Annotated in this window: 51 protein-coding genes (1 of these 51 cut by a window edge); 17 read left to right on the forward strand and 34 right to left on the reverse strand. The window is 39.2% G+C overall.

Annotated features, from left to right (window positions below):
• Positions 1-544: 544 nt before the first annotated feature.
• The 4 genes from H592_RS0114195 to H592_RS0114210 form a co-directional block, all read right to left on the reverse strand.
• Positions 545-1435 (reverse strand): tetratricopeptide repeat protein, encoded by an 891-nt coding sequence (locus H592_RS0114195; RefSeq protein ID WP_028869341.1) that lies wholly within the window; start codon positions 1433-1435, stop codon positions 545-547.
• Positions 1405-2028, reverse strand: coding sequence for a tetratricopeptide repeat protein (locus H592_RS24250; RefSeq protein ID WP_028869342.1), 624 nt, complete (start codon positions 2026-2028; stop codon positions 1405-1407). Before H592_RS24250 ends, H592_RS0114195 begins: the two co-directional genes overlap by 31 nt.
• 446 nt (positions 2029-2474) lie before the next feature.
• Positions 2475-3038, reverse strand: coding sequence for a hypothetical protein (locus H592_RS22435; protein WP_051369187.1), 564 nt, complete (start codon positions 3036-3038; stop codon positions 2475-2477).
• A gap of 470 nt (positions 3039-3508) precedes the next feature.
• Complete coding sequence (locus H592_RS0114210) at positions 3509-3841, reverse strand: hypothetical protein (RefSeq protein WP_156916130.1); 333 nt, start codon at positions 3839-3841, stop codon at positions 3509-3511.
• Between the two features lie 145 nt (positions 3842-3986).
• On the opposite strand from H592_RS0114210, the gene H592_RS0114215 reads away from it, so the two are divergent.
• Positions 3987-5177 (forward strand): transposase, encoded by a 1191-nt coding sequence (locus H592_RS0114215; RefSeq protein ID WP_051369188.1) that lies wholly within the window; start codon positions 3987-3989, stop codon positions 5175-5177.
• A gap of 283 nt (positions 5178-5460) precedes the next feature.
• Here the strand turns inward: H592_RS0114215 and H592_RS0114220 are convergent, their stop codons facing one another.
• Entirely contained in the window at positions 5461-5775 is a 315-nt protein-coding gene (locus tag H592_RS0114220; protein ID WP_037071885.1) for a helix-turn-helix domain-containing protein, read from the reverse strand.
• Between the two features lie 105 nt (positions 5776-5880).
• Between H592_RS0114220 and H592_RS0114225 the strand changes: the two genes are divergently transcribed.
• Entirely contained in the window at positions 5881-6450 is a 570-nt protein-coding gene (locus H592_RS0114225) for a hypothetical protein (RefSeq protein WP_028869346.1), read from the forward strand.
• The gene (locus H592_RS0114230) at positions 6444-7841 is read left to right on the forward strand and encodes a DEAD/DEAH box helicase (protein ID WP_211235672.1); all 1398 of its coding nucleotides are present in this window, start codon (positions 6444-6446) and stop codon (positions 7839-7841) included. Before H592_RS0114225 ends, H592_RS0114230 begins: the two co-directional genes overlap by 7 nt.
• 336 nt (positions 7842-8177) lie before the next feature.
• On the opposite strand, the gene H592_RS0114235 is transcribed toward H592_RS0114230, so the two are convergent.
• The 3 genes from H592_RS0114235 to gntU all read right to left on the reverse strand — a co-directional run bounded on the left by H592_RS0114235 (position 8178) and on the right by gntU (position 12699).
• Positions 8178-8723, reverse strand: coding sequence for a sugar O-acetyltransferase (locus H592_RS0114235; RefSeq protein WP_028869348.1), 546 nt, complete (start codon positions 8721-8723; stop codon positions 8178-8180).
• Between the two features lie 982 nt (positions 8724-9705).
• Complete coding sequence (gndA, locus tag H592_RS0114240) at positions 9706-11208, reverse strand: NADP-dependent phosphogluconate dehydrogenase (RefSeq protein WP_028869349.1); 1503 nt, start codon at positions 11206-11208, stop codon at positions 9706-9708.
• Positions 11209-11352: 144 nt separating this feature from the next.
• Positions 11353-12699: a gluconate transporter gene (gene gntU / locus H592_RS0114245; protein ID WP_028869350.1), complete on the reverse strand. Its 1347-nt coding sequence runs from the start codon at positions 12697-12699 to the stop codon at positions 11353-11355.
• A gap of 308 nt (positions 12700-13007) precedes the next feature.
• Between gntU and H592_RS0114250 the strand changes: the two genes are divergently transcribed.
• Genes H592_RS0114250 through H592_RS0114260 form a run of 3 tightly spaced genes read left to right on the forward strand, consistent with a single transcriptional unit; the run spans position 13008 to position 15988 of the window.
• Positions 13008-13523 carry a gluconokinase gene (locus H592_RS0114250; protein ID WP_028869351.1) on the forward strand — a complete coding sequence of 172 codons (516 nt, stop codon included), beginning with the start codon at positions 13008-13010 and terminating at the stop codon, positions 13521-13523.
• A gap of 17 nt (positions 13524-13540) precedes the next feature.
• Entirely contained in the window at positions 13541-15337 is a 1797-nt protein-coding gene (edd, locus tag H592_RS0114255) for a phosphogluconate dehydratase (protein WP_028869352.1), read from the forward strand.
• A 9-nt stretch (positions 15338-15346) separates the two neighbouring features.
• Positions 15347-15988 carry a bifunctional 4-hydroxy-2-oxoglutarate aldolase/2-dehydro-3-deoxy-phosphogluconate aldolase gene (locus H592_RS0114260; protein WP_028869353.1) on the forward strand — a complete coding sequence of 214 codons (642 nt, stop codon included), beginning with the start codon at positions 15347-15349 and terminating at the stop codon, positions 15986-15988.
• A 66-nt stretch (positions 15989-16054) separates the two neighbouring features.
• On the opposite strand, the gene gntR is transcribed toward H592_RS0114260, so the two are convergent.
• From gntR to glmS, 20 genes are all read right to left on the reverse strand, one after another.
• Positions 16055-17053, reverse strand: coding sequence for a gluconate operon transcriptional repressor GntR (gene gntR, locus H592_RS0114265; protein WP_028869354.1), 999 nt, complete (start codon positions 17051-17053; stop codon positions 16055-16057).
• 930 nt (positions 17054-17983) lie between these two features.
• Positions 17984-18688 (reverse strand): hypothetical protein, encoded by a 705-nt coding sequence (locus H592_RS0114270; protein ID WP_028869355.1) that lies wholly within the window; start codon positions 18686-18688, stop codon positions 17984-17986.
• The gene (locus H592_RS0114275) at positions 18689-19879 is read right to left on the reverse strand and encodes a nucleotidyltransferase domain-containing protein (RefSeq protein WP_028869356.1); all 1191 of its coding nucleotides are present in this window, start codon (positions 19877-19879) and stop codon (positions 18689-18691) included.
• Positions 19872-21026, reverse strand: coding sequence for an SAVED domain-containing protein (locus H592_RS0114280; protein ID WP_028869357.1), 1155 nt, complete (start codon positions 21024-21026; stop codon positions 19872-19874). Before H592_RS0114280 ends, H592_RS0114275 begins: the two co-directional genes overlap by 8 nt.
• A 9-nt stretch (positions 21027-21035) precedes the next feature.
• Entirely contained in the window at positions 21036-21383 is a 348-nt protein-coding gene (locus tag H592_RS0114285; protein WP_245600432.1) for a metal-dependent hydrolase, read from the reverse strand.
• A 22-nt stretch (positions 21384-21405) separates the two neighbouring features.
• The gene (locus tag H592_RS24255; protein WP_169727663.1) at positions 21406-21579 is read right to left on the reverse strand and encodes a hypothetical protein; all 174 of its coding nucleotides are present in this window, start codon (positions 21577-21579) and stop codon (positions 21406-21408) included.
• Between the two features lie 130 nt (positions 21580-21709).
• Positions 21710-22261 (reverse strand): MarR family transcriptional regulator, encoded by a 552-nt coding sequence (locus H592_RS0114295; protein WP_028869359.1) that lies wholly within the window; start codon positions 22259-22261, stop codon positions 21710-21712.
• A 22-nt stretch (positions 22262-22283) separates the two neighbouring features.
• Positions 22284-23207 (reverse strand): ATP-binding protein, encoded by a 924-nt coding sequence (locus H592_RS22440; protein WP_245600433.1) that lies wholly within the window; start codon positions 23205-23207, stop codon positions 22284-22286.
• Positions 23208-23455: 248 nt separating this feature from the next.
• Positions 23456-26554 (reverse strand): HsdR family type I site-specific deoxyribonuclease, encoded by a 3099-nt coding sequence (locus H592_RS0114305; RefSeq protein WP_028869360.1) that lies wholly within the window; start codon positions 26552-26554, stop codon positions 23456-23458.
• Positions 26555-26572: 18 nt separating this feature from the next.
• Entirely contained in the window at positions 26573-27619 is a 1047-nt protein-coding gene (locus tag H592_RS0114310) for a virulence RhuM family protein (protein WP_028869361.1), read from the reverse strand.
• Positions 27620-27629: 10 nt separating this feature from the next.
• A complete protein-coding gene (locus H592_RS0114315) occupies positions 27630-28772 on the reverse strand; it encodes an AAA family ATPase (protein WP_028869362.1) in 1143 nt (380 codons plus the stop codon).
• The gene (locus tag H592_RS23710; RefSeq protein ID WP_084296293.1) at positions 28772-29965 is read right to left on the reverse strand and encodes a restriction endonuclease subunit S; all 1194 of its coding nucleotides are present in this window, start codon (positions 29963-29965) and stop codon (positions 28772-28774) included. Before H592_RS23710 ends, H592_RS0114315 begins: the two co-directional genes overlap by 1 nt.
• Positions 29962-31506, reverse strand: coding sequence for a type I restriction-modification system subunit M (locus H592_RS0114325; protein ID WP_028869363.1), 1545 nt, complete (start codon positions 31504-31506; stop codon positions 29962-29964). The genes H592_RS23710 and H592_RS0114325 overlap by 4 nt, the downstream gene beginning before the upstream one ends.
• An 88-nt stretch (positions 31507-31594) precedes the next feature.
• Complete coding sequence (locus tag H592_RS0114330) at positions 31595-32515, reverse strand: WYL domain-containing protein (protein WP_028869364.1); 921 nt, start codon at positions 32513-32515, stop codon at positions 31595-31597.
• Between the two features lie 242 nt (positions 32516-32757).
• The gene (locus tag H592_RS0114335; protein ID WP_028869365.1) at positions 32758-34356 is read right to left on the reverse strand and encodes a Tn7-like element transposition protein TnsE; all 1599 of its coding nucleotides are present in this window, start codon (positions 34354-34356) and stop codon (positions 32758-32760) included.
• Positions 34349-35851, reverse strand: coding sequence for a TnsD family Tn7-like transposition protein (locus tag H592_RS0114340; RefSeq protein ID WP_028869366.1), 1503 nt, complete (start codon positions 35849-35851; stop codon positions 34349-34351). Before H592_RS0114340 ends, H592_RS0114335 begins: the two co-directional genes overlap by 8 nt.
• A complete protein-coding gene (locus H592_RS0114345) occupies positions 35851-37509 on the reverse strand; it encodes an AAA family ATPase (protein WP_028869367.1) in 1659 nt (552 codons plus the stop codon). The genes H592_RS0114340 and H592_RS0114345 overlap by 1 nt, the downstream gene beginning before the upstream one ends.
• The gene (locus tag H592_RS0114350) at positions 37509-39584 is read right to left on the reverse strand and encodes a Mu transposase C-terminal domain-containing protein (RefSeq protein ID WP_028869368.1); all 2076 of its coding nucleotides are present in this window, start codon (positions 39582-39584) and stop codon (positions 37509-37511) included. Before H592_RS0114350 ends, H592_RS0114345 begins: the two co-directional genes overlap by 1 nt.
• On the reverse strand, positions 39571-40395 hold the full coding sequence (locus H592_RS0114355; protein WP_028869369.1) for a heteromeric transposase endonuclease subunit TnsA: 825 nt from the start codon (positions 40393-40395) through the stop codon (positions 39571-39573). Before H592_RS0114355 ends, H592_RS0114350 begins: the two co-directional genes overlap by 14 nt.
• Before the next feature lie 142 nt (positions 40396-40537).
• Positions 40538-42370, reverse strand: coding sequence for a glutamine--fructose-6-phosphate transaminase (isomerizing) (gene glmS, locus H592_RS0114360; protein WP_028869370.1), 1833 nt, complete (start codon positions 42368-42370; stop codon positions 40538-40540).
• A 277-nt stretch (positions 42371-42647) separates the two neighbouring features.
• Between glmS and H592_RS0114365 the strand changes: the two genes are divergently transcribed.
• Together H592_RS0114365 and rmuC are read left to right on the forward strand one after the other, a co-directional pair.
• Complete coding sequence (locus H592_RS0114365; RefSeq protein ID WP_028869371.1) at positions 42648-42899, forward strand: hypothetical protein; 252 nt, start codon at positions 42648-42650, stop codon at positions 42897-42899.
• Entirely contained in the window at positions 42900-44258 is a 1359-nt protein-coding gene (rmuC, locus tag H592_RS22450) for a DNA recombination protein RmuC (protein ID WP_051369190.1), read from the forward strand.
• A gap of 19 nt (positions 44259-44277) precedes the next feature.
• Here the strand turns inward: rmuC and H592_RS0114375 are convergent, their stop codons facing one another.
• Entirely contained in the window at positions 44278-45162 is an 885-nt protein-coding gene (locus H592_RS0114375; RefSeq protein WP_028869372.1) for a LysR family transcriptional regulator, read from the reverse strand.
• 216 nt (positions 45163-45378) lie between these two features.
• On the opposite strand from H592_RS0114375, the gene H592_RS0114380 reads away from it, so the two are divergent.
• Positions 45379-45885, forward strand: coding sequence for a lactoylglutathione lyase family protein (locus H592_RS0114380; RefSeq protein ID WP_028869373.1), 507 nt, complete (start codon positions 45379-45381; stop codon positions 45883-45885).
• Positions 45886-46196: 311 nt separating this feature from the next.
• On the opposite strand, the gene H592_RS0114385 is transcribed toward H592_RS0114380, so the two are convergent.
• The 5 genes from H592_RS0114385 to def are packed head-to-tail and all read right to left on the reverse strand — an operon-like array spanning position 46197 to position 51870.
• Positions 46197-47642: a TrkH family potassium uptake protein gene (locus tag H592_RS0114385; RefSeq protein ID WP_028869374.1), complete on the reverse strand. Its 1446-nt coding sequence runs from the start codon at positions 47640-47642 to the stop codon at positions 46197-46199.
• Between the two features lie 10 nt (positions 47643-47652).
• Positions 47653-49029 (reverse strand): Trk system potassium transporter TrkA, encoded by a 1377-nt coding sequence (gene trkA / locus H592_RS0114390; protein WP_028869375.1) that lies wholly within the window; start codon positions 49027-49029, stop codon positions 47653-47655.
• A 42-nt stretch (positions 49030-49071) separates the two neighbouring features.
• Entirely contained in the window at positions 49072-50370 is a 1299-nt protein-coding gene (gene rsmB, locus H592_RS0114395; protein ID WP_028869376.1) for a 16S rRNA (cytosine(967)-C(5))-methyltransferase RsmB, read from the reverse strand.
• A gap of 5 nt (positions 50371-50375) precedes the next feature.
• Entirely contained in the window at positions 50376-51329 is a 954-nt protein-coding gene (fmt, locus tag H592_RS0114400; RefSeq protein ID WP_028869377.1) for a methionyl-tRNA formyltransferase, read from the reverse strand.
• Between the two features lie 28 nt (positions 51330-51357).
• Complete coding sequence (gene def, locus H592_RS0114405; RefSeq protein ID WP_028869378.1) at positions 51358-51870, reverse strand: peptide deformylase; 513 nt, start codon at positions 51868-51870, stop codon at positions 51358-51360.
• A 95-nt stretch (positions 51871-51965) separates the two neighbouring features.
• On the opposite strand from def, the gene H592_RS0114410 reads away from it, so the two are divergent.
• The 8 genes from H592_RS0114410 to H592_RS0114445 all read left to right on the forward strand — a co-directional run.
• Positions 51966-53045, forward strand: coding sequence for a LysM peptidoglycan-binding domain-containing protein (locus tag H592_RS0114410; protein ID WP_051369191.1), 1080 nt, complete (start codon positions 51966-51968; stop codon positions 53043-53045).
• 249 nt (positions 53046-53294) lie between these two features.
• Entirely contained in the window at positions 53295-54107 is an 813-nt protein-coding gene (locus tag H592_RS0114415; RefSeq protein ID WP_169727664.1) for a cache domain-containing protein, read from the forward strand.
• Between the two features lie 52 nt (positions 54108-54159).
• Positions 54160-55263 (forward strand): DNA-processing protein DprA, encoded by a 1104-nt coding sequence (gene dprA, locus H592_RS0114420; RefSeq protein ID WP_483826404.1) that lies wholly within the window; start codon positions 54160-54162, stop codon positions 55261-55263.
• A gap of 8 nt (positions 55264-55271) precedes the next feature.
• Positions 55272-55748, forward strand: a complete 477-nt coding sequence (locus tag H592_RS0114425) for a Smg family protein (protein ID WP_028869382.1) — start codon at positions 55272-55274, stop codon at positions 55746-55748.
• Between the two features lies 1 nt (position 55749).
• Positions 55750-56310 carry a DNA topoisomerase family protein gene (locus H592_RS0114430; protein WP_028869383.1) on the forward strand — a complete coding sequence of 187 codons (561 nt, stop codon included), beginning with the start codon at positions 55750-55752 and terminating at the stop codon, positions 56308-56310.
• 55 nt (positions 56311-56365) lie between these two features.
• Positions 56366-56935: an L-threonylcarbamoyladenylate synthase type 1 TsaC gene (gene tsaC, locus H592_RS0114435; protein WP_028869384.1), complete on the forward strand. Its 570-nt coding sequence runs from the start codon at positions 56366-56368 to the stop codon at positions 56933-56935.
• Positions 56936-57131: 196 nt separating this feature from the next.
• Positions 57132-57614, forward strand: coding sequence for a 5-(carboxyamino)imidazole ribonucleotide mutase (purE, locus tag H592_RS0114440; protein ID WP_028869385.1), 483 nt, complete (start codon positions 57132-57134; stop codon positions 57612-57614).
• Position 57615: 1 nt separating this feature from the next.
• Positions 57616-57671, forward strand: partial view of a 5-(carboxyamino)imidazole ribonucleotide synthase gene (locus H592_RS0114445; RefSeq protein ID WP_028869386.1) — the start only. The gene runs 1093 nt beyond the window's last position; 56 of the gene's 1149 nt are visible here — the first part of the coding sequence; the start codon lies at positions 57616-57618; the stop codon falls past the right edge of the window.

A 57671-nucleotide genomic window follows, 5' to 3' on the forward strand; every position in this document is an offset into this window, starting at 1 on the left:
CTGGAAAATTTCTAGTATCAGTGCCACCTACTTGCATTTGCCTAAGTCACTCAATTACATTTAGTTATGCCAGGCACCAATAAAATATTTTTAGGGAGAAAGTATTGTTAATAAATAGTCAGCTTAGCCACCATAACGGTCATTGAGTTTTTACAAAAACGTGCAAGGCGCTTTCGCCCCCTAAGAGAGATAGAAAACCAACTCACTTTCGTCGCCATAGTAAAATGACCTTAGTACCTAATATTTAAGCTAAACATGTGACTATTGACCTTAATATATGATCTTAGTAAAAGTACAGTCACTGGTTATGTTTATGCGATCGACATAGAACATGAGCTATGTACACAAAATGAGATTAGATGTACATAGGTTGAGTGCTGTAACTCTACATAATCACAATTTTGTAGTGAATTAATGTATTTAGTCCTGTTATTAGATATATCCGCCGCTTTTTTCCCCAAGCCATAGAAAGCGGAGGCGTTAACGCCCCATAGCAAGTTAGGAATGATTTGGATACAAAAGGAAAGTGCAAGAAACTCTCCGTTCAAAGTTTATTTAATTCCGCAGTTAAACGTATTAAATGCTGGTCGGCTTTCTCTAGAGAGCAATTATTTTTAATATCTTTTTTGTAAAAAGCCTTAACTTTCTGGATTGAATCAATTGCACGCATTATCAGTTTTTTATCCTTTTTACAAATACCTAATATGCTTAGTACTCCGCCTAGGTTTTCTTCTGCCACAATATACTTTAGCTTGATATTACTATGATCGTATTCGGTTGCTGCATTACTAAAGTGAGTTGTAGCTAATTCGAGACAGCGAATGTTATTATCATTTAGGCCAATAGCTTTGTAAGATACGCCTAAGTTATTTTGAGTGTCAGCCCACTCAACCGGGCTCGATTCAATCGTTCTAACTTTTAAAGACTCTATATAGGCTGTTACAGCTTCTGGATGGCGTTTTAAAGCACCTAATACAATACCAAGATTGTTTTGTATATCTGCCCAGTCAATAGGAAATTTAGAATGCGACTGTACTTTTAATGCATTTTCAAACGATTTTATAGCCTCTTCATACTTCTTATTTGCATTCGTTTTCCTTCCCAACATTAAAAACAAATGGCCTAAGTTATTTTGAATCTCGGCCCAGATTCGTGGGTGTGTGGTTATAGTAAGTATTGATAATGCTTGGCTATATGAATGAAGTGCTTTCTCAAAATAATTTGTAGATGATTGTTTTTTACCTAACTCTTTATAGGTACTGCCTAAATTATTATGGTTTTTAGCCCACTCTATAGGAGTGCTATCTGCTCCTCGAACCGCTAAAGCTTTGCAATAAGAGTTTTCAGATTTTTTTAAATAGCATTTTTTATTGGTGAGTTTGTAATATAAAGAAAAAATTGAGCCTAGCCCATCTTGAATTGCCGCCCAATGCATTGTTTTTTTTCTTTTTCAATTATATTTAATGCTTTTTGGTAAGAACTGTTAGCCTTGTCGATATATTTGATATATGAAGTGTCTCGGGCGATATGGAAAAAAGCTAAGCCTAAGTTTGTATATACTAACGCACTGTTTTCTTTATCATTTATAGAAATAAACACTTTGTTTGCTAATGTAAAGGCGTTAATTGCATTGTGTAATAATTGAGTATCAGATTTCAATTTGCTTAATGTGAGGTAAAGGCTTCCTATGTTTTGTTTTGTTATTGCCCAACTTTTAGGATCACTTATAGAATCTCTCGCTTTGAGAGAGTTATTATAAGCTACAAGAGCTTTTTCAAGTTGATCTACATCTGAAGTAAAATCACCCATCTGTGCATATACATTTGCCAAATTATTCTGAGTTGACGCCCATAGTTGCGGGTTATTTTTAATGGAAAATACTTCCAATGCAGCATTATAAAATTTTACCGACTCATAAAAGTGTGATTTGTTTCCAGTTCTCGCCCCTAATTCTGCAAATGCAGTTCCGAGGTTATCTTGAATCGAAGCCCATCTCTGAGAATAGTTTTCTTTATTAATTATTTTCAATATTTGCAGGTATGTATTAATACTGGTTTTAATACATTCAGTTACACCTTTTTCTATTCCATGCTTATATATTGCAGATGCAAAATAAACTAAATAAGTTGTTTTTATAAGTGTGAATTTATTGGGGGTAAGCTCATTAGCATTATGAAAATATTCAGCTGCTTGCTCGTAATTTAATTCAATTAATTCTAATTCTGCAATTTCAGCGGCTGCGTTTGCTGCGTTTAAAAGATGTTTCTCTTCAGACTCTTCGGCTGCTTTTCTTACTTCTTTCGCTTTATAAGCAATTTCTTCTTCAGTCTTTTTGACTATGCGTAATAATTCTATTGCTGAACTATATTTACCTAATTGAATCGCATTATGAACTTCTGTAATTTTAGTTTGATATTCAGAATTACCCTCAGATAAAATTTCTAATCGTTGTAGAGATTCTCTATGCCTGATGGCTATTTCACATAAAACTGTTGGTAATGATTCCGTAGGAATATTTTTTTCTTTAATATTGTAAAAAAAGTAGTTAACGCCTGCTCTGTAATACCTAGCTTCTTGCGTAACTCATCTTTCTCTGCATTAGTTTTTTTATTTATTGGGTCTTCAATGAGTGATTTGATAACTGATGGATCAAAAGATGAAACCAGCTGTTTACCAATGCTTTCTTTAGAGTATTGTTCCGCTATTTCTTTCCACTCTTTTAGCAAAGAAACTGGAAACCTATTTTCATCAACATCAATTAGGCGAGAACAAGTTTGGCATAGCCAAATACCATTATCATAATGTTTCCTTTGCTCGGAAGATAAACTAGCATCATATCTTGCTACGCCTGCTGCAGAAGCGGCAGCCGTGATATGGGCCGCAACTCCAATACTTGTTGTTTTCTCCTGATTACTACTTGCGCCTCGAGTCAAAACTCTACAGTCAGGTTTTGAACAAAGATCACTCACCCTTTCACGTAATAATCGAATCGTTTTAGGGGAAAAGTCATCTCTCGTTTCTTTTGGGGTTTTTGCCATAATACATTCCAATAAATGAACTTACAGTTTCAACTGCATAAGGCTGGACATTTTCATTTATGACAATACATTATATATCCTTACAATTCATGAAATTACTTTTAAAATAGCAAATGTAAATCCAAAGTAAATTTAATTTTATAGGGCGTGTAGAGAGTTGTAATTTTAGGCGCTATGTGCCCCAAAACGCCTCAGATAGTAAAATCCTATGCATGCTTTTTCCCGAAAGCATGCATAATCGTGAGTACATATTTTTAGTTTTGTAAGTCGCTATGGGGGGTGTTAGCAACTTAGCTTTCTAGCTCGGTTTGTGTCACAAAAGTGTCCTAGGAAACCTACGACCAAACATAAAAAAGGTCTGCTTATGATTGCCTTCCTATTAATACCATCGCTCAGATCACGGCTATGAGATTATTAGTGATTTAGCCAGAAGCCCGGAAGGAGGAAAGTAAAAAGTTACAATGTAATTATTATATGGTTCCAAGTTTATTGGCCTTTGCATAATCACACATTTCTCTCACTTCCGCAGGAGTGAAATTATCATCTCTCATGGATTTGACCATATGCCTAACGCCTTTTTTTATTTCTTCATCAGTCAAAGGCACTGCTTTTAATCCACTTTTGATATTTTCGTTTAGTTCTCTAGCGTCTTTTTCTCTTCCATCTTCTTTTGCCACTACATGACAAAAAACCATTATCAGTATATCGGCTTCAATTGTTTCTCCATCTTTGAAGTAAGTAGTAACAATACCTAATATAAGAATGGCTACAGCCATTACTACTATTAATTTTTTAATAATCATCCTTAAATAATTACACTGTAACTATTTTAGTTGGTTGATAAGTAACAACACTCTGGACAGTTTTACGGAAAAAATAAAATAGGCTCCATGATCAGAAATTGCGAAAATAAGGTTTCTAACATCAAATAATCACAGAAGTCTGCCCATGGAAACGATAGTAGAAACAATTTTAGCCTCAATGTCCAATGTTAAAAAGCATCAGAGAACCTTCATGCTCTCTTTATTTGCAGTGTTGGTCGTTTTTCAAGGCAAGGCAACGTTTAAAAATATGGCCCGTTATAGCGGAATGTGTGAAAAACGATTTCGACGTTGGTCTAATCGCGTTTTTGATTATGCCGAATTTAACACAAAATTAATTGCACTGACCTTCACTGAGCAGGAAGAACAAATTGCAGCGATTGATGGCAGCTTTATCAGCAAATCTGGTCGTCAAACAGAAGGGCTAGCTTGGTTTTACAACGGCAGTGCAGGAGAAGCACAGCAAGGATTGGAAATATCCACGATCTGCATTACCGATCTGAAGTCAAATACCGCCTATGCGCAGCATTCTCGTCAAACCATCGATATTCAAGGCGTGACGCGCGTTGAACAATATGCACAGCATGTTATCGACGTCGCTGCGAACCTACGTAAACTGAATATCAAGTACCTTGCTGCCGATGCTTACTATAGCAAAGTGAAATTTGTATCGAAGGTGCTTGAAACGGGTCTTCATCTTGTTGGAAAGCTCCGTGTTGATGCTGATTTACAGTGGTTGTACCAAGGAAAATACAATGGCATTGGTCGGCCCCGAAGATTTGATGGTAAGATCGATTTCGAAGATTTAGGACGCTTTGAAAGTGTCGGTATTTTGGATGATAATATAACCGTTTACACCCAAATGGTTTATTCAAAGAGCCTAAAGCGTGAGATTCGTGTGGTGATGTTGAATTGGTATAAGGGAAAAAAAATCGGCCGGGCTTTATTGTATTCAACAGACATTTTGTTGGATGCGATGACGTTGATTAAGTACTACAAGGCCCGATTTCAAATAGAGTTTTTATTCAGAGATGCCAAACAATATACAGGGCTCACTCATTGCCAATCGCGACGTAAGGAAGCGATTAATATGCAGGTAAACGCGTCATTAACGGCATTGAATTTACTGAAGGTTGAAGATCGAACAGAGAAATTAACCAGCAAGCCCTCAGTGATATCAATCGCCTCGTGGAAACGCAGAAAATTCAATCAACACTTGATGGGCAGGCTTTTTAACGCGTTAGGATTAGACCTAAGTTGTAAAAAAGTCGAAATAATTTATGAGCAGTATGGCAATTACGGCGCTATTGCATCATAAAACTGTCCGGAGTGTTGTAAGTAATAATTATAGTCGCTGTTAGCTTTTATTTCATAACCATGTTCACGGTAATGCTTAATTCGGATTACACTAGCTCGCAAAGGGGGCGAAAGCGCCTTGCACGTTTTTGTAAAAACTCAATGACCGCTATGGTGGCTTTGAGACTGTCAGGCTTGATAGAATCCTATCTACCAAAAGTGTCAATTCAGATTTGAGCTAATGCAATTTTAGGTGTGCTGATGCCGATCTCATCAGTGGATCTCGTCCTCCCTGAAACCGAGTATCAGAATTTTGTGCCGCTCTCTAATAATTGAATCAGCTTGTGTTTAGTGTCGTCATCAAGCTTATCAATCAAGCATGCCAAGGTTGCATTTTCTTCGGTTTCACAAAAAAAATAGTTCACTGGCACGTCTAGCTCTTTTGCTAACTTTTTTAATGTCCCGAGATCAGGCATGTGGCGACCAGTCTCATAGTGATTCATGCGGCCACTGGCGGAGCTTGGATCTATCCCTATTTTAATACCTAAATCTTTTTGACTGATTTTCATTCTGTTTCGAGCCTCTTTAAGACGCTCCGTAAAAAAGGATTTAACCTGCACTGGTATTTCATCTCAATAACTCTCACATAAAATTGATTGTCTAGTTTTTATAAGGGCATGTATACTTAGGAATCCTAAGTTTAGCTTCGTTTATGAGGTATGGCAATGAGTCAAAAAGTTAATATGAATGTTTTTTTGCATTCTCTTTTGGTGATAAAGCAAATGAATGACTTCACTGTGATAGAAGCAAGGGATGCTTTGTTGCAAAATAATACTGAATTTACAGACACAGACGTAGCGAGAAAATATATTTATCGGCAGCTGCTTTGGGCTGTAAATCATGATTTTTTAAAACGCACTGATCATTTTAATGATGGGATAAAGAAGGTTATATATTCAAAAACGGAAACATTCTCTTGCTCAAAATTTATTCCGGTTAATCGGGATAAGAAACAAAAACAAAAGTTACCACGTAAAGTTGGTACTGCTAAACCAAAAACCGAAAACTACAAAGCGCAGCTTGAAAAAGAGCTTATGATTTATGAGATGGATCTAAATGCAAGTATTGAAGAGGCTAAGGAATATAAACACTTATCTACTCGATTTCCGGAATTAAAAGACAAACTACAGCAGCATCATCAACAAGCTAAAGATCAATCTATTCAACTTCTTGGCAAAGTTCATGCGTTACAGAAGTTACTTGGCTATAAAATTACTGGATATCAATCATGTTAAGGCATTGGCAGCAAGAATGCTTAAATACGGTAAAAAAACATTACGCAGATACCAGTAAACATTTCTTATGTTTGGCAACACCGGGAGCCGGAAAAACGGTATTAGGCGCTGAAGTTGCAGCCTATTTATTTGAGACAAAGCAGATAGATTTTGTTATATGTTTCTCGCCATCGATCACGGTTGCCGAAGGGATTAAAAATACCTTTGCACGTCGACTGAATTGTAATTTTGATGGTGTCATCGGCGCTATTGGTTGCTCATATACTTATCAGAACATGCGCTTTTTTAACGAAGACAATTGGAAGATCATCAAGAACAATCGCGTATTGGTGGTATTTGATGAGATCCATCACTGCTCAGGATCTTCATTTGATGATGCTAATGCCTGGGGGCAAGATATTGTACAAAATATTCAAGAGCAAGCTACATTCACTTTGGCGCTGACCGGGACTCCTTGGCGATCTGATCTAATCCCCATTGCCCTGGCTAACTACAGGGATCCTGATAATCAAATTCAATGTGATTATACCTATTCATTACAACAAGCGGTGAGTGATGGCGTTTGCAGAAACCCTAAAATTGTTTTAATTGATAACGAAGAGATATCAGTGACTACACAAGAGCAAGAAACTAAAGTCTTTAAGTCACTGCATGAATTATTAAAAGCTCCCTTAATTTCCTATCAGGACTTAATCTGTCATGAAGTAGTTATTCAATATATCCTTGAAAAAGGCTGTAACAAACTGGCTGAGATCAGACAGTTTAACCCATACGCGGGAGGGTTAATTGTCGCATCATCCGTTGAGCACGCGCAGCAAATATTGAAAATGCTCACAGAACAATTACAGCAAACAGCCGTCATTGTGACTTATAAAGAAACGGATGCAGCTGAACGAATCAAACATTTTCGTTTCTGTAAAACGCAATGGATTGTCAGCGTTGGCATGGTCGCTGAAGGTACCGATATCCCCCGACTACAGGTTTGCTGCCATCTAAGCAGGGTAAAAACAGAGCTGTATTTCCGCCAAGTGTTAGGCCGAATTTTACGGTTAAATGACGCTGTAAATCAGGAGGCTTGGTTATTCACTTTTGCTGAAGAAAAGTTAAGTATATTTGCCAACCGAATAGATCAAGAATTACCTGATGCATGCGTTTTAGTGCGCAGCAATGCAATTGCTAACCAGTTTGCGATCAAAACTGATAGTAAGAAACTGCTAACATCTTCAATTAACCTAAAACCAGCACCTGTTACAGCACTACTCGATGATTCATCTTTTGTGGATATCTTCAGCAGTATAAATAGTAAAAATGAAAAATCTCATACCCCAGCTTATCTAGAAAATTTCGGTGGATTTAGAGAAAAACTGATTGAAGTTTTTAGCCCGATATAAATGCTAATTATTGAAGCCTCTATGCCTGTTGTGGGTAAGTCAGACAGATAATATTTTTATAGCTATATCAAGAAAATCGCCCCGTTTTTGTGCCAATTTTAAATTAAAAAGCAGTCTCGCTTTGACCCCATGGCGACTCAAAAAGTTAAAAACCAATGCCCACTATTATGCATGCTTTCGGGAAAAAGCGAGCGACATCTTATTTGAAAAAAAAACAGCTAAATACAGTTGAGACGCTTAATTATTCATTCTCGAATCGCCACTTACAGTCAAAACATTCAGCCTTCCAGATCCCAAGCTTTCCGGCCGTTATCTTTCACTCTTCCCTTTCTAAAATTATTCTAAATATTTAATTAATTTGGCTGGCTGTCCACCGACCAGAGTACCCGGTGCGACATCCTTTGTGACTACTGCACCAGCTGCCACAACAGAGCGGGCACCAATGGTGACACCCTGGCAAATAACTACATTACCGCCTATCCAGACATCATCTTCAACGGTGATTGGCAGGCATGTTGTTATCCACTCTCGACGCTTGCGGTAATCAGTAGGGTGAGAAACGGTGTAAAACTGAGCATTGGGTCCAATTAAAACATGGTTGCCAATAGAGATAGGCGCATTATCCAGAAAGGTTGCGCCCATATTGATAAAGCTGCTTTCACCGATAGAGATTGTTTTTCCGTATTCACAGCGAAAAGGAGGATAGATAAAACTTTTTCCCGTCATACTTTTTAATAATTTTTTAAAAAGAGGTTTTGCCTGTTTAAACTGGCATTGGTTGATTTCTTGCAATAAGTTAAAAACGCTTTCTTTGAGTGCTGTTAATTCAGGGCCAAAATCATCGTAATCCAAGCCAAGCTGCATTTTTTCGAATTCTGTCATAGATTGTTCCTTATGGTAAATGTGCTACCTATAATAACAAAAAAGCAGTTTCTGGTTCTTTGATTTTACTCGGTTTTGGGAGTTTTCGAGCGTGAGCTGTTGTGATCGCTGAAGGAAAAAGCGAGCCTCGTAACAGCTTAAATTTTCGCTACCTGAGTCGCTTGGGACATATATGGACGCCACGTTTATTGCAAGTTTAATGAAGATTACAGTCTGCTGTCATATATCCGACGTCTCAGTAGGTTATCAATAACCTGCGCCATGATGTAATCCGAGTCCTGTCTCCTAATCACAAAGTCGACATTTACATGCCAAGCCCCAAAGCAGGTTTTACAGGAACGGTTGACCGTTTTTCATCAAGCATTGCAAACTGTAATCACCACCCTAGATCCGCCTCTATTTGCCGCAGTTCAGAAAAACCAAGATTTTCTTCCCTTAAAATGTCTATCTCCAACTATTTAAACCGATTATTGGGATCACATTAAAAAATGCCTTAAGCAGGAAAAAATAACAGTAAGAAGCTATAACAAGAAATGTCGATGAGAACGGTATGACGCCACACACAGATTTGACGGTCAAAGTTGACGCCTTAAATCCCTATAAACCTTGTGGCAGAAGCAAGCTGGACGGATTTGTCATTCGTTGTGTGGTGAATAGATCATTTTTGTAACGGTAACTATCACAATATTTTATTATTTTATAAGTCGTTATTGTCTTCAAGCGCCAATCGCTCAATTATTCTTAATGAAGAGAAGACTTCTTATTCATAATTTATCTCTACTAGATATATTAACTGAAGTCTCAAGTAGTGTCCGGTAATATTAGACCACCTCAACATTTATGTCCCTTTTTAAGGGTTTTAAACGTTTTGTGATCTGGATAGTATTGATAAAGTCCACACGAACTTATGATTTAGGTACTAGTTCAATGGTATTAGATCAAATTTTTTAAAATGGCAGGTCATTATATGACCTGCCGATTATTAATGTTCGACCAGGTGCTCACCACTACCAAAGTGCCAATCGTAATGGAAATGTTGCTTTGTATCTTGATCTTTACGAGCGTACGTATGACTGCCAAAATAATCTCGCATGGCTTGTATCAGGCTCGCGGATGAATCAGCTTCACGGTAGCAATCGTAATATCCCATTGCAGCGCTAATTGCCAGCATTGGCATACCTTGCATAACTGCTTTTGCTAATACTTCTCGCCATGCTAGTTGGCTTTTTGCCAGACGGTCAGTAAACCGTTCTGCCAACATTAAATTAATCAAGTTAGGCTCAGTTTGATATGCGTTGGCAATGTCATTTAGAAAGTTAGCCCTGATTACGCAACCCGCACGCCAAATTTTAGCGATTGAAACATAATCAAGTATCCAGTTATTCTCTTTATCCGCCGCGGACATAAGCTCGAAACCTTGTGCATAGCTACAGATTTTTGAACAATAAAGCGCATCTGCCAGTTTATCAATCCATTCTGCTTTAGCTTCAGTGCGAATAATCGGACCTGTTAACTGCACCGCCCCAATTTGACGGACTTTCTTTTGAGTACTAAGGAAACGAGCAAATACTGATGCTGCAATGGCGTTCGCAGGAACGCCCAGTTCTAAGGCTTCACGTGCAGTCCAACTGCCTGTTCCTTTTTGACCTGCTTGGTCGAGGATCATATCTACCAAAGGTTGGCCTGTTTTTGGGTCGATAGTCTGAAGAATGTCAGCGGTGATTCCAATAAGGTAACTTTGCAGTTTTCCTTTGTTCCACTGGCTAAATACAGCACCGACTTCTGGCGCAGACATCGCTAAAATTTGTCGCATAAATTGCACTATTTCGGCAATCATCTGCATGTCTGCATACTCAATACCGTTATGCACCATTTTTACAAAATGACCAGAGCCAATTGGACCAATGTATTCAGCACAAGGTTCACCCTCCGGCAAAGGTTGATCTACTTGTGTCCGCGCAATTTCGTATCCGCTAATGGGATCGACTCTTGCCGATATAGCTTGCCACATCGGTTTTAATCTTTGCCATGCGGCTTTGTCACCACTTGGCATTAAAGATGGACCAAACCGTGCGCCTAATTCTCCTCCGGAAATTGCACAGGTAAAAAAATTAAACTTATCTGTATAACTTTGCCCCCGAGCGATTGAATCCCGCCATTGACTATTGCCAGTATCGACAACGACATCGGCTGGCTCTAAACCTGCTGCCATTAAATCCTGACAGATAATATCCACGATAGGACCGGCAGGAACAGAGAGTACGATACGGCGCGGCGTAGAAAGCTGGTTGATCAACTCAGAAAGATCTTCAACCGTCATTAATTTTGCTGCTCTTAGTGGTTTGTGGCGTTTGATTATATCGTGACGACGTTCCTCATTAACGTCAAAAGCGACTACGGAAAATCCACGCTCTGCTAAATTCAGTGCCATATTAGCGCCCATAACGCCTAAGCCGATCACGGCAATATCGATTTTTGTTTTCATTCTGACCTCCGTATTTAGGTAAATTAATTGAAGTTTGTTCACTGTTTAAATCATTTGTTTTTCTTGTATTACTTGTAGATTAAAGCCCAATAATTAATGTAATTATTGGGCTTGGCTTCAGCAATCGCGGCGTAACGCTATTTATCAATTAATAAAAAGTGAAACTAATACTGCAACAATACCTCCGGTCGTTCCAATGATCGTTTCCATTACCGTCCAGGTTTGTAGTGTTTGCTTTTCCGTCAGTCCAAGATAGCGGTTAGCTAACCAAAAACCAGAATCATTCACATGTGAAAGGACAATCGAACCGCCACCAATAGCAATAGTAATAGCTGCTAGTTGCATGCCATTAAGTCCAAGTGGTTCAAGCATCGGAATAATTAATCCACATGCAGTTAACATAGCAACTGTTGCAGAACCTTGAATGACGCGCACTGCTGCAGCAAGAATAAATGCTAGTACAACTATCGGTAATCCGGAGCCTGCTAACATATTACCTAATGCAGCACCTACGCCTGAATCTACTAATACTTGTTTAAAAACACCACCTGCACCAGTAACTAAAATGATGATCCCAGCAGGCTCGAGTGCACTGCTGCAAATTGCCATAATACGATTATTAGATATTCCGCGTTTAGTGCCAAGTAGATAGAAAGCGGCTAAACATGCAACCATAATTGCGGTAAAAGGGTGGCCTATAAATTCTAGCCATCCATGTGCTGTTGAAGCTGGATCAACAAAACGAGCAGCAATCGTTTTAAGTCCGATCATCAGTAATGGCAGACCGATTAACCCAATAGCTAAACCAAATGTCGGAGTCCCTTCACCTTCCCGCACACTCACTCCTATTTTTTCATGTTCAGGCAGTTCAACATGCACATGTTTTGAAATCATTGAACCAAAAATAGGACCACCGATAATCATAGCAGGGATAGAAGCCAGAAGACCAAACAAGATCATATAACCAAAATCAGCATTCAGTTGTGAGGCAACAAGAATAGGCCCGGGCGCTGGAATTAAAAACGCCTGGCATGTGGCAATACCTGCTAACAGTGCAATACCTATTTTAACAACACTACCACCGCCTTGGCGAACAACTGCAAACGCTAGACCAATAAGCAATACTACGGCGACATCGAAAAACAGAGGTAAGGCACAAATAAAACCGGTAAAGGTCAACGCCCAGTTGGCATTTTTAGTGCCAAACTTATGCAATAGCGTATGTGCAACACGATCCAGTGCTCCGGTAGCTTCCATTACCTTACCAAACATAGCACCTAGCGCGACCACAACAGCCACAAATCCAAGCGTTCCTCCCATCCCTTTTTGGATGGTCACAGCTATATCTTCAGGGCTCATGCCTGAAAACAAACCTGCAATCATAGAGACTAGTATTAGTGAGGCAACGGCATGCAAACGCACTTTCATCACCAAAAATAACAACAGGATAATAGATCCTGCTGCGGTCATTATTAACGATATATCTGACATGATGTTTCCTTTATTAGTTGGTGTGTGATATTTCACACTTGTGATTATTTAATTATATTATTGTTAACGAGGATCTAACTCGAGCAAAGTTACGGGTAACATATTACCCGTAACTTTGCTCAAAAAAAACCTTGTGTTGAATAAATGCTCTCTACTTCACATTTTTTGTCATGTGTTAATTTTTTCTTATTATTATCTATTCGTAGTATTCACAAGGGGCAGAGTTACGGGTAACATGTTACCCGTAACTCTTGGCTGTCCCCAAATACACTTAAGAGTATTGTTTAATAATTAGACAGAGGTAAAAAATGGATAAACAGCAAAAATCTAAATGCTTTATTATCATGGGCGTCAGCAGTACCGGCAAATCTTCGGTTGGTGCCGCTTTCGCTAAAGCAATTCAAGCAAAATTTATTGATGGTGATGATCTGCACCCGAAAGCCAACGTTATTAAAATGACATCTGGGCAGCCACTCAATGATGAGGATCGCAGCCCCTGGTTAGAACGGATTCGCGACGCAGCTTTCAGCCTTGAGAAAAAAAATGAAAATGGCGTGATCGTTTGTTCGGCGCTCAAGAAAAAGTACCGGGATATGATTTGTGATGGCAATGATAATGTAACCTTTATCTTTTTGAATGGTGAATTTGATCTGGTTCTGGAGCGTATGAAAAATCGCCAAGGGCATTTCATGCCTACCGAGCTCCTGCAAAGCCAGTTTAATACCTTAGAGGTTCCGGGTGAAGATGAAAGTAACGTCATTAGTGTAGATATTGAAGGCAGCTTTGATGAAGTGGTCTCACGTTGTATAGCTGTTGCTCAATAAAAAGGGATATAAAACATATGAATAATATTATTGAACAAGTTACTAAAAACATTGCTATGCGTAGTAGTAAACTACGTAATGAGTATTTATCTCGCATCAGAAAACAAGCTGCATTAGGTAAAGAAAGAGCGACGCTTGCTTGTGGTAATTTAGCCCATACAGTTGCTTCATGCAGCGCAGGGCAAAAATCAACTATTCTCGATTTTACCCGCGCAAATGTTGCTATCGTCAGCGCTTATAATGATATGTTAAGTGCGCATCAGCCTTATCAAACCTACCCGGATAAAATTAAACTGGCACTTAAAAATGCGGGTCACAGTGCCCAAGTTGCAGGTGGTGTTCCGGCGATGTGTGATGGTGTAACGCAGGGACAAACGGGGATGGATTTGTCACTTTTTTCACGGGATTTAATTGCGCAAGCCACTGCTATCGCTCTGAGTCATAATACATTTGATGCGACATTATTACTCGGGGTTTGCGACAAAATAGCACCTGGACAGATAATGGGCGCTCTCGCTTTTGGCCACCTTCCTAGTGCTTTTGTTCCCTCCGGTCCGATGGCAACGGGTATCACCAATGAAGAAAAGGTAAAAATCCGTCAGCAATATGTTGCCGGCGAAGTGGACAAAAATGCGCTGCAGACTATGGAGAATAACGCCTACCACTCCCCTGGCACATGTACTTTCTATGGTACGGCAAATACCAACCAGCTTGTTTTTGAGGCGATGGGGTTAATGTTACCCGGCTCGGCATTTTTACCGCCGGATTCACAATTACGCCATGCATTAACTGATGTTATTGCCAAACACATGGTAACCATAACTCATGGTTGTGGTGATTATCGTCCTATTGCCGAGGTTATAGATGAAAAATCTGTGGTAAATGGATTGGTGGCATTATTAGCTTCAGGGGGCAGCACTAATCATACTATTCATATGATTGCGATTGCGCGATCTGCCGGATTAGTTGTCACCTGGGATGATTTTGACCAACTTGCCAAAGTAGTGCCCTCTTTAACCTTAATGTATCCCAACGGGCCGGCTGATGTTAATGCCTTCCAGGCCGCAGGTGGTGTTCCGACCTTGATGAAAATGTTGGCCGCTCGTGGCCTGCTTAATATGGATGCGCAACCTGTTTTTGGCACTATGCAATATTATTTAAAACAGCCTGTTTTGGTTGACGGTAAGGTTGAATTTGTGCCCGCGAGTGATTCACTGGATGAAAATGTGATTGCAGCGCCGGGACAGGAATTCAGTAAACAAGGCGGCTTAAAATTACTTGATGGTAATCTTGGGCGCGGGGTGATAAAAATCAGTGCAGTAGCGGAAGAAAATCGTTTTATTGAAGCACCGGCAATGGTTTTTGAATCTCAGCATGACGTAGAAACAGCTTATAAGGCCGGGCAATTAAACCGTGATGTGGTTGTTGTCGTGCGTCATAACGGCCCATCAGCCAATGGTATGCCTGAGTTACATAAATTGATGCCTATTTTAGGTAATGTGATGAAAGCCGGATTTAAAACTGCGTTAGTGACCGATGGACGATTATCGGGGGCATCGGGTAAGGTTCCTGCTGCTATCCATATCACGCCGGAAGCATTACATGGCGGTCCATTAAGTAAAATTCAGGACGGCGATATTATCTGTTTAGATGCCAATAATGGCAGTATTTCTGTTAGAGCAGAACTCAGTGAACGGGCTGAATTTCATCCCAATTTAGATCACGAACATGTGGGTGCGGGCAGAGAGCTCTTCTCGTTATTTCGTCAGGCAGTATCAAGCGCAGAAACAGGCGCAACTATTTTCAATCAATAAGGATGTAACATGAATTGGACTATTTCCCCCGAACAGGTTTTTGCCTGTTCACCCGTTGTGCCAGTGATGGTCATCAATAATGTAGCTGATGCCGTGCCAATGGCAAAAGCGCTTGCGGCAGGTGGCATTAGTGTTTTTGAGGTAACCTTAAGAACAGAAGCTGCTGTAGAAGCTATTCGCGCCATCGCGACAGCCATGCCCGAGGCAATGATCGGGGCTGGAACTGTGATAAATACCCAACAATATGATGCGGCTGTGGCTGCCGGCGCTAAATTTGTTATCTCTCCAGGATACAGTATCTCGTTGTTGGAATATGCTAAAACTGGAATAGCACCTTTAATTCCAGGGGTATCAACACCTTCGGAAATAATTACTGCCTTAGAGTTAGGCTATGACCATTTGAAGTTCTTTCCGGCAGAAGCAAATGGCGGAGCCGCGGCGCTAAAAGCCATTGCCGCGCCGTTACCTCAGGTGCGTTTTTGTCCAACGGGGGGGATTAACCCCGGCAATGTTGCCGATTATATGGCGCTGAATTGTGTTGCAACCGTAGGTGGATCATGGATGATTCCAAATGATGCTATTGAAAGTGGTGACTGGGCAAAGGTCACTGAGCTGTCTAAGCAAGCCGTATCCCTGATTGCCAGTCTATAAAGCCTAAAATTTAAAAAAATATCACAGTAATAGGCAGCCTGGACAAGCTGCCTGTTATAACAGCCTCTAAATACTCTCTCCATGGCGAATTTCAAAACCAAGATCAATGACTTTCTCCGTAATTTTCTGACCATTTAAACGGGCAATGAGCTGCTGTGCTGTAATTTGGCCTATTTTTTCGCGCGGAGTGACCACCGTTGCTAAGCTAGGTACCATACATTGACCAATATCATGGCCATGAAAACCGGCAATGGCAATTTCTTCGGGAATCTTCAAACCGAGGCGCTGTGCTTCAAAAATGGCACCAATGGCTAAGTCATCATTTGTACAAAATAAACCATCTGTTTGCGGATGTTCTGCGATTGTTCGTTTTAATAATTCGGCACCTAGCGAAAACGAAGAGGCTGCTTCGGTCAGCATGCTTTTACTGGTAAAACCATGCTCCTCCATTGCTTTTGCGTAACCTTTTTCTTTTAGTTGAGTTCGCACATCCATACGCGCTCCTAAATAAACAATATTGCGATATCCTTTTTCTATCATGCTTGACACCATACGATAAGCCGCATCGATATTATCAAAGCCGACGGCCTGTTCAATGCACGGAGAGATCACATCCATCATTTCAATAACCGGAATACCGGCAGTTTCGATCATTTTTAAAGTTCTGGCGGTATGATGACTTTCTGAAAGAATTAACCCGTCGATATGATAAGACAACAGGAAACTAATACGTTCCTCTTCAATGTCAGCGCTATAGCCATAATGCGCTAGCATGGTTTGGTATCCGGCAGCTTCTGTGACATTTTCAATACCACGTATAACTTCTGAGAATACCTGGTTGGTTAACGAGGGTACAAGAATACCTATTGCATGGCTTTTGGCGTTGGATAGCAAATCCGGCGCTCGGTTTGGAATGTAACCTAACTCTTCTAAGGCCGTGGCAATTTTTTTTTGTATGGCAGAAGAAACTTGATCAGGGTCTCGAAGATAACGACTGATGGTCATCTTTGTCACCCCGACGATATTGGCGACATCTTGTAGAGTGGGTCTTTTTTTCTTAGTCATAATTATTACTCATTCAATGTTACTTGTAACATAACAAGAATATATACTATATGCTTCAATAGTTACAATAACATTTATTAACTGATGTTACGCAGTCACTATTAGACATCAATCACTTACAATAAAATTTTGTTATGTAACCCATTGATTTCTTAATTCACTGCGTAACATCAGTTATTAAATGAAACCAAGCTAAGTAAGTGAACTATACCCAAGATAAAAAGGAATAATCATTCTCATTATGATGCGTTTTGTTCCCGCATCCGGGCGCAACTCTGAATTTGCATCTTGAAGTAGTTTGAGGGTTGAACGATTTCTTCGGAAATAAAGCAAAATAGATGATATGAAAATCCCTGATATGGTATACAAAGACATCGCAACGTCCTACCCAGAAATACATTTCGTTTAACTTGATACCTTCTTTACCTTTGTTTCATCAGTTATGTGTGAGCAACAATGTTCAATAAAATCGCGTCTTGCCTTTTGCCTCTAACACAATTGGGGCGATAGCGACCTAACATTATACCGAAAGGATGAAGGTGCCTTTACGCTCGCTATTGGGAGAAAGCGAGCGTAAATGCTATCGCTTCAACAGGTAAATATCACAAAAGAGCTGAGGCGTTTTGTGCCCCAAAGCGAGATAGATAAGCAACTTATTTAATGTCAGCTTAGAGCTTACAGGAGACAATGACCTCATTTCTATATCTCATACTCCCATCGACTGGTATCAATAGCGGAGATTAATAACAATTACTTGCTTATGTATGTTTTCAATACGAAAATATTGATCTTATTTTTAGTGGCAAACCTTATGTCATTTCGTGGTCATAATAGATGTTATTTGGTGGCAGTGTTGGAGTATCTTTATTGGTAATTCTGATGTAATTGAGTGGCACAACTAATGTAATTGTCCACTTGGCGACAAGTTTGTTACTTAACAACATCCCTTCGTAACCTACGTGACCTTTTCTTAGGTTTTTGAAGCGGTGTGAAAGACTCAGCCAGATGAGTCCTAAACCAACGACGGCGTTCAATATATCGGAATTTATTCAAAAAAAGTCTGTAATCGCATCTACCTAGACGTGAAGCACAACCGCATGGACATGGTCGCTTGTTTGCATCTCGTTTACGAAGACCCAATGCTTTTAAAGCTAATAGTACCGATGCCTTTCCATTAACCTCAAACATTTCAGCATAGTCATCAATTAAGCCCTTTTCACCATGATCAAGTTCACCGTAGGGAAAGCTACCGAATTCAATTCTATGGGATACTGCATACAGGAATCTAACAACTACCTTGTCGAAAAAAGCCGTCAACGATGAATCATAATTTAAAACTGACTTAATTCTAAGTTCCGATCCCAAGCAGAAAGAACCATCTGCATACGTATGAAAGTCCTGATTGCGAGGGAAATAACCTGCCTCATCATAAACCGTGGGGAGTTTTTTGTGATAGTCACTTGTGCACACGATTCTAAGATAAAAGGTTCGATCGATAAGATTGCTCCCATCAAGCTGCGCTTTTAATTGATACTCTCCCAACAACTCCACCCTGTCAGCATTGATATCAGATAATCTAATATTTGGATAGGCCGCTAGAAATTCCTCTAGGCCAATATTATTCCAATGCTTCATCTATTGCTTGAACCATGGTTTGGGATCAGATGAATGAATTGTATGTGTTGGTTTACTTGTTACCGAAGATATTCCCAATGCCAAAGCGACAGTATTTGAGTCAAGTTTCAGGTCCAAACCATTTTGTGCAGCTTCTACAATACGTTGGGCATCATCGTTTGAGCACAGGGTTCTAAAGTCAGCCCTTGCTTGATACAACCACTTATAAAAGTTTTCTTGTAATCTGTATTGAGCTGAGTTTTCGTCATACCACTTGTCTGCGAAGTCTTCGGCTGGATTGACGGGATTCGGAATCAGCGGAGCTTGAGCTGAAATATGGTCATCCATCTCGGAAAGCACCGTATTCAACGCTGAAGCCAAATCACTTTCACCTTTATATGATTTAGCAGCCAATGTGGTAATGATTACCGATATTGGCTTACTATCCTCATTGTTCTTAAACATAGTGTCACGATGACGCTTCAATAATTGGATAACCTGCTGTAAGGGCGTCTTCCATTGATAGTATGGCAGACTACCTATACTGGCTTTAAATCGCATTTCACGTTCGTTTATTACTAAACGTGCGGTCTTCATGCGCGTTTCAAACCATCGAGCATATCCTTCAGGATTACTAATACGCCAATTTCCATTTACCACTGCATAAGTTGAATCAGTGTTGTCGGTAATCGAAACTGCAAGCTGAGACACGTTTTGAGCCAAGCTTTCATCAAACTTAGAGTTTTCGATCATCCGCTTTTTCAAAAGGCCTCTTCCTGTATCACTTTCTGGCATACAAGGGACAATATCCATATGAAAGCTGAGCCCATCGGCATACTCTAAGCGCCAACAGCGTTTCTTCTCCGCCAGCTCTTCCTTAATGCCTCTGGCATTTCGATATAGCTCTAACTCATGACCGACTAGGTGCTTTAATTGCTTTTGAGTGATGGAACTTTTATCCAAGCCACGCCGAAGATTGCACCCCATGTCTAGGTCATACTGTTCTTCTGAATCGGGTCTAATCGCCGTACCTAGACGAAATGAACCTTGAGAAAACACGTGGGGATCAAAATTACCGCATGTTGATTCTGTGCGATGTAACCAATCACCTAGGTCCTTATAGCGTTTTTCAGCCTTTTCATAAGCACTGTCTGGTAGCTCAATTTTTTCCAGAATAGTGTTTAGAACATCGTTACTTTTGGTATTACTCATGAAGATCTCCTCGAAGCTCGATTGCCATTACAAATTGTTGTGTTTTTATGTTGTGGTCATAAATAAGCCATGGCATATCAGCCTTAGGCATTCTCGCTCGTCCTAATTCGACGGCACACGATACTGGCATCACAGGAAAAATTTGCAGTGGCGTCACATCGCCGTGTGCATTTTTGATTTCAACAATCAGCTTTCTTATGCACTTTCTGAACAAGGAGAGCTGCTGCTTTGACTGAATGAAATCATTATGAGGGTGCTTGATAGTCACTTCCCAAATCGATGTATCTGGCCCCATAACCCGAGTAATTCGCTCATGTGACACATTGTCACTCAAAGAAAGAACCAGGGCTGGCTTTCCCTTCATATTTTGAGGCCTGTTGATGATGTACTCAAAATCATCTGAACAGTCTTGCCAAAACCAGCCCTTAGGCTCTCGATGTAGCTGATAAGTCTCGACCTCAATTTTGTCGGTAAGCAAAGCGCCAAGTTTTATTAACAATGGTTGAGGAGCTAACGCGAACAATGAGAAATGCTTACAAGAATCCTCTTCGATGATCGATGAGATTTTACTTTGAAAACGTTTCGTTAGGTGATGCGACTCTGCTTGCCAATATTGTTCAGAGTGATCTTTCAGCTCTGATACCATGGATAGGGTCACCGGCTTTTCAGTTGCCGGATACCAATTCGGAAACATTGCCTCGACACAACCGTGATAATTTATCGGTGATTTTTCAGCTCCAATATTTGCACAATACAAAACAACATTTGATTTACGATCAGGAGCAATGCCTGTAAGTATTTCTATACGTTGCTCATGTTGAATTTTCCAACTAATTAAGAGGTCAGCTGGATACCTATCTTCACTGCCGTTCTGATCAATTTTCTTGTGACAGTCATAGCACATCAACATGAGGTTGCTGACGTCATTTAAACTGGTTGACTTAGTTTTAAAGAGTCCCCAACCACGAGGCCCATTCTCCGAAAATGCGTAAATATGAGCATTTTGAGAGACATTAACTGATTCCTGTGTCACCGTTGATTTGTATAGCAATTTATTACACCCGTTAAATTGGCAACGAGCAGCGGCGCGAGCCCAAAGTTCTCGCTCAACTTTACGGTCTATGGGTCTTGTGACTTTAGCAACCATTCAAAACTCCTATAGTTTGCCAATTAAGGGAAGTGAGCGAGGTGTTATTGCATCACAGAGCAAATGGCTTACATAAGCACATCCGGCGATTAGTCCAAGTCCTCGAAGACACTTATCAATTGCCTCTTCCGGTTGCCACTCATACAAATTTTTGAGTCCAACACCTAATGCAGTTAACACCAATAGACTGTGGCAAAACTGGCGATGATGAGGGTTACCCAGAGAGGGCTCCAAAATATCTGGAAGCTTGCCAAATAGAGATCCAACAGCAATGGCCGTTCCAGGATGGTGACTGACAGCTTGTTTTTTGTTGTCCGCTAGGGCAACAGTTAAACCAACCGCTGCCCCGACGACCAAATGAGTTTTACCATTAGCCAATCTATTTCTCCTTCCTGACGCCCTTAAAAGGCGTTTTATCGGATGTTTTTACATCCATGAATTGACCAGTCACTGCATCTCGCTTAACCCAATGCCCACTTGGCATTTGAGTCTGAGATCTACCTTTAACTGCACCATTTCTATGTCCATCACCTGACGGGGGATTTGTAGCCATGCGGCCTCCTTTTCTGGTTAACTTAATCACATTTATCAGACTTTAATAAAAAAGATCCATTGGATCTGAGTAAATGTTAATCGACTAATCTGCTTAACGCAAGCAGATTTATCAGAAAGAGAAAAAAAGTTTAGATGATTGAACGGTAAACAAATTCCAAGCCACCAGATTCTGCTACTTCTTTTTGGCCTAAAATAAGGCCTGTAGCATGCAGTTTCTTCAATCGGCCACTTGCATTTTGTGCAGATATATCAAAATATTTAGCGACATTTGATGATGTAGCCATCTTGTTAGTAATAACAAAATCTAGCAGTTCTTTAACAGTACTGCTCAGTTTTATACCAAGCACATCATAACCAGAGACATTCTTCACTATTAGCGGCTGATCTTTGGCTGAAGCACCGTAGGACCAATTATCTAAGAGATCTTTGCTTGGTACCTTACAAAGGTAGAATCCTTTTTCACCTTTTAGGGATTTAGCCAATGAAATTACACTTTCGCGAGGAAAGGATGCATCAGTAAACCTCATTCCCTCTAAGCTAATAGAAAAAATATCGCATGACGGGTGAGTGTCAACGATCTTTTTGATTTTTATATAGGCTTCACTACCTTCGTCATTCCCAAAGGCATGATCAGATCCTACGACTTCTGAAAGAAGAATTTTATAGTTTAACTGTTTCATCTGGTTAAGTTGACACTATTTATCAGAAATAGTCAACATAGAAATCAAAACAGATATGGGTTCCTGTAATAGGAATTAACCCTGGTTCCGTAGTAACTGTGATTAATTGTCCTTTTGTGTACTCAAGTGTTAATGAGAAAGTTAATTGTCTTATAACGATGATAACCTTCTCTTTGCTAGCATGTTCACGGCTGCTTTTAAAACCAAGTCCTCGTCCTTTACCAAAACGACTTATCTCGCCAGACATAAAAGCTTTTTGAACCATCGCGATATCGTTTTCTTCGGATAGCTTTGAATATTGATCGTATAATTTAGGGTGAACCTCTTTTAAAGTAGTCCTAAGGGTTGTTGCTATTCCTACCCCTGAGTCGGATATAATGGTTTGAATATGCTTGGGCTTCCTAAACGGACGATACACTTGTAACCCAGCAAGACATGGTATCTTCGATTCACTATGATCGGTTACGTTGCCTACAAGTTCTGAAAAAACAGTTTTAGCGGCTAAGGCATAATTAGCTGAAGAATGCTCTATAAACCTGTCACCTAAACGAATAATGAGTTCTTTGTTTTGACATGGGAGAGAAATCTCCCCGATCTCAACGAGCATGTCACTATTACCCTGATATGTTTTGGCAGCAGACAATATTGGCCGATCAGGAAGGCAAGTAATACTTTGATTAAGATAATCAAAAAAACCATTCCTACTGAAAAATCTATGTGTGTTAAGGCATGATGTGGTATCTATGACAATAAGCTTCCCAACAGCTACAAGCTGGTTTGCTAGTGCTAGAAAACGCGCCAAGGCAATTAGTAGAAATTTGCAATCTACTCCGAACTTGAATGTAACTTGTGGTTCGTCTGGATGGTCCGAAAGCTTGCGGATAGCCATCTCAAAATCTGGCACATCAACCCAACCTCCAGGAAAATTGATTTCCACATGTGGCATGCGAATAAGATACCATTCATGACCTGAGTTTTTCGTAAATGTATCCTGATTTTTGTGAAGGAACGAGTTTACTTGAGACTTATCCAGCATTAATTTTTTTTGCTATTTGACGTCCTTTCATTCCCGGGGACTGATGTAACAAATCCGATATAGTTTTTAACAAATCATTTCCTCCATCATTCCCATCTTGAGAGATTTTGATACTTTCTCTTAACCATCTAAATATTTAACTAAAAGGGTAGGTTCTTTTATAGCTTCCCACCCACACCTTTGAATTTTTCAACAAAAGCAGCTACTTTCTGGAAAACCGTTTGCTTTTGTGTGCGATATTGTGGGTTAAGCGGGCTTAACTTAGGTAGCGCGTCATTAAGTGCGGTGCCATTTTCAGATGCGAACTCTCGCTTTAGAGATGAAGTAATGTAGCGTTTGGCTGCATCACTATTTAATTTTTCTGAAGCTATGATGTCATTTACTTCTCGTTTTTGCGCAGCCTGCGCGAACTTGAAGAAAGCATCAATAATGCTAGCTTTGTCGTTTATTTCATCCAGATTAGTTTGATTAATAAAATCAATAACCAAGCTTTCTTTAGCCCTGTTCCCTAAACTCCCCCGTATAAGACGACGAACTTCATCGATCAAACCCTCTTTACTCTTATTCTTTTTGTTGTGGTCAAAAATAAGCCCAAGAATGTAATCTAGGTTAATTTCTTGTGATTTAAGTAAATCTACTTCAAAGACAACATCGTCCCAATCAACTGTTGACTCACCTTTATCATCACCTTGTTTTTGTCGGCGGAGCCAATCACGCGTATCGTTATAAGTTGATCGATAGTCCTGAACTGCACGTTCACCAGGCATATCAATAGCTTGCATTTTATCTATGTCATCATCGTTTAAATAATATTTTTCTTTAAACTCTTGAGTGGCTTCTTCGTCGCTAGTATCTAAATTTTGTAAAACTTTTAAGCCAGTAAACTCATCGTAATTTTGTAGAATGTTTTCTGCTTTTAGATATTCACCAAATAATTTCGCAAAGGCTTTCTTGTCCTCTTCTTTTTCAATCGATTGAGGTTCAGGAAAACGCGTTTGCAATTCTTTAACGATATCGACAAAGCCTCTGCGAGCTTTACCAGTGACGAGATCATTAAAGCCTTCCATGTATTCTTTATAGCTTTTTTCTAAGACCACATTTTTGGTGTTTTCATCGCCAAATAAGGTGATAGCATCAATAGTCGCTTGTTCTAGATCTCGGAAGGTCACAATGTTACCAAAAGTCTTGGTGGCATCGTAAATACGGTTAGTGCGCGAGAATGCCTGCATTAAACCGTGATAACGTAAGTTTTTATCAACGAATAACGTATTGAGTGTTGGCGCGTCAAATCCAGTTAAAAACATGCCAACGACAATTAATAAATCAACTTCTTGATTTTTAACTCGTTGAGCAAGATCGCGGTAATAGTTTTGAAAGCCATTACTGTCCACGCCATAGTTACTTTTAAATAGTTTATTATAATCAGTAATCGCTGCGCCTAAAAATTCTTTAGCACTGCTATTCATTGCATTTACTTCAAAACTTTCATCTAAAATATCACCAATAGAATCTTGTTCTTCATTCGCTGCAAACGAAAATATAGTCGCGATTCGAAGTGGTTTATCGGACTCTTGCTGTAATTGACTAAAGGCTTCGTAATAAGCTTTGGCTGCATCAACACTGCTTACTGCGAACATAGCGTTAAAGCCTTTTGCTCCAGAATAGGCGCGATGCGTTTTTTGGTTAAAATTATTTAAAATGTACTGTGAAATTTCGTTAATCCGATGAGGATGCAAAAATGCTTTTTTATTTTCGGCTGCACTTAGTTTGTTATCATCTTGCTCTGTTTCAATACTTTTAAATTGAGGGCGAACATCGTTATAGTCAACTTTGAATTTAAGGACTTTTTCATCACGAATAGCATCGGTAATCACATAAGTATGCAATTGTTGACCAAAAACGCTACCCGTCGTTTCTGCTCCTAGCGCATTTTCAGGGAAGATAGGCGTACCAGTGAATCCAAATTGATAGTACTTTTTGAATTTCTTTTTGAGGTTCTTCTGCGCCTCACCAAACTGACTACGATGACATTCATCGAAAATGAATACGACTTGTTTGTTATAGATGGGTAAGTCACTTTCATTCTTAATTAAATTGTTCAGTTTTTGAATGGTAGTTACCACGATTTTGTTATCATTTTTATCGAGGTTACTTTTAAGTCCCGCGGTGCTATCAGAGCCGTTAACACTATCAGGTGAAAAACGCTGATATTCCTTCATAGTTTGGTAATCGAGATCTTTCCTGTCTACCACAAAGAATACTTTATCAATACAATCTAAATCAGTCGCTAAGCGAGCTGCTTTAAAGCTGGTCAGCGTTTTGCCAGAACCCGTGGTATGCCATATATAACCGCCGCTTTCAGTATTACTCCAGCCTTTGCTATTAAAGGCACTTTTAATCTTCCATAGAATACGTTCTGTTGCTGCTATTTGATAAGGACGCATTACGAGTAAAGTGTTGCTTATATCAAATACAGAGTATCGTAAAATTACTTCGAGTAATGTTTCTTTCTGGAAAAAGGTTGCTGTAAAGTCTTTTAAATCTTTAATTAACGCATTATCAGATTTTGCCCAATGCATAGTAAAGTCAAAGCTGTTTTTATTGCGTTTCGTTGTGTTGGCAAAATAACGAGTATCTGTACCATTAGAAATAACGAAAAGTTGCAAGAATTTATACAATGAGTTTTCAGCGTTAAAGCTTTCTTTACTGTAGCGATGGATTTGATTAAAGGCTTCACGAATCGCAACACCGCGTTTTTTCAGTTCTATTTGAACTAGCGGTAAACCATTGACCAAAATAGTGACATCATATCGATTAGCGTGGCTACCTGTTTGTTCAAATTGCTTAATGACTTGTAATTTATTCCGTGCAATTACCTTTTTATCAAACAGGTATATGTTTTCAATATGACCGTCATCAAAAACAAAATCATAGATATAGTCGCTGTGAACCTTTCGCGTTTTATCGCTAATATTATCACTTGGCGTATTGAGGTACTGTTCCTGAAAACGCAACCATTCGACATCAGTAAACTCAGTTTTGTTAAGTGTTTGCAACTGTTTACGCACATTAGCCATCATGGCATCAGGCGTTGTTAGCGCCAATACATATTCATAACCTTGATTGACTAAATCTTGTATTAATTCTCTCTCTAAATCGCCTTCACTTTGAAAGTTTTCTGGGACTTGCCAATCTTTGACATACTTATCCAAAACAATAAAATTGTTAGACTCTGCGATGGTTTTATAGGTCGTCATTATCTGTAATCCTTTCTCTTATTGTTTTTTATTTTTCGATTGGCCAAGCAACTTTTTAACTTCACGGTCAAAATCTGACTCTATTTTTTGTTGTTGGTTAAATTGCTCATATTCAGCGTGGGCTTTTTGTTTTGCCGCTGTGCTTGAAATACTGCCATATCCCTCAAGCACGTGATATTCATTAAAGGCTAAAAACTTATTGACGCTATCGGCAAAGGCTTCCATGGTAAAGCTAGTGCGACGTTCAATAATGCCTTCGATGTAATCAAAAAATGCTGTAATAGTGCGCTCTAGTTTTTTAATTTCATCTTCGGCTAGGTAATTTTTAGCGATAGTTGTGTCGGATTTAATGACTCGATCAGCCGGGGCATTTTTGTAAGTTGTCATGCCCATTAATGGCTGATTTGCATCGGCTTTCAGGGCAATAATTTCTGCAGCTGTATGACCTGTAATCGCAAAATGAAACTTGTCTTGTACATGTGCGTAGAATAATTGCGTGGTTTTTGATTTAGGATCGTAGTCAATACTGCATTCGGCAAAAATATCGGTAATTTGCTGATAAATACGTCGTTCACTAGTTCGTATCGAGCGAACTCGTTCCAGTAACTCTTTAAAATAGTCTTTGCCAAAGAAGCGACCATTTTTCATCCGTTCATCATCCATCGCAAAACCTTTGATGATGTAATCCTTAATTAACGCTGTTGCCCAAATACGAAACTGCGTCGCTTGTGCGGAGTTAACCCGGTAACCCACTGAAATCACCGCATCTAAGTTATAGTATTTTACAGGTTTAGTTTGGGTTTTATCAGCTATCGCGCCGTGTGCAGTGGTATGTTCTAAAATGGAACATACCACTTCTTCTTGTAATTCTTTGCTTTCAAAAATGTTTTTTAAATGCTTCGTAATCGCTGGGCGTTGTACACCAAAAAGCTGTGCAATACGCTCTTGGGTCAGCCAAATGGTTTCATCGCTGAGTAATACTTCCACTTTGACATCGCCATTAGGTGCGGTATAAAGTAAGAATTCTGAGGTTTGGTCTTGTAGGCTGAGAGCCGTATTAAGCATCTGAATTCTCCTATTTCCAATAACCATAGTTTGCTATTAAGTGATTAAACAATAGCTCAACTGTTTTCTTTTCTGGAGCACTTAGTTGTGAAATCATTTCATTCGATAATGAAGAATGGCTTGTATGTTGAATGATACGATTTAAATAGGCAGTTTTGTCACCAGGTAAGAGTTCTGACCATTTCTGATATCCAAGAAAGCTCGCTGTCTTTTCATATAGATTCCGTAATAGCGTGAAATGATAATGTTCTACATTATTTGCCGCAATAGCAGCTTCTAATATCTGCCTTAAATATAAGTGATAAGAAAAGCTTCGATTAGAATCCCCATACTTAACATTTAAATTGAATAGTCCATCATCAAAACGTTCCAACAGATAGCAACCTTCTTTCTTATTACCTTTATTTAAATCAAGTTCGTTGTGCAGTACATTATAAAATAACGGGTTATGTGTCGAAATAATAAACTTAAGTCCTTTTCCATAAGTAAAATCACTTAATTTAATTAACTCAGCTAAATTAACAGCTAATTCAATCAGGTGGTTATCATCCAATGAACTAACGGGGTCATCAATAAAAACATACTCTAATTGATTGAATTCTTGGGTTTCGCGATCATCTACTTCAAGTATATTACGAACGCTAATAACCTGTTCTAACAAAGAATAAAAAACACTCCAAACAAAACTACTTTCTTCCCCTTTAGATATTTTTATATTATTTAAGCTATCATTCCCTCCACTCTCAAGTGAAAAAAACACCTTAGAGAAATCCGTATTAAAATATGGGGTAATGTTTGGGTTTGAATATTGTTGGAATCGATGGACTATCTGCCCATCCAAACCTTGATTTTGTAGGAAAGTTAACAGCCTATTGGTAAATGAATTAGGCTGGATATTAAGCTGACGTTCTTTATCCTCTTCTAAATCATTATCCCAATAAAATAAGTCTTCTGTAAATGCGTTGTAATATAAAACTTTTGAATTGGAAAAATCTGTCGGCCCTTCCATTTCAGGGTCTACCTTGGGATCAATTAATAACCTAAAGTTACGAGATAAGCGCATTTTACCCGTGCCATTAAAGGCATAAATTAACTGTACTTTCTTGATAGATACTTTCAATAATTCAGCTATTTCCGTTAGCGTTTGACTCATTAAGCTCTTTCCTTCAATAGTGGCTCATCTGAATTTGATTGCGGGAAACTTAATAACAGATCACGATAGTACTCGTATTGCTTTTGGCGTAGCTCTATTTCGCGGGGCAAACCTTCTTGGATTGAAGTGGTTAGTGTATCGAACTTATCCAAAATAGTTACAATACGCCCCTGTTCATCAAGTGGAGGTAACGGGACTTTAATTTCATTCAATATTGCCTGTGTAAGGCTCGGCCTACCGGATCCAGTATCTAATTGCATCATGTCGATAGTTGTCATGAAATAATAAAAGAATTTAGGAATGATTTTATCAAGGTCTAATTCTGTGTAGTAAATCGTGTCAACATTCCAAAAGGGTTCATCAACATAAAAAATATTTGTTATCGATCCTTTTCTAGGGATCAATACGGTTGGTTTATCATAAGCAAAAGTATCCACGTATTGCATAATTCCACCTGAGCCATAAACGGGTATATTGCCCGGCCCCAACTTCTTCCAATCTTTGCCATTTTTGATATTGGCAACTTTATTTAATGTTACCCATTCAACTTCACCATCTTCAAATCTCAACAACTGGTCGCGGTAGTAGGTGTATTGTTTTTTGCGCATGTTAAGCTCGGCGGTCAGCTCGGCGGTCATGGCGGTAAATGTATCTAGAATTCGCACAATTTCGGTTTGATTTTTCAATGGTGGTACAGGAATCAACATGTCCAAAACATTAGCCATGCTGGGGTGTTGTATTCCTGAACCTCGGTAATATTTATCAATGGCTTGTGACTTACTCATCATCCAGTAGTATAAATATTTATTTAATAACTCATCTGTATTATTTGAAGTTGCAATTCGGTTATCCGCCGTTACAAAACGTCCTTTGTAATATTTAATAACATCTTTAACAGGCCTAGATTTTCCCCATGGAATAGTTACAATTTCTCCTTCCCTTAAATAGGAGCCAGCTAACTTTTCATTTGTCCAACCTGTCTGCTCTCCTGTAGAAAGAAGAAATACATCTCCACTTTCTTGTTTCAATTTAAAAAGATCGACAGCAAGTAGATATTTATAATTAATAACCTTGGGTTGTTTCTTTCGATCAACAGCATTGAATTTTTTATCCCAAATAGTTACTTGCCATAGAGGTTTCCAATTTACCTCGACACCGTCTAGCTGCTTTTCTAAATATGTTAGGTGACTCATGCTTCAATCTCCGTCACAATAGCATCGATATCGTTGCGTAACTGGTCAATTTTAGCGACGGTGCTCTTAAGTTCTGTATTGAGTTCAGTAATATCCACTACTTCACGGTTATCTTTTGCTTCCACAAAACTACTCACCGATAAGTTGTAGTCATTAGCAGCAATAGCATCCAAATCAACAGATTTTGCAAAGTATTCGACGTTTTCTTTGCTGGCAAACACCTGAATAATTTGCTCAATATGCTCGTTGGTTAGGGTGTTGTTATTGGTTTCTTTTTTAAACAGATCTCTGGCATCAATAAATTGCGTTGTAGTATCTGGTTTGTGCTTCGAGAGCACTAATATATTCACGGCAATGGTAGTGCCGAAAAACAGGTTAGGCGCAAGCGAAATCACGGTTTCTACATAGTTGTTATCAATTAAGTATTTACGTATTTTTTGCTCAGCACCACCACGATAGAAAATACCTGGAAAGCAAACAATGGCAGCACGGCCTTTACTTGATAGGTAATTAAGCGCATGAAGTACAAAGGCGAAGTCAGCTTTTGATTTAGGAGCAAGAACACCAGCAGGGGCAAAGCGATCATCGTTGATCAGTGTCGGGTCATCACTACCCATCCATTTTACGGAATAAGGCGGATTTGAAACAATCGCATCAAAGGGTTTGTCATCGATAAAGTGGGGGGCGACTAAGGTATCACCCAACTGAATATTAAACTTGTCGTAGTTAATATTGTGCAAGAACATGTTCATACGCGCTAAGTTGTAGGTGGTGTGGTTTAGCTCTTGGCCAAAAAAACCATCTTCAATGATATGCGCATCAAAATGCTTCTTGGCTTGTAATAACAATGAACCAGAGCCTGCGGCTGGGTCGTAGATTTTATTGACGCTGGTTTGCCCGTGCATAGCAAGTTGAGCAATCAGCTTAGATACATGCTGAGGTGTGAAAAATTCACCACCAGATTTACCCGCATTCGCTGCATAGTTAGAAATTAAAAATTCGTAAGCATCACCAAATAGATCGTTTTCGTTATCTTCAAATTGGGTAATGTTAAGCCCCGCAACACCTTTTAATACCGCCGCTAAGCGTTTGTTTTTAGCGTCGACCGTATTACCTAAGCGGTTACTGGTGGTATCAAAGTCGGCAAACAGGCCTTTGATGTCTTTTTCAGAATCGTAACCATTAGCTGAATTTTCAATCGCAGCAAAAACAGCGGCTAAATCAGTGTTTAAATTATCGTTTTTATTCGCGTTTGCAGCAACTTTACTAAACAGCTGGCTAGGGTAAAGGAAGTAACCTTTGGTTTTAATAGCATCTTCTTTGGCAAAACCGATATTTTCATCATCATCTGACATGGCTGCATAGTTAACGCTTTCGTCACCCCCAGTGATGTAGGTTTCAAAGTTTTCACTGATAAAACGATAGAACAGTGTACCTAGTACGTACTGCTTGAAATCCCAGCCATCTACTGAGCCTCGAACTTCGTTGGCAATTGCCCATATTTGGCGTTGAAGCTCGGCGCGTTGTTGTAAACTTGTCATTTGTTAATTCCTGCTGTTAATTCATTAAGAGGCTGTCGAATGAGTCGCTACAACCACCCATTCTGCGTGTTCTAAACCGACCTGAAGGTTAACTTTCAAATCCGGGCGCTAAATTTAAATTCCCTACACCATAAAGCGTGGGGGTGTTCTTAAGCCAAAGCTGGTACTCAGGACTATTAAGTTTATGATCTTTAGTACAATCAACATGCCATTGACGAAGCAGGTAGCCAGCTGTCGCAGCTCTAATCTCAACTCTCATCACGCCATTGATCATGCCATAGTCGAGCTCAATGGCCTCGCTATGCTTGATAGAAGGATGCGGGACTAATTCCAGCTCTACAAATCGGTTCCACTGCCTGTCTTGATTTTCGAGCTCTTCCTCAGACAGGATTGAGCATTCAAGCACTTCAGTGGCTTTAATTCTGGTCAGGACAAAGTCTCTGAATTCACCATGCTTGCGATCAAAACCACGAACATGCCAACGTAAGCCATTATCTACTAGGGTATGCGGCACTATTTCACGCGTTGTTTCACCGCTCGATAACGATACATAGGTGATACTCAAGGCTTTACCTTTGTGAGTAGCCTCCGTGACTTTCGCCACTATCGATAAACTCGGCTTGTTTAGATGATAAGGCGCTTCACAAGCCAGTGGTGGTTTTACCTTCCCAGTAAAGCCATCCCCATAGCCTTGACTGATAGTGGCCAATGTTCTTACCACGTCGTAGTCGAACAAAGGCACAAACTGTTCTCCACGCTTATGCACTTTGAGCTTTTGGTCATATTCAATGTTGCTCGGCGCAAGCTCTCGGTACAGGGTAAAGTCTTTTGTGGCCTGTGCAGGCGCAATGTTAAAACGGTCTACTAAATCAGCACGTACAGCCTCTCCTTTAAACAACAAGGTAAAGTCGATATGTGCGATACGATCCCGAGTTGCCTTTGGCAACTGCGCTATTTGAGCTTTAGCATTATTGACTATAATATTTTGTTTTAAACTTTCATTTGCCATGCGTTTTGTTGCCTGAGTCGGAGTTTATCTATTATTTGATTTAGAGATTTTCATCAGCTTTGCTTAAAGAGAAATTTCATCAACACCATATCGGTTAAAGCAGGATTTATGCCCTAAATGTTCTGTGGTACAACACTGAATAGTGCTTCACCTCATTAAATTTATTAGGTATCATCCTATCATAGAAAATCTTTTAGGGAATACTGATCGGTAATTATCTGATCTAGAAAGTTAAAATAAAGTTATGCATTTCGGCTAACCCAATTTGCAACTCTTTGTGCCCAAGGGGATATTTCTTCAGGGGGTAATGAACCCGATTGCTTTGATTTAGGGTGAGGAATACCAGAGTACATTTTTTCGCCTAACTGTTCTTTAAAATAATCACTTGGCCATCCTAAATGCTTCTTCATAATCCGATGTAGAATCATTCTTTCATTTGTTTTTACCCAACTTGAAGAAGACGTAAGTAGCATCGTCGAAAGTTTTGCTGCGCCATCGGAGGTGTCTACTTCCAATAAAGTAAAAAACTGATTATTAAATTCTAACTCAACAGTAGCCAAGCAACGAGGGTTTTGCGTGTCAGCTAACCAATGTTTGTTTCCATCACCCAGCTTTGGAAGTTTTGCCAACTCTTTTCTTATCAGGGTAAAACCGTGCTTAGTAATTAAGTAGTTGATCATTGTAAAAAAGGATTTAAACTTACCTATATACAAGTGTGCATCGTCTGTTTGATCATCTAAATTATTCCACGCTCCCCCTGGTAAGGTGCCAGACTCTTCTTTTTCATTTGGGCTAAGGTCGTTATTCAAGACTTCCTTTTCGCCATCGCCAATGACATTATTAACAACTTTAGTTTTGTTCGCGATGCGGTTTGTGATGTGAGGTGTTTTAAAAGACACTACAACTTGCTCTGACATGAGTGAAATTGTGGCCTTATCTATATCAGACAGCTCATCATCATCCAATTCAAAGTTATCTTGAGCCTCTCCTTGCTTGCCGTCGCCTTTGGTTGGTTTCCCTCCAGCTTTCCTTTCATAACCAGGGTGATAAAAATCAATCTCACCTTCTAATTCTGATGGCAAATTGGTGAGTTTGGTTATTTCCCAAATAAAGAAACTATTCGATTCTCTGTCTTCCCACCCTCTAGCCTCAAGCTCCACACCTGATAAGGATGGTGGAGTGAATTGGAAATTCCAATGTAAATAATTGTTTTTCTGATATTGATTTTTGATAAGGTGAATACTGATGCTTTCAAATGAAGTTCGGGCCTCGCGATCAAGCAATACCCAACTTAAAAAACGTCGGTTATCATCTCGATTAAAGTATGAGACAGGGTAATCCGCACCATCACGGACAAAAATAATGGGTTGACCATCATCTCTATTCCCAAGAATAAAGTCTTCGGCCAATGCATTATGTTGAAGGCTTAGTCGAGCTAGAAAAGGATCATGATAAAAAAGTACGCGAGCCATTTCTAGCTGGGGAATAAATATTCTACGACTGCCAAATTGTACGGCAAAACATGGTTGATTGCCGTCTCCACCATGTCGATGTACCTGATAAGCAGGACAATCAGACGCCTTAGCTGCTTCCCATAATTGAGCGTTTTCAATTATGATTTCGGTCGGTAAACCGGCTAATTTATATTGCTTCGTCGGGTTTAAAACACGTTTTCTGGCAAGTACGGGTATATTGCTGAACTGCATGCTCTTAGAAAACCCACCATTAAAGTCAACGTTGACCGCCCAATTTTTTCTATCTTTGCCACGGAATAGAGAACCGATAGCAAGTATTTTGGAATCATCATTCAGCTTTTTAAACTTCGCATCAGGTTTACTCACTCAACATCTCCTTTAAAAGATCGGCAACAATATCAGTCATTCTGTCATCACTTAGACCTGCTTGCCGCAACAAGATCCAGCGTTTTATCTCTTGTCCGCTCTTTTGCATCTCTAGGTAGGCACGAGTAAGCCTTCTTGATTGATACTCTGTAATGCTCTCAGAATAAAAGCAAAGCAATGTCGAACAACGAGGTAAGCGATTAAGATGTTTTTCGACAGTTCCTCGTTGTTCAAGCTGGTGAATCAGAAATGTGCGACTTAGATGAGGCGCGTTTAAATCTTCGCACAACTCACCATAAACACAATACAACTCTCTAGCAATTTTTCTGTCTCGTTGTTTCCAGTCTACGCGCTTATTAACCACTATTTTTTCAGCATGAAATAAACGATTAATCTGCATCAACCAATCATAATTATTTCGGTAGAGTCGTGCGTAAAGCGCCTTATTTTTTATACGAACTGCCTTTGGATAACTTTGCTCAATTTTCTCTTTCCATTCAATTTGATCTTGGCTTAGTTGATTTGTGATAATTGGTTTCAGTTCTTTTTTATAACTGCTTTTTTCATTGCTAGTTGTAATATTTGAGGCTTTTTCAATAGCATCACAAATAGTGAAAGCTCCATTTGAGATGGCGACTATTGCCACAATATGCTCCGCAAAACTAAAGCTTTTTCTATGTTTACGAAACAAGCCCTTGAGCCAGGATGTTTCCGTATCTGAAGGAAGAATACCCGCATTATCAAGCCAACATTTCCCCCAAAACGTTATTACTGTATTGTGAATTCTCACATGATCAATTCTTCGACCATCTAAATATCCCTGACTTGACGCAAATTGTTTATAAAATGTTGTCCATTGAGCACTGCTAATGCCTTTACTTTTAACCTGCATTAATTGAGCTACTTGTTGGGAAAATAATTTGTCGATGGAGCTAATCTCTAATGCATCTAATACTTCAACCTCCCCTATTGCGGTATAGGTGTGTCGATGTTCGCCATCGATTACTATTGTTGTAACACTTAAAGAGGCGTGTTTGGGGCATGTTTTTATTAGTGGGACTTGCCAATGGCGACTCAAAAAACACTCACCATATCTTATTATTTGCTCTTTCAAGCATTCAGCACATACGTAGAGTCTTCCTTTTGTCTTTACTCTTGATGCTATAATTCCACTTGCTAAATGTACTGCACCTTTGGATCTTCCGCTCATCCATTTTATTATCTCATGATTTCGTTCAGGTGGCAGGAAGGGGGCATAAATGGGCCAAAGTGTATGGCGATTGATTAAAACATTAACGTTCATACCTAATGTTTTTGGATATTGATTTGCTAGAACTTGCAAATGACTAGGCAAATCCAGGGTTGCAATTACCTTGCGATTTTTGAACACTTTTTCCAACAACTGTTTAGGTGAAGTTTCGCCATCGTGAACACCTGATCTAGCTATCGTGCTATAAAGCAGTTCCTCTGGATAAGGCGACGGAAATCCAATCATTAGTAACCCGCAGCCCAGCCATCAAGATCGAACATCTCACCATTTTGTTCAAGTCGATCTAGAAGTGATTGTTTTTCATCTTTGCAGTAAACATATTGATATCGCAGGTCGTTGACGTCTAAATCATGCCAGTCTTTTTCTTTCACTGTATTTTTTTGTTTGGATTTTACAGGCGTTTCTTCATTCGTTAGATACCAATTTACTAAAACTGGGATCATTTGAGCAATGCTATAATCAGAATGATCTTTAAATATCCGTTCGACGAGCTGAGCTACTATCTGTTGATCAAAAGACTCCTCAATTTGCAAAATTACGTTATATAAACGTAAAGCATCCTGGTTCCCACCAAATAATTTTTCTTCTTGCTTTTGAGCATCAGCAATAATTTCAGAACCAATTTGAATGAGTCGCTTATCAAGATCTACTACTCGCATGTCGGAATATTTAACAATTTTATCGGCATCACCCGATCTCAATGCTGCCAACATAGGGTGAACAGGCTTCAACTCTTGTTTATACACTGATTGAAGAATACTAACGGTTATACGCTCTTTCTTGTTAGCAATAGCACGCAACTGCGCTAATACAAATAGCTTTACAACAATGTCTAGAACGCCCTGAGAAAGGTCATACCAACAATCTCTTATCTCCTCTGTTAAATGGTCATCGCCATGTTTAAGCCATTGTAACTTCCAGAGTTTATCTGAAAATCTAATCCAGTTTTTGCTTGGCTCACGTCCACTTTCTTTCAATATATATTGTGGAATGGTTTCCCAGTAAATGGCTCCAATACCTGCACTTCTCCTTCCTGATTGTAATTCCAGTTCAAAAATTGGGCGGGCTTTGGGAGTGCCAACTAACACGATAGGAATACCTACGGTATTCACTAATTCGACAAAGAATTCTAACATTTGCTCTTTACCGCCCGAACGCACCTGGCTTAAACGTTGAATTTCGTCGATAACTAGAATCCCAATTGCACGATTGTTTGCAGTTTGACGCATCAAAGCTAGCATTTTAGGGACAGAAAGGCGTTGTTTCGCATAACGGCGTTCATAATCTGTACTCAAAAGCGCATCAACAGCACTAAAGAAGTTAAGGCAAAGGCTTTCAAGATCGCCGTTACTAGGGCATTCAATCTTTAAATAAGTTACTTGAAAGCAGTTATGTTGTTCGTGATAGATAACTTGCGGGTAAGTTTCCAGAACTCGTACTAATGAACTGGTTTTTCCGCTACCAGAGATACCCACTAAAGACATACTTCTAGCTGTTGTTTTCTCAATACTAAAATTTGCGGTGGCTTCTCCACCAGACTTGATCAATTCATAGCCTTCTTGAAGTTTCCTGTTAAGAGAACCGTCACTAATATTGCGCCCGACATATCCCATGCGTAACATCATATCGATTTTCTCTTGTAACTGAACATGTTGCGAGAGGGGTTGAAAGTAATCATCTAATAACGAAACAACCATATGCATTCTAGATTTAGGATCGGCTAATCGTTCTGAAGGATGGAATTCTATTTTCCCTTTGATGCTTTTACCTGCTTGAGCAACAGATAATATAGGTGGTAGGGCTTCAATAAAGGGGTTACCATCATAACGTTTGATACCAGTTGACTGGTAAACCGCTGTGACAAAATGATTCGGTTGTTCCATCAATCATCTCCTTCATTAAATAGTTCGTCTTCAAAATCAGGGTAGTCGTCATTATCTTCATGTGCGGTTAAATGAACTACTTTTTCTGACCCTTTGTCGTGTACAGGTCTTTTGGGGCGTCGCTGTTCCCGTTCTTTCAATAGTTGCTGAGAGCGAGAATGGCCAACGCCTTTCATTCGCTCTGTTTTTGTTGATGTTGACTTTGGTGTTTGCTTGATTGCTGATGAAATGATGTTTTCAACTCGATTTTCATGATGCATTCGAAGCTTGTCTGATTCTAATTTATCTTTTGTACTTTGAATTTTAATTGACTGTTGTTTTCGCCAAACTTCCCAAAATGTTAACCCTCTAAATTCTCGCGATAAGTCAGTAATCCGACATACCCAATGCTCTCTACTCCCTTGTGTATGAAATAAGTAAATTTCATCGGCAAAGTTTGGATCGTAAGCAACCTCAATTTTTTTAGGTCTATTTGATTTATCGGAGCGGTGCATCCAACCAAGTTCGATAATTTCAGGTGCAGAGTAGTAAACACCAAATAGGCATATACCCTGTGCAGATGCACTGGCTTGCTCTCTCGGTAATAGAGCAATACGTACCGAATCAGGATTAGCTTTACGCAACCGCCCAGTCCTATTCTTAAGTCCCCAGTTCCAAAGATGAATTGGGATTTTTGATAAATCAGCTGGCATATCCTTCGCTCGATCATATTTTTCAATGGGATCAACAAAGTTCCTCATAACGATTGATGAAATTATTATTTCAGTAAACTCTGAAATCGTTAGTTTTCCATCAAGCCAGTAATTTTTTCCACCTCTTTTTCTTACTGTAGGACCAATAACTTCCCCAGGGGTAAACTTCTTAAATTCAGCCTGAAGAATTTTAAATCTTTGTTCGACGATTCCTTTCGCATCTCCTCTATAAGGAGGCGTATTTTCGATCCTGACTTTATTGCTAGATTCTAAGCCTTCAATTTGATGCCCTAAAAGTTCACCTCTATCTGCAAGTATTGCGTCTGGTAAGCCAGGTAAAGGCCAAGAAAAGTTGTCAGTTTCAATCTCTAAACTTTTGAAAAAATTGCTCTTATCGGTTAAAGACACATGCAGTGCTTGGATTGCCGCAACATAAGAAGGATTCTCAAAACCAATATACCAGCCTACAATAAACCTTGAAAATACATCAACCACAACATATACCGTAGGGCGTCCAACTGGTTGGTTTCGATCATGGTCAGATACTAGTATAACGTCGGCAATGGTTGCATCTATTTCATAGCGTGAACCAGGCCCTAAAGCGTGAATTGTTGCGGTGCTGTGCAAGGGGCGAATATCTTTTTTAAGAATGTTATCCGATACACTAGCTTTAATTCTATCTACATTTTTATATTCTCTATCTAAGAAGTAGCTTAGCTGACGCTTTGTTGGTTTTTCTGATTCAGGCAATCCTGGAAATATATTGTCATAAAGCCCTTTGAATTTACGGTGTGCTCGTGCAACAGAAAATTGTTTTTTTAAAATATATTTATCAATAATTATTCGAAATAATTTTTCAGTTGGCTCATCGACCAACGCACCAATTCCTTCCATTATTTTTCTTGGGCGGCCTAGTTTTTTTCCATTCGCAATACGTTTCTGGCCCTTTGCTCCGGAATTTTTGTAATCAGGTAGCAGGGTATTTGGCACCTGTCCTCTTTGCCAATAACGACGGATTAATTTATAAAGGTATGGCCTTGAAATTTCACCCGATCCGAGAATGTTCGCTACATGCTTTGTTCTAACCTTTTTTATATAAAAGTTAGAATCATCAACCAGTGGTTTTATGATTTGATAGTTTCTATTTCGAATGATTGTTTCTTTAGAGTCAGGTTCAGGTAGTAGATTTATTACATACTCAAATGGATCATTAGCTCGAGTCAGCTTTTCTTCTAATAATAAGGCTTCGAGTTGTGGTAGCTCTACAATATCTGGAAATCCCTTTTGATCTTCGAGTGAAATCCATACAACATGGGTATGTGTTGTTATAAGAACCCTATAAAGTTTATCTTCTAATTTAATCACTTCGTTAATTTGAAACACGCCAGCCCTCCTGCAATACATCAAAGTTTTCAGCAGTAATTTCAAAACAGCGTAACTCTGTAAACGGTTTAGTAATATTAAAATGGAAATAGCGTTGTGCGAGCAAGCGTTTAATTTGATATAAAGCTTCACCTGGTTCGTTATCATATGAAGCATCGAGTTTCATACATAACTCTTTAACTCTTAGGTTTTCATTTGCTCTTAAGTGTTTATTAAACACTTCTAATTGAACGATGAGGTCTGCTTGATCAATTTCATCAACAATGTGGTTATAAAGAAGATTGATATTCTCGAATACAATTGGCGGTATCTGTTTTTCAGTGATCCAATAGAAAGGTAAACCCTTTTCACGCCAGTAACGTCGTTCAATCTCAAGTTTTTCAATTGTTCTTGAGTCACTAAATGCTTCAGATGTTTTTACTTGGAGGATAAATCTTGGATTATTTTTTTCATCACAATCAACGACAAAGTCACTGCTCATGTATTGATCCACACCTTGATAAGTTGGATGCCTTATTCCTAAATTTTCGCTTATCTCTCTCGTTACTTCACGATCTAGCGGAAATTGTTCACGTATATCATTTGTAGTCGAACGCCATTGAAGTAGAAGAAATGTTGCAAGCTCTAGATCGGAGAGTAAATGATGGGTTCGTTGAGTTATGTGTCCAAAAATACGATGGGATCGGCCTTCTGACGCTACATCGCGTACGGTAAGCCAAGGTTTATAGTTTGCTCCTGTGCCTTGGCCTCTGCCTTCTTTGATCCAGCGCCGGTTTTTAGCCTCAGAGTTCCAATATTGTTTCTTACCCATAGTAAACTTCCGTCTGAACTATCTTATTTTAAAAATAGCTCAGACGGATAAAATTAGCAACTATATTGTTTTGGTAATAACTTTATTGTTTAATTAACAACTTTATTGTGCACCAACAATAAATAAAGACTTAATTTGTGATTTATTCCACTGTAACCGCTTTTGCTAGGTTACGTGGTTGGTCTACATCGGTACCTTTAATCAATGCCACATGGTACGACAATAATTGCATCGGTACCGTATGGAAGATAGGTGCGATGATTGGATTTACATGAGGTAATGAGATAATCTTCATTCCATCACATGCTTCAAAGCCTGAGTTTTCATCGGCAAATACATACAATAAACCACCACGTGCACGTACTTCTTCAACGTTTGATTTTAATTTTTCTAACAAATCATTATTCGGAGCAACAACGACAACAGGCATATCAGCATCAACTAACGCTAATGGACCATGCTTTAGTTCACCTGCAGCATAAGCTTCAGCGTGAATGTATGAGATCTCTTTTAATTTTAAAGCCGCTTCCATCGCAATTGGGTAATATTCGCCACGACCTAAAAATAATGTGTGGTGTTTATCTGCAAAGTCAGGGGCTAGAGCAGCAATTTCTTTATCAAACGCTAACGCTTTTTCAATTTCAGTTGGTAATGAGTGCAGCGCATGTACAATTTCAGCTTCTTTTTGCGGGCTAATAGTACCTTGCTCTTTACCAATCGCGGTCACCAAGATCAACATTGCAGCAAGCTGAGTGGTAAATGCTTTAGTCGATGCAACACCAATTTCAGTGCCAGCGCGAGTCATAAATGCAAGGTCAGATTCACGTACTAATGAAGAACCAGATACATTACAGATAGACATCGCAGACATGTAACCTTTTTCTTTCGCTAAACGTAACGCAGCTAAAGTATCAGCTGTTTCACCGGATTGAGAAAGTGTAAGTAATAAGCTATTTGGACGAACAACAAAATCGCGGTAACGGAATTCAGAAGCGATTTCAACATCACAACTTACGCCAGCAAGTGATTCAAACCAATAACGCGCCGCCATACCTGAGTTGTACGAAGTACCACAAGCGATGATTTGAACATGTTCAACTTTAGATAAAATTTCTTTTGCGCCATTACCAATGCTTTCAACAATGATACTGTCTTCGTTTATACGGCCTTCTAATGCACTGATTAATGCAGTAGGCTGTTCAAAAATTTCTTTTTGCATAAAGTGACGGTATTTACCTTTACTACCCGCATCATGCTCAACGGTAGATTCAATCACTTCGCGTTCAATCGCTTCGCCACTTGCATCAAAAATATTAACTTCGCGACGAGTAATTTCCGCTACATCACCTTCTTCAAGGTAAGTAAAACGACGTGTTACGTTTAATAGCGCTAGTTGGTCTGAGGCAAGGAAGTTTTCACCAATACCATGACCAATAACAATTGGGCTACCTGAACGTGCAACGACTAAACGAGATGGGTCACGGCTATCTAATGCAACCATACCGTAAGCACCTTCTAATTGAGGCACTGCTTTTTGTACTGCTTCACGTAATGAAGCCGCAGTTTTTAATTCCCATTCCACTAAATGTGCAATAACTTCAGTATCAGTTTGAGATTCAAAAACATAACCACGCTCTTGTAACAAACTACGTAGTGATTCGTGGTTTTCGATAATACCGTTATGTACGATTGAGATAGCACCAGAAACATGTGGGTGAGCATTAACTTCTGAAGGTTCGCCGTGTGTTGCCCAACGTGTATGAGCAATACCTGTTCCGCCCATTGTTTGCATTGTATCAACGGCATCAGCCAATTCTTTTACTTTACCTAAACGACGTACGCGAGTTAATTTACCTTCGCTATCAACAATGGCAACACCTGCTGAGTCATAACCACGATATTCTAATTTTTTTAACCCTTCTATTAAAATTTCAGACACTTCTCTTTGCGCAACTGCACCAACGATACCGCACATAAACTACCCCTTGTAATTAGTTTCAAATTATATAAACACGCACTCTAGTGCATTTTTAAACATAAATCACTTAAAAAAACGCATAAACGCGCACAAAACTTATATTCAACATCATTTAGTCAAACTAAAAGCAAAAAGGTGCAAAATAATGCAGCATTTATTGATCGTTAAACTCTCGTAGATAACGTGCCCTATGCTTATTTTTTACGCTTGCCTATTCACTTCTTTATAATTACTGGTTAAAGTTACAGTTCTTACGTTGTCGATTGGAAAAAACATGTTGAATCACCCGCTTACTCAAGCATTATCCTTAGCTTGGAAACTACTAACAGTTTTGATCTTACCTGTCATTATGGCTGTCTATGTAGAAGTGGTGGACACCTATTATATTGCGTTTTCTTTTTCTGATTTAGACCAAGGTAAAAATTTACATAAATGGGCTATTCTCGGGATTTATCTGCTATTTCTACTGTGTTGGAATAGACTTAACCCTCATGTGATCAATACATTAAAGAAAATGGAATATTAGATGCCAGCAGATTTATTGGCAAATAACAGCTTATTATTAATGAGCATTATAAGTGCTGTACTTTTTATCAGCTTATTAATCACCCTTAACCGTTTATCTCACAGCAAAACAGATCTTAGCGAGCAGTATTTAGCTCTGAAGCTAAGTGAACAAAATCTGCAACACCAAACGCAACAAAATCAATTACTAGACAGTAAAATAGCGGCTTTATCGTTACACAATGAAAGCTTGCAGGCACAGGTCAGTAAATTAACTACGCGTGTTAGAGAGTCCGACGTTCGCTTGCAGGCAGGAGAGCAGCGGCTACAAGATCAACAGGCAACGGAGGCGAAATTAAGCCAACAGTTTGAGGTGTTGTCACAGCGTATTTTTAACGACAAATCGACACAGTTTCAGCAATTAAATAAGCAATCCATCAAACAGCTATTAGACCCTTTAAGTACTCAACTGGAAGGTTTTAAAAAGCAAGTCAACGATTGTTATATCAATGAAAGCAAAGAGCGTTTTAACTTAAAACGAGAAATAGACCAACTAGCTAACTTAAATAGCCTAATGCATCAAGAAACTCAGAACCTGACTAACGCCTTGAAAGGCGACAATAAGCAGCAGGGAAACTGGGGTGAGGTAGTTTTACAGCGCATACTAGAAAATTCAGGCTTACGTGAAGGGCATGAGTACCAAACTCAGGTTAATTTGAAGGATACACGAGGGCAACGCTTTCTTCCTGATGTGGTGGTTAATTTACCGCAACAACGCAATATCATTATTGACTCAAAAGTGTCTTTAGTGGCCTATGAACGTTACTTTAATAGCGAAAATATTGGTGAACAAAAACAAGCAATTGATGCGCATTGTTTATCTATCCGCCAACATATTAAGGGCTTAGGGAAAAAAGACTATCAGGATTTAATTGGCACCAACACACTCGATTATGTATTGTTATTTGTGGCCGTTGAACCCGCCTTTATTACTGCTTTAGAGCACGACCCAAGCTTAGTACAACTCGCACTCGATAATAATATTCTGTTAGCCAGCCCAAGTAATTTAATGATTGCCCTACGCACTATCGAAAATTTATGGCGCTTTGAAAGACAAGAGAAGAATGGTCAATTCATTGCGCAGCAGGCAAGTAAGTTATACGACAAATTACGCTTATTCAGCGATAACTTTTTAGAAGTTGGCTCACAACTAGATAAAGCACAGAAAACCTACCACACTGCACTTAAACAGCTTAGTGCAGGGCGTGGCAATGTTATTCAACAGGCAGAGCAATTAAAAGAATTAGGTGTACCGATCAAAAGACCAATTTCAGAGCAACTTACTCAGCACAATACTGAACCACAACAGTTAAACGAATAACATCATTGAAGATACTTTTTCACCCTAAAAGGTGCTTTATTTTATCTTCAAACCATTGATAGCGTGAAGGTAATTGGCGATAACGCTTTTGAGTTAAATACAAAGGCTCTTGAATTGCATGAGTTAATGGCAGTGCCTTTAATTGTTGCTGTTGACTAAACTGCTGCACCGCACGCTTTTGCAAAATGGTATACCCCACTCCTTGTGCAACGGGTAACAGTATTTGCTGCAGCTGATTCACATAACCTTTAATATTAAGGCTATTCAAGCCTTTATATTCTGCCGTAAAGTTGCTTGAAAAAACCTTTTCAAGGAAATGTAAACCATCGGGGTGGTTAATAAATCCGATTTGGTTGAGTGCAGCAAAATTCCAATCCTGATTTAAATCTACACTCGCGGGTAATACTAGTTGTAACTCTTCATACCCCACCAGCGTTTGTTTCAATTGTTCATGTACCGTTTGTCGAGTGACAATGCCAAGGTCTATTTTATTACTGAGTAAGTCAGTAATAATATTTTGATTCGGGGCTGCTTCAACAAAAACACTTAATTGTGGATATACACTTTGTTGTTGCACAAAGTAGGGATACAGAAAGTTAGCGAGCGCACCTGAGCAGGTTATTGAGCAAATACCTCGTGTTGCATCATCATGATTAATGCTTTCGCTTAATTGCGCTTCTAAAGTGCGCATACTTAATCCCATTTGATATAACTTTTCACCGGCTAAGGTCAGTTCAAACTGTTTCCCATAACGGGCTAATAGCAAGGTATTAAAGTGCTTCTCAAGCTTTTTGATGTGTTGTGTGACACCTGGTTGCGTCATAAATAACTGTTCAGCAGTATGTGTAAAATGCTTAGTCTCGACCAATTTCATAAACGTATTTAAATGCTTTTGATTAATCACTTTTATCTCCTCATTTTTTGCTGAGCACTATTATTGAACATTGTACGAAACAAGCAGACTCTTCATCACTATTCAAATATTGCTTTCAAATTGCGCCTTAAATTATAACAAAATATTATTAAAATAATAACAAATGATAATTTCAAGGGGACACTGCATTTCTTTATTATTTATCTCACTTAAACAAATTTGCATTTTGCAAGCAGGAGATAAAACATGAACACCCCCTACCCACGTAGTTTTTCACATATTGGTATTTCAGTCCCTGATTTAGACGCCGCAGTAAAGTTTTATACTGAAGTTTTAGGTTGGTACACCATCATGGAACCCAGCGATGTACTGGAAGATGAGAGTGCTATTGGTGAAATGTGTACCGATGTTTTTGGTGCCGGCTGGGAGCGCTTTCGTATTGCACACTTATCGACAGGCGATCGTATCGGTGTTGAATTATTTGAATTTAAAAACCAAGAAAACCCTGATAATAACTTTGAATATTGGAAAACCGGTATCTTCCACTTTTGCGTACAAGATCCAAACGTTGAAGAGTTAGCAGAGAAAATTGTTGCCGCTGGTGGTAAGCGTCGAATGAAAGCCCCCCGCTATTATTACCCAGGTGAAAAACCTTACCGTATGATCTATATGGAAGACCCATTTGGTAATATTCTAGAAATTTATAGCCACAGTTATGAGTTACATTATGCGAGTGGTGCTTATCAAAAATAAGTTATCAATATACGTTAGCATTATATCTAACCTCAATTCTGGTTAATGAAAGCGGAATTATATTTAAAATCATAAAATTATATTTTTTGGCTATACAGTGCCGCTAGTTTTGCGTAATTCAAGGCGCGTAGTTCAAGACGAATTATCTCTCAACAACTGGTTATTGAGAGATAATTTAACGAATAAATCCGCGGAAATAGCGGTGTTGTATCGCTTTGCTTATCCAGAACTAAGGTTATTTACAAACATAATGCTTTGGTCATAAAACTAGACTCAGCAATCAACCTAATGAATGGGGTTGATTGCCATTCTTAACGACGCCAAAAATGTCCAGTAAACATCACTGCAACAGTTAATATCTCTAGGCGTCCCATTAACATGCAAATAGATAATATCCACTTAGAAGCATTTGGCAGTTCAGCAAAATTACCCGATGGTCCTATCGAATCAACTAACCCAGGCCCGACGTTTGATACCGCAGTAATTGATGCTGTTAATGCCAGCATGGCCTGCGAACCAAATAGAGTAAGCAATAGAGTAGAGACTGCAATGGTCGCCATATAGGCAATCACAAAGGCCACTAATGAACGTAAGATTTCATCACTCACTTTGCGATTATTGTATTTTTGCGTCAACAACGCATGCGGATGCATTAATAACATTAGATGACGTTTTAATAAGCTGAAGGCTATTTGAAAACGGAAAATTTTCATACCACCAGAAGTGGAGCCAGAACAAGCACCGGTAAATAACAACCCCGCAAAAATAAGCAAACTGAAATCACCCCAGGTCAGAAAATCATCTAAACCAAAACCGGTCGTGGTGACCACCGAAACAACATTAAAGACACTCAGCCTAATGGCATCAAGCCATGAGAACTGACCACTGATCACTAAATAAACACTTAAACTTAATGAACAAGCAATCACCAACAAGGCAAAACCTTGAATTTGGGCATCTTTCCATAACGGTTGTAATGACTTTTGCTTCATACCTCGAATCAATAATAAAAAAGGTAACCCACCTAAAAACATAAAGATAACCGCATTCCAATGTGCAATATGCGAAAAGTGCCCCATCGAACTATCGGAGGTGGAATACCCTCCAGTAGAAATGGTTGTCATAGCATGATTGACGGCATCAAAATTATCCATGCCAGCAATCCGATAACCAATAAAACAACAGATAGATAAAAACACGTAAACAAATAAAATATCTAAGGCGACACGACGTGTTTTAGCAGTTGATTTATCTGACCAATCCGAAGACTCGGTTTGGAATAAGCGCATACCACCGACATTTAAAAATGGCAGGATCGCCACGCCCATCACAATGAAACCAACACCACCTAACCATTGCAAAATAGATCGCCAAAGCAAAATACTAGGATGCATGGTATCTAAACCATGTAACACCGTACTACCGGTTGTAGTAATACCAGACATAGTTTCAAAAAAGGCATCGCTATAACTAATATGCTCAATAAAAACAAAGGGTAATGCTGCAAATAAACTAGAAAGTAACCACACACCTGTGGTTAATAAAAACATCTCTCTTACACCTAAATGTGAATGTTGTTGCTCACCACCAAAGTATAAGAAGATAGCAGACGCAAGATGCGTAATAATAATAGAAATGAAAAATTCGACGCCGCCCAAGGTGTTATTGTAAAAAGCTAATAACATAGGGAAGTACATAAAGACCGCCATTTTAGACAGTACTAAACCTGTAATAAAAAACAGCGGACGATAGGTCATATTACACAGCTTATAAGAAGAATGGACTTGGTTGGAATAGTTTTTCGATGTCGTTAATGTACTTCTTATTCACTAAGAACAAGATCACATGGTCATCACTTTCAATTACCGTATCATCATGTGCAATTAACACTTGTTCATCACGAACAATTGCCCCCACACTAGTTCCTTTTGGCAATTTCAACTGTGATATCTCTTTACCCACCACTTTCGAGGTCATGTTGTCGCCTCGAGCAACAATCTCAATCGCCTCTGCTAAGCCTTCTCGCAACGAATAAACGTGCTTTAAGTCAGCTTTACGCACATGCGTGAGTAGTGCGGATAACGTCGCCTGTTGTGGTGAAATGGCGATATCCAGAATATTACCTTGGATCAGATCCACATAGGCATTACGCTGAATAAGCACCATTGCTTTTCTTGCCCCTAATCGCTTCGCTAACATCGCCGACATAATATTGGCTTCATCATCGTTAGTCACAGTGATAAACAGGTCGGTCTGATCAATATGTTCTTCTAGTAGTAAATCTTGGTCAGAAGGATCACCACAAAAAACGATAGTATTGGATAAGGTTTCAGATAAATACTCTGCTCGACGAAAATTCTTTTCAATCAATTTAACTGAGTTTTCTTTTTCTAGACGCTTCGCTAAGCTTTCACCAATATAACCACCACCGACAATCATAATACGCTTATAAGGGTGCTCAAGCTTTTGCATTTCTCCCATAATGGCTCGAATATTCGGGCTTGCGGTGATAAAGAATACTTCATCATCGGCTTCGATTATGGTTGTACCCTGCGGACGAATGGCTTTACCACGCCTAAAAATTGCCGCCACACGAGCTTCAATATTGGGCATATGCTCTTTTAAAGCAGAAATAGCATTACCGACTAAAGAACCGCCATAATAAGCACGGATCGCCACTAATCCAACCTTGCCATTAGCAAAGTTAGCCACTTGTAAAGCACCCGGATATTCAATTAGCTGTGTTATATAATCACTCACTAATTTTTCAGGGGCAATAATATGGTCAATCGGAAAGGCATCTTTATTGAATAATTCCTTCTCATGCATAACCACACTTTGAGAACGAATACGGGCAATTTTCTTAGGTACGTTAAACAGGGTAAATGCAATCTGGCAGGCAACCATATTAACTTCGTCACTATTGGTTACCGCAATCAACATATCCGCGTCGATAGCACCAGCATCACCTAGAGTATGTGGACTTGACGCACTACCTTGAACGACGCGTAAATCAAAGCGATCTTGTAACTCTTGCAAAGCTTCGTGGTTTTCATCTACCACCGTGATATCGTTATTTTCGCCGACCAAGTTTTCCGCTAAAGAAGCCCCCACTTGCCCTGCACCTAAAATAATAATTTTCATGTTATCTCACTGCTTATCGATTTACTGAATATCGCTGATTACTTATAACGCTTTTTGCAACTTAGCGTAATAAAACCCATCCATTTTTTCTTCATTTGGTAAAATTTGGCGAGTTACTGCTTGACCATCATAGTGCGCAGCTAATGGCATCAGTGATGCGTCACTTGTTGCAGCTAAAAAGTCCTTAATTTGTTGGTCATTTTCATCGGGTAAAATAGAACATGTTGCATATAGCAACACACCACCCGGTTTTAGTTTTTGCCATAACGCATATAAAATATTTTTCTGTAAAGTGACCAGTTCACTAATATCACTATCACGTCGTAACCATCGAATATCTGGATGGCGACGTATCACTCCCGTTGCACTACAAGGGGCATCACACAAAATACGGTCAAACTGCTCTCCAGACCACCAATCATCTGGTTTAGCTGCATCACCATGAATAACCGTCGCTTGTAGATTAAGTCTTTGTAAATTTTCATTAACACGTACTAAACGTTTTTCATCAAAATCCACGGCAACCATCTGCTTCAACTCTGGTTGTAGCTCTAAAGTATGCACGGTTTTGCCGCCAGGCGCAGAACAAGCATCCAGAACTAAATCACCCGGTTGTGCATCTAAATAATGTGCAGCTAATTGCGCTGCGCCATCTTGTACTGATACCCAACCTTCTGCAAAGCCCGGTAATTGGTAAACATCACAAGCATTTTCTAAACATAATGCATTATCATTAAACGCTGTTATTTGTGCTTGTTTATCTTGCTCGGTTAATAAAGCAAGATATTGTTCACGATCATGAAAACGTGAATTTACACGTAACCACATTGGTGCTTGCTGGTTGTTTTCAGTCATAATTTCAGCAGCTTTTTCTTCACCATACGCAGATTGCAAACGTTTTACTAACCAACTTGGATGGCAATACAGTAAAGCAGGTTGTTGATCCGCCTGAGCAATTAAGCTCTCTTGCTCGCGTAAAAAACTACGTAAAACACCATTGATCATGCCCTTTAATGCAGGTTTTTTAAGGGCTTTTGCACCATTAACGGTTTCACCCACCGCCGCATGGCTAGGAATACGCGTGTATAGCAGTTGATAAATACCAACTAGGATTAAAAAATGCAGATCTCTTTGTTTACCCGTCAAAGGTTTTTTCATTAATGAACGGCAGAAAAAATCTAAACGAGGCAATGTACGCAGTACGCCATAACAAAGCATTTGTACTAAGGCTTTATCTTTAGGGGAAAGCTCTTGCTGAATAGCGGGCAATGCTTGTGATAGTGATTGCCCCTTTTCTACAACTTGATTTAACACTTTAGCGGCAATCGCACGTACATTCATTATCATTAACCTTGTTCGAGTAAGTTGCTAGAAACTGTAAACAGTTCACGGCGAGAATTTAAAACATCTTGGACTGGCATTGCTTTTTTTCCTGCCAGTTGAATCACTTCAAGGTTGATCACACCTTGGCCTGTAGCAACTTGAATCCCCTTTTTATCAACCTCTAGAATAGTGCCCGCTGTCGCAGTGCTAACCTTATCAACTAGCGTCGCTTTATGTACTTTAATGACTTGCCCCGCCCATTCAAAGTAGCTAATAGGCCAAGGGTTAAAGGCACGAATGCATCGGTCAATAAACTCAGCTTGATCATTCCAGTCAATTAAGGCTTCAGCTTTACTCAGTTTTTTAGCATAAGTCGCTGCATTTTCATCTTGTTTTTGTGCGGTTAATTGCCCTGTTTGCAATTGCTTGATTGTTTCGATTAATACCGCTGGAGCTTGTTTGGCAACTTTTGCGTATAGAGAAGCACTGGTTTCATCTGCATCAATCGGACAGCTTACTTTTTTAAGCATATCCCCAGTATCTAAGCCTTCATTCATTTGCATGATAGTAACGCCAGTTTCTTTGTCTCCGGCCCAAATAGCACGTTGAAAAGGCGCAGCACCACGCCATCTAGGTAACAAAGACCCGTGAACATTCAAGCACCCTAAACGCGGCGTAGTTAATACGCTATTTGGCAAAATTAGACCATAAGCGACCACAATCATTAAATCTGCATTTAATGCAGCGAGTTGTTCGATACTCTCGCTTTGTTTAAAATTCTCAGGTTGATACACAGCGATATCATTTGCTAACGCCACTTCTTTTACTGCACTTGCGGTCAGTTTTTTTCCTCGCCCTGCTGGACGATCCGGCTGACTATAAACAGCTACAACATTGAAGTCAGCGGCAATTAATGCTTGTAAATGGTTGGCAGCAAAATCAGGCGTACCTGCAAAAATGATATTAAGTTTTTCCACGAAACAACCTTATAAATATGAGAATAAATTATGAAAACTTTTTATTTTGACGCTGTAATTTTTCCAGCTTGGCTTTAATTCGCTTTTGTTTAAATGGTGAAAGATAGTCAATAAATAATTTACCTTTTAAATGATCCAATTCATGTTGAATACAAACAGCAAATAGACCATCAGCCTTCACCACTTGTGTTTCCCCCTCTAAATCTTGATACTGCAAAGTAACGAACTCTGCGCGTTCAACATCTGCATTTGTATCAGGAACGGATAAACAACCCTCTTCCGATACTTCTACGCCAGAACTCTCTAGAATAGTAGGATTAATCAGAGCAATTGGTTGATTGCGTTCGTCAGAAACATCAATAACAACGATGCGTTGGTGAATGTTGACTTGTGTTGCAGCTAAACCAACACCATTTTCGTCATACATAGTTTCGATCATATCCGCTGCAATTTTTTTAATTTCAGGAGTGATCTTGTCGACAGGTTGGGCTACAGTTCTTAGACGTTCATCTGGAAAATGTAATACTTCAAGTAAAGGCATGGTATTATCGCACTCATAGTTAATGTTAAAAATGTTAATTCTAGTCATTTCCCTTTGCAAAAAACAGTTTTATTAATCACAGGACAAGGATTGTTATGAAATTAAAACTCATTGCTTCACTTATATTAGGTGTCGCTCTGTCAATGACCGCTTTTGCAGACAAGATTAAACTCAAAGGAGATCACCCAGAAACCTACATCGTGCAAAAAGGCGATACACTATGGGGCATCTCATCTCATTTTTTAAACAGCCCATGGTTATGGCCGCGTTTATGGGAAACAAACACACAAATAAACAACCCACATTTAATTTATCCTGGTGATGTTTTAAATCTGATTTGGGTAGATGGTGAACCGAGATTAACACGTAAGCAATTAAAAAAATTATCGCCAACCCCCCGCTTACAAGAAAAAGCGCAAGCAATTCCAACGATTCCATTACAAGCGATTTCAGCCTTTTTATCAAAAGACCATATTATTGATCCCGATTTATTACACAATGCACCGCGTTTATTGGGAGATGCACTCGGCTCTCCACGTTTTTTTGAAGGTGATATTTTTTACGCTCAAGGACACTACGATAAAGATAAACTGTACGGTATCTATCGTTTAGGTGAAACCTATAAAGATGAAGCGGGCAATAGTTTAGGTACAAAATTAATTTTTATTGGTAATTCACAGGTATCAAAAAGTCCCAATGTTGATACAACTGATCAGGTTACACCACATGACTTCATTAAAAGCTCTCGCGAAGCACGACAGGGCGATTTAATTTTATCTATTCCTGAATTTGACTCTTTACCTGCTTACTTTATTCCTCAGCCAGTACCTAAAAGTAAAAAAGGACATATTTTATCTGCTTTAAATAATGCAACGGCCATTGGAAAGTGGGATGTAGTGGTGATTAATAAAGGTAAAATAGACAGCATCAAGATCGGCTCCATGTTTTCTATCTTGCGCTCTGGGCCTGCATTATTAATTAGGGATGCGAATATCATTTATAAAGAAGATGGTGACGCATTCGACAAGATAAGTGAAGCAAATTTAATACTTCCCCCTGAACGAGTTGGCGAACTAATGGTGTTCAAAGTCTACGATCAAGTGAGTATTGCTATTATTATGCGCGGCAAAGATGTTATGGGCGCTAAGTATGACATTGAAGGTTTACCATTTTAATCGAGCATCGATAACTTATAAACACTAAATAATATTTAAGCACCGACCGGAATCTCAACGTTTTAGGCTTACTCGAGTAACGAGTAAAAAGTAATATTTTACACTAATTAATTGGGAAAATATAAAATGCACTATCAAAGTAGGCACACAGAAAGATCCAATAAGTTTGCATTTTTAAATTATTCTAAAACGCCTAAGCACTTTCGCATTTGGACGTCAAGCCGCCCTAAATTTTTGTTTGTGCTAACGATGTTCATTGTAAACTTATTTAACGGTTCGATTATTTCTAGCGCCAATGCTTCTGAGATAGAAAATTCAATACAAATCAAAGCAAGCAATGAGATTGCAATTAAACGTGAGTACCTAAAACACATTATCAGCCAGCAGGAGAGATTACTTACTTCGCTGGTTGATACGCCTTTCATGAATGCCTACATCGCTAAAAACCAAGAATCAGACCGAGATAGTTTGAGTGAGTTATTCCTCACTGCAGCGACTATTAATAAGTATTATATGCAAGTTCGCTTTATAGATGCTCAAGGCCAAGAAAAAATTCGAATTGAACAATCCAGTAATGATTCAGCACCCATGATCATTAAAGAAGCAGCACTGCAAGATAAAAGTAGTCGTGAATATTTTACCGCCACTCAAAAAACGCCTGCAGGAGAGCTTTGGCACTCACCCTTTGATTTAAATAGAGAACAAGGGGCTATAGAACAATTAATTAATCCTACCTACCGGATCGCTCACCCTGTCTATTTTGATGGCGCTTTTTCTGGCATGGTCATCATCAATTTAGATATGACATATGTGCTCAAATATTTAACTGAATCTAATGATTTTTTGATCTACCTTGTTGATTCAGATAACGAATTATTAACACACCCAAATCCTAAAAAATCCTGGAGCAAATACTTGCCAGGCCGAGGTAAACACTTACAAACAACTGCATTAACATCAGAAAAGATGACTCATTCTCTAGAAGATATATTTAAAAATGGTGAAGGTATACGCATTATATTGCGAGAAAAAATAAGTAATGAGCCAAGTACTAAAGATTAAGTTTAAGGGTTAGCATTTTACAGGGCAGACTCTTTAATTAAGAGAGGTTGTTATTCAAAAAAATCTATTTGAACAAGATAGCGAACTTGATCCACTATATTGCTGGATAGCACTTGATGCTATTCCAGGTTTACAAAAGCGCAAAATTTTTACACTGCTATCACATTACTCTATTCAACAGTTATTCCTACTTAATGCAAAACAATTAAGTCAACATAACCTTGACCCCAAACAAATAAGTGCTTTTTTATCCCCTAATCAATTACATATACAGACTTGTCTCGATTGGCAAGATAGTGCACCAGATCAAGCTATTATCAGCTATGCAGACCCTCGCTACCCGCGCTTATTAAAACAGATCAGCAGCCCACCTCTCTTATTATTCACGCAGGGAAACTTAGCATTACTCAACTCGCCACAAATTGCTATTGTCGGTAGTCGCAGTTGTACTCCCTATGGGCAAGAAAAAGCGATGTTATTAGCGCAACAACTTACTCAAGCAGGTTTAACCATCACCAGCGGTTTAGCAATAGGCATTGATGGTGTCGCCCATCAAGGTGCGTTAAAAGAAACGGGAGCGACCATTGCGGTATTAGGTACCGGCCTTAATAATATTTATCCGAAACGCCATTTGTCATTAGCCCATAAAATTCGTGAAAAAGGGTTATTAATCTCTGAATTTTGGCCTGATACTCCTGCCTACCCAAGTAACTTCCCTCGTCGTAACCGAATTATTTCAGGCTTAAGCTTAGGCACGTTAGTGATTGAAGCTTCAGTAAAAAGTGGTTCATTAATCACTGCGCGTTATGCCGCAGAGCACAACAGAGAAATTTTTGCGCTACCAGGTTCAATAGATAATCCACAGGCTTGCGGTTGTTTAAAACTGATCCAGCAAGGTGCTAAATTAGTCTTAAACAGTGTTGATATATTAGAAGAATTCCCGCTATTAAACATTTCCCCCCCCTCCTTGGGAAAAGAAAATAAAACACCTAAAAACCAACATGTTTTACTCGATATGATCGACTATCACCTGACCAGCTTTGAGACTATTTTAGCCCGCAGCGGTTGGGATGTAGTGACCTTACAAAATGAGTTAATAGAATTAGAGATAAATGGTATAATTAACGTCCAACCGCAAGGTTACATTAAGTTATAAGGTCCGTTATGTTCGAAATTATCATGTATCTCTTTGAAAGTTATATCCAAGTTGATCAAACAATGGAACTTGATACACAAGAGGTGACCGATGAATTGATGCAAGAAGGCTTTCAGAAGTCAGAAATTCACAAAGCGTTAGCTTGGTTAGACAACCTTGCTAATATGCATAACCAAGAACCACAAAGCAGAACCATTGCTGAAAAAACAACCTCTCATCGAATCTATAACAAAATAGAGCAGCGCCAAATTTCATTAGAGTCGCGTAATTACATTAGCTATTTAGAAGAAGCTAAAATACTAACAACACATACGCGAGAAATGGTCATTGATTGCATTATGTCATTAGACAGTGACGGTGAACTTATTTTAGAAGATGTAAAATGGTTGATTCTAATGGTTTTATTCAACGACCCCGTCAGTGATGATGCATTCTTACAATTAGAGTCGATGTTAATGGATTTCGAAGAAGGACTGATCCACTAACATGGCCAATTTAGATACACACCACAAGAAAATGTCAGAAGCTTGCCCCAGGTGTGCGTCACCATTACATATTAGAAACGGTAAGCAAGGACCATTTTTGGGTTGTAGTGCTTATCCTGCCTGTGATTATTTACGGCCATTGCATGAAAAAAGCGACATCAAAAAGGTATTAACAGGTAGCTGCTGTCCTCTTTGCCAGCATGAATTGGTGTTAAAACAAGGCCGTTTTGGATTATTTATAGGTTGTAGTGACTACCCTAATTGTGAGCATACTGCGCAATTATCTGAGCAAAATAAGGCAACAGAAAGCACTGTAAAAGAAAACTTAGTCCCCTGCCCAAGCTGTAAAAACGGCCATTTAGTTGCTCGTCAATCTCGTTTTGGTAAAACGTTTTATGCCTGTGACAATTACCCTGATTGTAAATATGCAGTGAATGATAAACCCGTGAATGAGTTCTGCCCTGAATGTAAGTGGCCTATATTAGTTGAACGGAAAACGGCTACCGCTACACGTATAATCTGTCCTAAAAAAGGATGTGGTTATCGAAGTAAGCCTATATAATTATCGGCTGTTTAGTATTAAAACAGCTTAAACTTTATAATTAGTGGGACTCTTAATGACGATCAACGAAGATTCGCTTTCTCAAGCACTTTTAGCGTTAACAACACAGGGTGTTATTGCTTACCCTACTGAATCTGTTTTTGGCTTAGGTTGTGATCCTGATAGCGAAGTAGCGATTCAAAAAATTCTCGATTTAAAACAACGCCCCGCCCATAAAGGGTTAATTCTAATTGCCGCAAATATCGAGCAATTACAAAGTTATGCCGACTTTTCATCATTAAGTCCTGAACAGCTGGATAATATTAAAGCCACTTGGCCCGGCCCTTTTACCTGGGTTGTACCTGTGCAAAGCTCATTATCAAAATTGGTCAGCGGCGACTTTGATAGTATTGCCGTCCGAGTAACCAAACACCCTGTAGTCCAAGCATTATGCACCGCATTTGGTAAGCCAATCATTTCCACCAGCGCAAACTTATCGGGTGAACAAGCCTGCACTACCACGTTACAAGTCGAGCAAATGTTTGTTAATCACCCACTTCTTGATTATGTGATTGATCAGCCTGTCACGGGGTTAGAAAACCCTTCACAAATCCATGATGCATTAACCGGTAAACGCTTACGTTGATTGCTTAATATGCTATTAATCATTGCTTAAATTAACACCTTCATGGTTAAAATGAAGGTGTCTAAAATTCCTACATTTTTAGCCTCATCTCAATTCCCTAATTGACAGGCCGAACTTTGCATCTTGTAGGGTAACGGGTATATAATCGCGCGTATCATTGAACGATATTTAAATAATCCCCTATACAGGAGTATGCATGAAAGTTGGTATTATTATGGGCTCAAAATCTGACTGGCCGACCATGAAACACGCAGCAAATATGCTAGATTCTTTTGGTATTGAGTATGAAACACGTGTTGTTTCTGCACACCGTACTCCACAACTATTAGCCGATTACGCTTCTAGCGCTGCTGAACGTGGCATTAAAGTGATTATTGCAGGTGCAGGTGGTGCTGCGCACTTACCAGGCATGGCAGCCGCTTTTACCAGCTTACCTGTATTAGGTGTTCCAGTTCAATCTAAGGCACTTAAAGGTATCGATTCTTTATTATCAATTTGCCAAATGCCTAAAGGCGTTGCAGTAGGTACGCTTGCTATCGGCGAAGCGGGTGCTGCCAATGCGGGACTATTAGCAACGCAAATTCTAGCTTGTCAGCAACCAGATCTACTCGCTAAAGTTGATGCATTCCGTCAAAAACAAACAGACACTGTCTTAGCTAACCCAGATCCTGCGATTTAATATGAACATTTTAGTATTAGGTGCAGGACAGCTTGCACGTATGATGAGCTTAGAAGC

Source organism: Psychromonas arctica DSM 14288, assembly GCF_000482725.1.
Classification (GTDB): domain Bacteria; phylum Pseudomonadota; class Gammaproteobacteria; order Enterobacterales; family Psychromonadaceae; genus Psychromonas; species Psychromonas arctica.

Coding starts and splice junctions, on each gene's coding strand:
- H592_RS0114355 (WP_028869369.1), bottom strand. CDS start 40,395: ATGGGTAAGAAACAATATTGGAACTCTGAGGCTAAAAACCGGCGCTGG.
- H592_RS0114415 (WP_169727664.1), top strand. CDS start 53,295: ATGTTCATTGTAAACTTATTTAACGGTTCGATTATTTCTAGCGCCAAT.
- H592_RS0114330 (WP_028869364.1), bottom strand. CDS start 32,515: ATGGCAAATGAAAGTTTAAAACAAAATATTATAGTCAATAATGCTAAA.
- H592_RS0114235 (WP_028869348.1), bottom strand. CDS start 8,723: ATGACAGAATTCGAAAAAATGCAGCTTGGCTTGGATTACGATGATTTT.
- H592_RS0114230 (WP_211235672.1), top strand. CDS start 6,444: ATGTTAAGGCATTGGCAGCAAGAATGCTTAAATACGGTAAAAAAACAT.
- H592_RS23710 (WP_084296293.1), bottom strand. CDS start 29,965: ATGAGTCACCTAACATATTTAGAAAAGCAGCTAGACGGTGTCGAGGTA.
- H592_RS0114280 (WP_028869357.1), bottom strand. CDS start 21,026: ATGGTTGCTAAAGTCACAAGACCCATAGACCGTAAAGTTGAGCGAGAA.
- H592_RS22435 (WP_051369187.1), bottom strand. CDS start 3,038: ATGGCAAAAACCCCAAAAGAAACGAGAGATGACTTTTCCCCTAAAACG.
- trkA (WP_028869375.1), bottom strand. CDS start 49,029: ATGAAAATTATTATTTTAGGTGCAGGGCAAGTGGGGGCTTCTTTAGCG.
- tsaC (WP_028869384.1), top strand. CDS start 56,366: ATGACGATCAACGAAGATTCGCTTTCTCAAGCACTTTTAGCGTTAACA.
- H592_RS0114340 (WP_028869366.1), bottom strand. CDS start 35,851: ATGATTGGATTTCCGTCGCCTTATCCAGAGGAACTGCTTTATAGCACG.
- rsmB (WP_028869376.1), bottom strand. CDS start 50,370: ATGAATGTACGTGCGATTGCCGCTAAAGTGTTAAATCAAGTTGTAGAA.
- H592_RS0114410 (WP_051369191.1), top strand. CDS start 51,966: ATGAAATTAAAACTCATTGCTTCACTTATATTAGGTGTCGCTCTGTCA.
- H592_RS0114365 (WP_028869371.1), top strand. CDS start 42,648: ATGTTGAATCACCCGCTTACTCAAGCATTATCCTTAGCTTGGAAACTA.
- H592_RS0114430 (WP_028869383.1), top strand. CDS start 55,750: ATGGCCAATTTAGATACACACCACAAGAAAATGTCAGAAGCTTGCCCC.
- H592_RS0114275 (WP_028869356.1), bottom strand. CDS start 19,879: ATGAGTAATACCAAAAGTAACGATGTTCTAAACACTATTCTGGAAAAA.
- H592_RS0114270 (WP_028869355.1), bottom strand. CDS start 18,688: ATGAAGCATTGGAATAATATTGGCCTAGAGGAATTTCTAGCGGCCTAT.
- H592_RS24255 (WP_169727663.1), bottom strand. CDS start 21,579: ATGGCTACAAATCCCCCGTCAGGTGATGGACATAGAAATGGTGCAGTT.
- H592_RS0114295 (WP_028869359.1), bottom strand. CDS start 22,261: ATGAAACAGTTAAACTATAAAATTCTTCTTTCAGAAGTCGTAGGATCT.
- gntR (WP_028869354.1), bottom strand. CDS start 17,053: ATGACTAAGAAAAAAAGACCCACTCTACAAGATGTCGCCAATATCGTC.
- gntU (WP_028869350.1), bottom strand. CDS start 12,699: ATGTCAGATATATCGTTAATAATGACCGCAGCAGGATCTATTATCCTG.
- H592_RS0114225 (WP_028869346.1), top strand. CDS start 5,881: ATGAGTCAAAAAGTTAATATGAATGTTTTTTTGCATTCTCTTTTGGTG.
- H592_RS0114260 (WP_028869353.1), top strand. CDS start 15,347: ATGAATTGGACTATTTCCCCCGAACAGGTTTTTGCCTGTTCACCCGTT.
- edd (WP_028869352.1), top strand. CDS start 13,541: ATGAATAATATTATTGAACAAGTTACTAAAAACATTGCTATGCGTAGT.
- H592_RS0114215 (WP_051369188.1), top strand. CDS start 3,987: ATGGAAACGATAGTAGAAACAATTTTAGCCTCAATGTCCAATGTTAAA.
- H592_RS0114315 (WP_028869362.1), bottom strand. CDS start 28,772: ATGAGTCAAACGCTAACGGAAATAGCTGAATTATTGAAAGTATCTATC.
- H592_RS0114325 (WP_028869363.1), bottom strand. CDS start 31,506: ATGACAAGTTTACAACAACGCGCCGAGCTTCAACGCCAAATATGGGCA.
- H592_RS0114210 (WP_156916130.1), bottom strand. CDS start 3,841: ATGATTATTAAAAAATTAATAGTAGTAATGGCTGTAGCCATTCTTATA.
- glmS (WP_028869370.1), bottom strand. CDS start 42,370: ATGTGCGGTATCGTTGGTGCAGTTGCGCAAAGAGAAGTGTCTGAAATT.
- H592_RS0114305 (WP_028869360.1), bottom strand. CDS start 26,554: ATGACGACCTATAAAACCATCGCAGAGTCTAACAATTTTATTGTTTTG.
- def (WP_028869378.1), bottom strand. CDS start 51,870: ATGCCTTTACTTGAAGTATTACATTTTCCAGATGAACGTCTAAGAACT.
- H592_RS0114385 (WP_028869374.1), bottom strand. CDS start 47,642: ATGACCTATCGTCCGCTGTTTTTTATTACAGGTTTAGTACTGTCTAAA.
- rmuC (WP_051369190.1), top strand. CDS start 42,900: ATGCCAGCAGATTTATTGGCAAATAACAGCTTATTATTAATGAGCATT.
- H592_RS0114345 (WP_028869367.1), bottom strand. CDS start 37,509: ATGGAACAACCGAATCATTTTGTCACAGCGGTTTACCAGTCAACTGGT.
- purE (WP_028869385.1), top strand. CDS start 57,132: ATGAAAGTTGGTATTATTATGGGCTCAAAATCTGACTGGCCGACCATG.
- H592_RS0114425 (WP_028869382.1), top strand. CDS start 55,272: ATGTTCGAAATTATCATGTATCTCTTTGAAAGTTATATCCAAGTTGAT.
- H592_RS0114250 (WP_028869351.1), top strand. CDS start 13,008: ATGGATAAACAGCAAAAATCTAAATGCTTTATTATCATGGGCGTCAGC.
- H592_RS0114380 (WP_028869373.1), top strand. CDS start 45,379: ATGAACACCCCCTACCCACGTAGTTTTTCACATATTGGTATTTCAGTC.
- H592_RS22440 (WP_245600433.1), bottom strand. CDS start 23,207: ATGCCACATGTGGAAATCAATTTTCCTGGAGGTTGGGTTGATGTGCCA.
- gndA (WP_028869349.1), bottom strand. CDS start 11,208: ATGAAAACAAAAATCGATATTGCCGTGATCGGCTTAGGCGTTATGGGC.
- H592_RS0114195 (WP_028869341.1), bottom strand. CDS start 1,435: ATGCATTGGGCGGCAATTCAAGATGGGCTAGGCTCAATTTTTTCTTTA.
- H592_RS0114310 (WP_028869361.1), bottom strand. CDS start 27,619: ATGCTTAATACGGCTCTCAGCCTACAAGACCAAACCTCAGAATTCTTA.